The following is a 56,862-nucleotide window of genomic DNA, read 5'->3' on the forward strand; positions in this document are numbered from 1 at the left end:
AGGTACACGACGTCGAAGCCCATCTCCGCGATCGCCTCGAGCCGCCGCTCGGCACTGCGGAACGTGCCGTGCGGCCGCTCCGCGGTGCCCTCCGAACGCGGGAAGAACTCGTACCACGAGCCGTACAGCGCCCGCTCCCGCTCCACCAGCAGCGGCATCGCCTCCGACGCGGTCACCAACTCCCGCAACGGGAACCGCGACAGCACCCCCTCCACCTCCGGCGACAGCGCAGCCGCCAGCCGCCAGGCGGCCGGCCGGCCCTCGTCCCGGAGCGCCGCGGCGGCCGCCAGGACGGGCTCGCGCCGTTCCTCCGGCACCCCGGCGGCCGCCCGTTCGTACAGCTGTGCGCCCTCGGTGAGGACCAGGTCGGTGTCGATGCCCGCCGGGACCTTGATCCGCGCGTGGTGCCGCCAGGTGCCCACCGGGTCGGACCAGGCCTCCACCGTGTAGGTCCAGAGGCCCGGTTCGCCCGGCGTCACGGTGGCGCCCCAGCGGTCGGTGCCCGGGGCGAGTTCGCGCATCGGGGTCCAGGGGCCCGGCCGGCCCTCCGGGTCGCGCAGTACGACGTTCGCGGCGACGGCGTCGTGTCCCTCCCGGAACACGGTGGCCGACACCTCGAAGGCCTCACCGGTGACGGCCTTGGCGGGCCGGCGACCGTGCTGGACCACGGGGCGCACGTCGAGGACGGGGATGCGCCCGACGGCCGTGGAACCCGCCTCGGCGGGGCGCCCCTCGGGCGGCACGGGATCGCGGAGGTTCTCCGCCGGCTTCCCGGCCTTCCTGCCCGAGGCCTTCTTGCCGGCTGTCCTGCTGGTCGGTGGTGCTGACGAGTGGTGCGTGGCGGGCATGACCGCTCCTGTCCGCGTCAACGTGGGTGTGGGCGGATGGAAATGGGGAGGTGGGTCCTGCGTTCGTGCTGGGTGCTGCTGTGGGGCGTACCGGGGGAGCCTTCCCATCCGCAACGGGTGGGCAATCCGGCACTTTGTTAACTACTCGCGCGTACGTCTACGTTCAAGACCGGCCCTCTTCTCCGGGTGCCCGCCCACCGCGGCTCCACGCCCCCGGCACCACCCGTCCTGTGACCCCGGCGCGCCCCGACACCCGTTCCGGTACGTCCCCACCGACCCTCCGGTAACCACTACCGTCGACAGGGACGACGAGACGTACAGCGCCGTGCGTCTCACACCACGCAACGCGTCCGAGGTGAGATGTGAAGGCGATCCGCCGGTTCACCGTCCGTCCCGTTCTCCCCGAACCCCTCCGGCCGCTGAGCGACCTGGCGCGCAATCTGCGCTGGTCCTGGCATGCGGAAACGCGCGACCTGTTCCAGTCCGTCGACCCCGAGCGATGGGCGGCGGCCAAGGGCGACCCGGTCCGTCTCCTGGGCGGAGTACGCCCGGCCCGGCTGGCCGAGCTGGCCGGCGACCGGCGGTTCCTGCGCCGGCTGACCGCGGTCGTCGACGACCTCGGCGACTACCTGACCGGCGACCGCTGGTACCAGCAGCAGGGCGACGGACTGCCCGCCGCGGTCGCCTACTTCTCCCCGGAGTTCGGCATCACCGCCGCGCTGCCCCAGTACTCCGGCGGCCTCGGCATCCTGGCCGGCGACCATCTCAAGGCGGCCAGCGACCTCGGGGTGCCGCTGATCGGGGTGGGGCTGCTGTACCGGCACGGCTACTTCCGCCAGAGCCTGTCCCGGGACGGCTGGCAGCAGGAGCACTACCCGGTGCTCGACCCGCACGAACTGCCCGTCACCCAGCTCAAGGAGGCCGACGGTGCCCCGGCCCAGGTCTCGCTCGCGCTCCCCGGCGGCAGGGCGCTGCACGCCCGGATCTGGCTGGCGCAGGTCGGCAGGGTGCCGCTGCTGATGCTCGACTCCGACGTGGAGGAGAACGACCTCGGCGAACGCGGGGTGACCGACCGGTTGTACGGCGGCGGCAGCGAGCACCGGCTGCTGCAGGAGATGCTGCTGGGCATAGGGGGTGTCCGGGCCGTGCGCACCTACTGCCGGCTCACCGGCCACCCCGAGCCCGAGGTCTTCCACACCAACGAGGGGCACGCGGGCTTCCTCGGCCTGGAGCGGATCGCCGAACTGTGCGCGCGGGGGCTCGACTTCGACGCGGCGCTGGAGGCCGTGCGGGGCGGCACCGTGTTCACCACGCACACCCCGGTCCCGGCCGGGATCGACCGGTTCGACCGGGAGCTGGTCGCCCGGCACTTCGGCCCGGACTCCGAACTCCCGGGCATCGACGTGCAGCGGATCCTGGCCCTCGGCATGGAGACCTACCCCGGCGGCGAGCCCAACCTGTTCAACATGGCCGTCATGGGGCTCCGGCTGGCCCAGCGGGCCAACGGGGTGTCCCTGCTGCACGGGCAGGTCAGCCGGGAGATGTTCGCGGGCCTGTGGCCGGGGTTCGACGCCGAGGAGGTGCCCATCACCTCGGTGACCAACGGGGTGCACGCCCCGACCTGGGTGGCCCCGGAGGTGCTCAGGCTCGGCGCCCGGCAGATCGGCTCCCAGCGCACCGAGGACGCGCTGACCGTCGGCGGCTCCGAGCGCTGGGACTCGGTGGCGGACATCGCGGACCAGGACATCTGGGAGCTGCGCCGCACCCTGCGCGAACAGCTCGTGACCGAGGTGCGCGAGCGGCTGCGCGCCTCCTGGCGGCAGCGCGGCGCCGGGGACGCGGAGCTGGGCTGGATCGACGGCGTCCTCGACCCCGACGTGCTCACCATCGGGTTCGCCCGGCGGGTGCCGTCGTACAAGCGGCTGACCCTCATGCTGCGCGACCGCGACCGGCTGATGGAGCTGCTGCTGCACCCGCAGCGGCCGATCCAGATCGTGGTCGCGGGCAAGGCGCACCCGGCGGACGACGGCGGCAAGCGTCTGGTGCAGGAGCTGGTGCGGTTCGCCGACGACCCGCGTGTGCGCCACCGCCTCGTCTTCCTGCCCGACTACGGCATGGCGATGGCGCAGAAGCTCTACCCGGGCTGCGACGTCTGGCTGAACAACCCCCTGCGGCCGCTGGAGGCCTGCGGCACCTCCGGGATGAAGGCGGCGCTCAACGGCTGCCTCAACCTGTCGGTGCTGGACGGCTGGTGGGACGAGTGGTTCCAGCCGGACTTCGGCTGGGCCGTGCCGACCGCCGACGGCGCCGGCACCGATCCCGACCGCCGTGACGACATCGAGGCCGCCGCCCTCTACGACCTGCTGGAACAGCGGGTGACCCCGCGCTTCTACGAGCGCGGACGGGCCGGGCTGCCGGACCGCTGGATCGAGATGGTCCGCCGCACCCTCGGCCGGCTCGGCCCGAAGGTGCTGGCCGGCCGCATGGTCCGGGAGTACGTCGACCGGCTGTACGCCCCCGCCGCCCAGTCGCACCGGGCGCTGACCCCGGACACGGCACGGGAACTGGCCGCCTGGAAGGCCAGGGTGCGGGCCGCCTGGCCCGGGGTGAGCGTCGACCACGTGGAGACGACGGCCACGACCGCCACCGCGGAACTGGGCACGACCGTGGGGCTGCGGGTGCGGGTGGGGCTGGGCGAACTGGAGCCGGACGACGTGGAGGTGCAGGCGGTCTCGGGCCGGGTGGACGCGGAGGACCGCATCACCGACGCCACCGCGGTCCCGCTGAAGCCGACCGGCGCCCCCGACCTGGAGGGCCGCCGCCTCTACGAGGGCCCGCTCTCCCTGGACCGCACCGGCCCGTACGGCTACACGGTGCGCATCCTCCCGGCCCACCGGCTGCTCACCTCGGCGGCCGAACTGGGCCTGGTGACGGTGCCCTCGCAGGACGCCGCGGAGGTAGCGGGGGTGCTGCTGCGCTGAGGGCACCCGGGTCCGGCGGGCGGCGCGTCGCCACTCAGGCCTCGTCGTACTCGGCGCACAGACGCTTCAGGACGGTGCCGCAGCGGCGGGCGTAGGCGTGCTGGAAGCCCCGGGTGGCGGGGCCGCCGGCGCGGGCGTACCACTTCCGCGGCCGGCTGAAGGCGGCGACGGTCAGCCAGACCGTGCCGTCACCCGTACGGTCGACCACGAAGGCCTCCTCGCCGCACTCGGGGTGGCCTTCGAGGGTGCCGTAGGCCCAGCCGGCCCGCCGGGGTTCCTCGGCGCTCCAGACGACACGGCAGGGGGCCTTGATGACGCCGGCCAGGGTGACCGTGACGTCCACGCCGGGGGCGGCGCGGTCGGCGCCGGCGTCGATGCCCACGCCCATGGCGCGGTGCATCTCCCAGGTCAGGACCGCCTCGGCGGCCCGGTCGAAGACCGCCGTTCCCTCGCCGAGGCGGGTGCGGACGAGCATCGGGCGGAAGCCGGGCGGGCAGACGGTCAGGTCGTCGCGCGTCGCGCCGACCGGTTCGTAGGTGAAGGGGGCCTGGGACATGGGTCAAAAGGGTAGGGCGGTACCCGGGACGACGTCCGACCGGGTACCGCCCGGCTCACCGGGCCGCCGTCACTTGACGTTGACGGCCGCCCAGGCGGCCGCGACCGTCTTGTACTCGGTGGGGGAGGGCGGTACCGGGCCATCCGCCCCGGTACCGCCCTCGTCCGGCTTCGCCGCGACTAGTTGACGTTCACCGCCGCCCAGGCGGCGGCCACCGTCTTGTACTCGGTGCTGGTGGAGCCGTACAGGGCCGACGCCGCGTTCAGGGTCGCCGTGCGGGCGCCCGAGTACTTCGTCGTCGACGTCATGTACGTGGTGAGCGCCTTGTACCAGATCTGCAGCGCCTTGGCGCGGCCGATGCCGGTGACCGTGGAGCCGTTGTAGGTGGGCGAGTTGTACGTCACGCCGTTGATCGTCTTCGAGCCGCTGCCCTCGGACAGCAGGTAGAAGAAGTGGTTCGCGACACCGGACGAGTAGTGCACGTCCTTGTTGCCCACGGTGGAGGACCAGTAGTCGGCGGAGCCGCCGTCCTTGCTGGGCTTGTCCATGTAGCGCAGCGGGGTGCCGTCGCCGTTGATGTTGATCTTCTCGCCGATGAGGTAGTCGCCCTTGTCGGAGGCGTTGTTGGCGTAGAACTCCACGCCGGTGCCGAAGATGTCGCTGGTGGCCTCGTTCAGGCCGCCGGACTCGCCGCTGTAGTTGAGGCCGGCGGTGTTGGAGGTGACGCCGTGGCTCATCTCGTGGCCGGCCACGTCGAGCGAGGTCAGCGGGTGGGTGTTGCCGCTGCCGTCGCCGTAGGTCATGCAGAAGCAGCTGTCGTCCCAGAACGCGTTGACGTAGCCGCTGCTGTAGTGGACGCGGGAGTAGGCGCCGACGCCGTTGTTCTTGATGCCGTTGCGGCCGAAGGTGGACTTGTAGAAGTCCCAGGTCTCCTGCGCGCCGTAGGCGGCGTCAGCGGCGGCGGTCTGGTCCGAGGAGGAGCTGGAGGCCGCGCCCGTGCCCCAGATGTTGTCGGCGTCGGTGAACAGGGTGCCGGTGCCGGAGGTGCCGCGGGCCAGGTTGTACGTCTTGTGGCCGCCGCGCGTCGTGTCGTACAGCTGGTACGTCGAGCCCGACAGGTTGGTGGTGAGGCTGACCGACCCGGAGTACAGGGTCTTGCCGGTGCCGGTCGCGTTCTCGACGCCCTGGTACTCGTAGAGCTTCTTGCCGGTGGCCGCGTCGGTGATGACGTGGAGCTGGTTCGGGGTGCCGTCGTCCTGGAGGCCGCCGACCACCGTCTCGTAGGCGAGGACGGGCTTGCCGGAGCCGGCCCAGATCACCTTGCGCGCGCCGTCCGCCGTGGTCTTGGCGGAGCCCAGCGTTCTGGCGGCGCCCACGGCCTGCTTCTCCGCCTTGGCGGCGGTGATCTGCGGCTTGAGCGAGGCCACCTTCACGGCCGACTTGTTGGCCTTGGTGACGCCCTCGGCCTTGCCGGACTTGGCGGTGTGGACGATGAGGTCGCCGCCGAGCACGGGCAGTCCGCCGTAGGTGCGCTCGTAGCGGGTGTGCAGGGTGCCGTCGGCGTCCTTGACGACGTCCTTGACGACGAGCTTCTCCTTGGCGCCGAGGCCGATCTCCTGCGCGGTGTCGGCCGCGCCGGCCTGGGCCTTCTGGATGAGCGTGGTGCGCGCCGCGGCGGAGAGCTGCGTCGGGGCGGCCGCGAGCGGCTTCGCGGCGGCGGCCTCGGCCGCGTTCTGGGCGCTGGCACTGGTGGTCAGACCAGTGGAGAGCAGGGCTCCGGCGGCGACGGCGGTGGCGACGGCCAGAGTGGTGCGCTTGCGACGCGCGTAGAGGGGGCTCACAGAAGCTCCTTCTCGTGGGGGAGTCCGGTCAGAGTGGGGTCACTGTCCGGAGGTGGTGATGGGAAGTTGCTGTGCTGCTGCGGCGGTGAGGGAAGAGTGGCATCAGGGGTGCGTACATGTCATGACCCTGATGTGATGTTGGCTCAAACCCGACTGTCCGATAATCGTTTCGGCAATGTGAACGGGCGCCGCCCGAGGGTGCGAACCCCCGGACGACGCCTTTGTTCTCCGGCTCGTGGTGAGCGGTTTACGGGAAGGTCAGCTTCCAGCTGTTGATCTTGCCCGTGTCATACGTGGCTTGATCCTGAACCTTCAACTTCCAGGTTCCGTTGGCCGACTCGGAGGAGGCGTTGACCGTGTAGGTCGCCTGGACGTTGTCCGCCGAGTCGGAGGAGGAGAAGTTCTTCAGGCGGTAGGAGGCACCAGACGGGCCGACCAGGTCGATCACCAGGTCGCCGCGCCAGGTGTGCGTGATGTCCACGCTCACCTGGAGGTTGCTCGGCGCGTTTCCGCTCCTGCCGGAGACCGTGATGCTGGAGGTGACGGCGGGACCGTTGTCCGGGATCGACACCGGGGTGGTGTTCTCGTACGAGGTGCCGCCGCCCCCGCCGCCGCCGGAGCGCGAACCGACCGCCACGCCCGCCCAGGCGTCCTGCACGGCCTTGTACTCGGCGCTGGTGGTGCCGTACAGCTCGCCGGCCGCCGCGAGCGTGCCGGTGCGCGCGCCCGCGTAGTTGGTGGTGGAGGTCCACTTGGTGGTCAGCGCCCGGTACCAGATCTGCAGCGCCTTGTCCCGGCCGATGCCGGTGACCGGGAGGCCGTCCGCCGTCGGCGAGTTGTAGCTGACGCCGTTGATGACCTTGGCGCCGCTGCCCTCGCTCAGCAGGTAGAAGAAGTGGTTGGCCGGGCCGGACGAGTAGTGGACGTCGACGCCGCCGATCCCCGAGTACCAGCTGTCCTTGGACGCGCCGTCCTTGCTGGGCTTGTCCATGTAGCGCAGCGGGGTGCCGTCGCCGTTGATGTCGATCTTCTCGCCGATGAGGTAGTCGCCGACGTCGGAGGAGTTGTTGGCGAAGAACTCCACGCCGGTGCCGAAGATGTCGCTGGTGGCCTCGTTCAGACCGCCGGACTCGCCGCTGTAGTTGAGGTTCGCGGTGTTGGAGGTGACGCCGTGGCTCATCTCGTGCCCGGCGACGTCCAGGGCGGTCAGCGGGTCGGCGTTGCCGGAGCCGTCGCCGTAGGTCATGCAGAAGCAGCTGTCGTCCCAGAAGGCGTTCACGTACGAGTTGCCGTAGTGGACGCGGGAGTAGGCGCCGACGCCGTTGTTCTTGATGCCGCTGCGGTTGAAGGTGCTCTTGTAGAAGTCCCAGGTGACCGCGGCGCCGTAGTGGGCGTCCGCGCCCGCGGTGGCGGCGTTGGACGTGGTGCCGTTGCCCCAGGTGTCGTTGGACTGGGAGAACAGCGTGCCGGTGCCCGAGCTGCCGTGGTTCAGGTTGTACGTCTTGTGGCCGCCGCGCGCCCCGTCGGTCAGCGTGTAGGTCGAGCCCGACTGGGTCGTGGTCAGCGTGACCTGGCCGCTGTACTGGGTGTTGCCGATGCCGTTCTTGATCCCCTGGAACTCGAACAGCTTCTTGCCGGTGGCCGCGTCGGTGATGACGTGGAGCTGGTTCGGGGTGCCGTCGTCCTGGAGGCCGCCGACCACCGTCTCGTAGGCGAGGACGGGCTTGCCGGAGCCGGCCCAGACGACCTTCCGCACGCTGTCCGCGGCCGACCGGGTGCCGCCGAGGGCCCTGGCCCGCTGGACGGCCTGCTTCTCGGCCGCGGCCTTGCGCACGGCCGGGGTGAGGCTGGCGACCTTCAGCGCGGCCCGGTTGGCCTTGACGACCGACTTCGTGGCGCCGGACCGGGCGGTCTCGACGACGAGGTCGCCGCCGAGCACCGGCAGCCCGGCGTAGGTGCGCTCGTAGCGGGTGTGCAGGGTGCCGTCGGCGTCCTTGACGACGTCCTTGACGACGAGCTGCTCCTTGGCGCCGAGGCCGATCGCCCGGGCCGTCGCGGCCTTCCCGGCGTCCGCGTGCCGGATCAGCTCGGTGCGCTGCGACGGGGTGAGCTCGAGGGCGACATGGGCCGGATCGGCCTTGCCGGCCCGCTGCTGGGCGGGGGCGGCGGTCGCGGCGCCGGACTGGACGGCCGCGGCGATGAGGGCGGCGACGCCGGCGAGGGCGACGGTGGCGGTACGGCGGTGCCCGGTGTGGGGGGTGCGTCTGCGAGAGGTGCTGCTCAACACTGACTCCTTCTGCATGACCGCGGGTCGCGCGGCCAGGGGAGACCGGACGGTGGGTTGGGACGTCCGGGCAGATCAGGGCGTTACGCGGAACCACGTGCAGGTGCGCGGCAAGCTCACCCGGTGCGTGCGAAGCTGTGCGTTCGCTGTGAGCCGGCCGTTGTGAAGAGTGACAGGGAATCACCTGACCTGTCAGGACCACGTCACGAACTTGGCCGGAAATCGTACGTAGTCCGGATATTCATGTTCGGTATACGAACCGTTGGCCGTGTGACGGGACTCCGGCCGGCCGCGCCGGACGCACCGGCCGGGCCGCCCGCGCCCCGCCGGATCAGCCGGCCGCGCCGTCGCCGTGCCAGGTCCGCCACAGGGACGCGTACGCCCCGTCCGCCCGCACCAGCTCCTCGTGCGTGCCCACTTCGCTGAGCCGGCCGTCCTCCATCACGGCCACCCGGTCCGCGTCGTGCGCGGTGTGGAGGCGGTGGGCGATGGCGATGACCGTGCGGGACTGGAGGACCGCGGCCAGCGCGCGTTCGGCGTGGCGGGCGGTGGCGGGATCGAGCAGGGCCGTCGCCTCGTCGAGGATCAGGGTGTGGGGGTCGGCCAGCACCACCCGCGCCAGCGCCAGTTGCTGGGCCTGGGAGCCGTCGGTCGCGTGGCCGTTCGGCCCGAGGACGGTGTCGAGCGCGGCGGGCAGGGCGCGCACCCAGTCGTCGGCGCCCACCGCCTTCAGGGCCGACCACAGCGCGTCGTCCGTGGCGGCCGGCTCGGCGATCAGCAGGTTGTCCCGGACCGTGCCGAGGAAGACGTGGTGCTCCTGGGTCACCAGCACCACCTGGCGGCGCAGCAGTTCCGGAGCCAGGGAGGCGACCGGCACCCCGCCGACCGTCACCGAGCCCGCGCTCGGGGAGTCGATGCCCGCGAGGAGCCTGCTGAGGGTCGTCTTCCCGGCGCCGGACGGACCCACCACGGCCAGCCGCTCACCCGGCCGCACCGTGAGGTCCACCCCGCGCAGCACCTCGCCGCCGCGCTCGTAGGCGTACCGCACCCCGCGCACGTCGATCCGGTCGTCCCCGGGGGCCGGGCAGACGCCTTCCGTCTCCGTCCGGGGCGCCTGCGCCAGCCCCTCGACGCGTGCGAACGACGCCCCGCTGCTCTGCAGTTGCTCCACCCGCATCAGGATCTGGTCCAGCGGCTCCGTGAACTGCCGCAGGTACAGGGCCGCCGCCACCACCGCGCCGACGCCCACCGCCCCGCGCTGGTGCAGCCAGCCGCCGAGCAGCAGCACGCCCACCACGGGGACCGTGTACGTCACCTCGACCGCCGGGAAGAAGACGGTCCGCAGGTACAGGGTGTGGAAGCGGGTCCGGCGGGACCGCTCCAGCGCGTCCCGGCTCGCGGTGATCCGCCGCCCGCGCAGCCGGAAGGCCTCGACCGTGCGCGCGCCGGAAGCCGTCGACGCCACGATCTCGGCCACCTCGGAGTTGGCCGCGCCCTCCGCGAGGTAGCCGTCCCGGGCCCGGCGCAGGTACCAGCGCAGCGCCGGCCAGATCGGCGTCAGGCACATCACGCCGAACAGGCCCAGCAGCGGGTCGAGCGCGAACACCGCGCCCAGCACGAACAGGCCCTGCACGCTGTTGACGAGCAGGTCCGGGCCGACGTCCCGCAGGGTGGTGCCGACCGTCGCCACGTCGGCGGTGCCGCGCCCGGTCAGGTCCCCGGTGCCGGCCCGCTCCACCGTCGACGCGGGCAGCGCCAGCACCCGGTCGACGTACTCCTCGCGCACCCGGGCCAGCGTCCGCTCCCCGAACCGGTGCCCGACGTACCGCGCCCAGCGCGCCAGCACCAGCTGGGCGAGCGCGCACACCAGGATCAGCAGCGCCGGCCCGTCCACCGCGTCGACCCCGTGCCCGGCCCGGACCTCGTCGATGATCCGCCCGACCAGCCACGGCCCGGCCAGCCCCGCCGCGGCCGCCGCGGCGTTGAGCACCAGCGCGGCGGCGAACGCCCGCCCGTCCGCCCGCACCAGCCGCAGGGTCGCCCGCCGCACCGCCGTCCGGTCCGCGACCGGCAGCAGCTCCTCGCCCGCCGTCACCGTACGGCCTCCTCGGTGTCCTGAGTGTCCGCGGTGTCCGGGGCGTCCTCGACGTCGCGCGCCACCAGCGCCCGGTAGCCCGGCTCCTCGGCCAGCAGCCGCCGGTGCGGGCCGCTCGCCGCCACCTTGCCGCCGGCCAGGAACAGCACCGTGTCGGCGCGGTCCAGCACCAGCGGCGACGTGCTCGTCACCACCGTCGTACGGCCCTCGCGCGCCTCCCGCAGCCGCGCGGCGACCGTGGCCTCCGTGTGCGCGTCCAGCGCCGAGGTCGGCTCCACGGCGAGCAGCACCTCGGGGTCGGCCAGCAGGGCCCGCACCAGCCGGATCCGCTGCCGCTGACCGCCGGACAGGCTGCGGCCCTGCCCGGCGACGGCCGAGTCCAGGCCGTCCGGCAGCCCCCGTACGACGTCCTCCGCGGCGGCGGCGAACACCGCCCGGCGCAGCGCGTCCTCACCGGCCGGCTCCGCCGCGGCCACCATCTCCCTGAGCGGGCCCGCGAACAGGTCCGCCTCGTTGTCGGCGACCAGGATGCGCGACCGCACCTCGGCCAGCGGCACCGCGTCCAGCCGCACCCCGCCCCAGGTGGCGTCGGTCGTCCCGTACCGGCCGAGCCGGTCCACCACCGCCGCCGCGTCGGCGGGACGCGCGGCGGCCAGCGCGACCAGCCGGCCGGCCGGCACCCGCACCCCGGACGCCGGGTCGTGCAGCTCGGCCGGTCCGTCCGGCGCGGGCAGCGCGCCCTCGTCCGGCTCCGGCTCCTGCCGCAGCAGCGCCACCACCCGGCGGGCCGCCACCACACCCCGGTTGAGCTGGTAGGTCAGCTCGATGAAGAACGCCACCGGCAGGATCAGCACCGCGACGTAGCCGTACACCGACACCAGCTCGCCGATGCTGATGCCGCCCTCGGCCGCCTGCCGCGCCGCCAGCCAGGTCACCAACGCCAGGAACAGGGTGGGCACGCCCATGCCCAGCGCCTGCACCCAGCTCGCCACCGCCCCCACCCGGTACCCCTGGGCGCGCAGCCGCCGCGAGTCGCCGCGGAAGGCGTCCGCGAACAGCCCCTTGCCGCCGAAGCCGTTGAGGACCCGCAGTCCGCCCGCGAGGTCACCGATACGCGCCGTCAGCACGCCCTGCCGCTCCCGGTACTCGGCCTCCGCGCCCTGCAGCCGCCGGGTCAGCGGCCCGGTGAGCAGCGCGATCACCGGCACCCCGAGCAGCACCACGGCGGCGAGCTGCGCCGAGATGGACAGCAGCACCCCGGCCACCACCACGTAGACCACCAGCGAACCCACCCCGGGCCCGACCACCGTCAGCGCCTGCGAGATGGTCTGCACGTCACCGACCCCGATGGTGACGACCTCCCCGGCCCCGGCCCGGCGCGGCAGCGCCGCCCCCAGCCGGGCCGCGTGCTCCACGACCAGCTTCACCGTGCGGAAGTTGGCGTCCATCCGCACCCGGGTCATGGTGCGGTGCCGCATGATGCTCAGCCAGGAGTTCAGCCCGCCGAGCAGGAGCATCACGCCGGCCCACCCGGCCAGCACCCAGGGCTTGCCCGGCACCAGACCGTCGTCCACCGCCCGCGACATCAGATACGGCTGCGCCGCCATCAGCACCATCCAGATGCTGCCCAGCAGCGCGCCCACCAGCGACCGCACGTGCTGGCGCAGCACCAGCCAGCCCAGGTAGTGCCAGCCGCCGCGGATGTCGGGTGTGCCCGGATCCTCGTACGCGTCGATCAACGCGCCGCCCCCGTCCTGTCGGTACCGCTACGCCAGACTGTCCCGCCACGCCCTGTGCAGATCCGCGAACCTGCCCGTGCCCGCGATGAGTTCGTCCGGGCTGCCGTCCTCGACGATCCGGCCGTGCTCCATCACCAGCACCCGGTCGGCGATCTCCACGGTCGACAGCCGGTGCGCGATCACCACGGCGGTACGGCCGCGCAGCACCGTGGCCATCGCCCGCTGCACCGCCCGCTCACCCGGCACGTCCAGGGAGCTGGTCGCCTCGTCGAGGATCAGCACCGACGGATCGGCCAGCAGCGCGCGGGCGAACGCCACGAGCTGGCGCTGCCCGGCCGAGATGCGGCCACCGCGCTTGCGGACGTCCGTGTCGTAGCCGTCGGGCAGGGCGCTGATGAACTCGTGCGCGCCGATCGCCTTCGCGGCCCGCTCGACGTCCTCCCGCGTGGCGTCGGGCCGGCCGATCGCGATGTTGTCGGCCACCGTACCGGAGAACAGGAACGCCTCCTGGGTCACCATGACCACGCCGCGCCGCAGCTCGGGCATCCCCAGTTCGCGCAGGTCGACCCCGTCGAGCAGGACCCGCCCGGCGGACGGGTCGTAGAACCGGGCGAGCAGCTTGGCCAGCGTCGACTTGCCCGCGCCCGTGGAGCCGACGACGGCGACGGTCTGCCCGGCCGGCAGCGTCAGGTCGAAGCGGGGCAGCACCTCGCCGCCGGTGCGGTACGCGAAGCTGACCCCGTCGAAGACCACCTCGCGGCCCGGGAGGTCGCTCTCCAGCGAGGGCAGCTCACGGGGCGCCGACGGCTCCGGCACGGACGGCGTCTGCGCCAGCAGCCCGGCGATCTTCTCCAGGGACGCCGCCGCCGACTGGTAGGAGTTCAGGAACATCCCGAGCCGGTCGATCGGGTCGTACAGCCGTCGCAGGTACAGCACGGACGCCGCCAGCACGCCCAGCTCCAGCGAGCCGGACGCCACCCGGTAGGCGCCCCACAGCACGATCCCGGCGACCGCCGTGTTGGCCACCAGACGGGAGCCGACCACGTACCGGGCCATCTCCAGCAGGGCGTCGCCGTTGGTGCGCTCGTGCCGCTGGTTCAGCACGGCGAACTCGGCGTCGTTCGCCGCCTCCCGGCGGAAGGCGCGCACCGGGCGGATGCCGTTCATCGTCTCCACGAACTTCACGATCACCGCCGCGATCGCCGTGGACCGCGCCCGGTACACCCGCCCCGCCCGCCGCTGGTACATCCGCACCAGCAGGTACAGCGGCACGAAGGAGGCCACCGCGACCGCGCCGAGGCCGAGATCCAGCCACAGCAGCATCGCCGAGATGTAGACGAAGGACAGCACGACGGTCACGAGCTCCTGCAGCCCCTCGTCGAGGAGCTCGCGCAGCGATTCGACGTCCGTCGTGGAGCGGGAGATGAGGCGGCCGCTCGTGTACCGCTCGTGGAAGTCGACGCTGAGGGCCTGCGCGTGCCGGAAGATCCGGCCCCGCAGATCCAGCAGCACGTTCTGGTTGACCCGCGCCGAGGCCTCGATGAACGCGTACTGCAGCCCGCCGGAGAGCAGCGCGCACAGCAGATATCCGACGCCCACCGCGATCAGCGGCCCGTGGTCGTGGTCCCGGAACGCCGGAACGGCCCTGTCGATGGCGTACGCGACCAGCAGCGGGCCCGCCTGCACGGCCGCCTGCTGGAGCAGCAGCAGGAGCGTGGTCACCGCGACCCGGGACCTCATGGGCGCGAGCAGCGAGCGCAGCAGCGCGGCCGTGGCGCCGGGCGGGGTGGGCAGGACGTCGTGGTCGAAGGGGTCGCCGTCGCCGGCCTCCCGCGTCCGCGGCCGGTCATCGTCCTGCGTGGCCGGAGCGGCGGTCGTCGTGCTGGTCATCGGTGGTCCTCCCGGTCCCCGGCCGCCGCGCCCGACATCAGGTGCGCGTACTCGGCGTTCGTGCGCAGCAGTTCCTGGTGGGTGCCGACGGCGGCGATCCGGCCGTCCGACAGCAGGGCGACCCGGTCGGCGAGCAGCACCGTGGACGGCCGGTGCGCCACGATCAGCGCGGTGGTGTCGGCCAGCACCTGGCGCAGCGCGGCCTCCACGGCTGCCTCGGTGTGCACGTCCAGCGCGGACAGCGGGTCGTCCAGCACCAGGAACTCCGGCCGGCCGACCACCGCGCGGGCCAGGGCCAGCCGCTGGCGCTGCCCGCCGGACAGGCTCAGCCCCTGCTCGCCGACCTGGGTGCCGGTGCCCTGCGGCAGCGCGTGCGCGAAGTCGGCCTGGGCGACCGCCAGCGCCCGGTCCAGGTCCGCCTTCCCGGCGCCGTCCGCCGCGCCCATCAGCACGTTCTCGCCCACGGACGCCGAGAAGAGCGTGGGTTCCTCGAAGGCCACGGCGACCCTGGCGCGCAGCTCCTCGCGGGGCATGGCGGCGATGTCCACGCCGTTCAGGCTGATGCGCCCCGAGGTGACCTCGTGCAGCCGGGGGACGAGCGCGGTCAGGGTGGTCTTGCCGCTGCCGGTGGCCCCGACCAGGGCCATGGACTCACCGGGGCGGATGTGCAGGTCGATGCGGTCGAGCAGGGGCGGGGAGTCCGGGGGCGCGTCGGGGTAGCGGAATCGGACGCCGTGGAAGCGCAGTCCCGGTTCCGCCGCCCCGGCGCCGGCGTCGCCCGCCTCCCCGGTGTCCTCCGGCTCCTCGTCCATCACCTCGAAGTACCGCTCGGTGGCGGTCGCCGCCTCCTGGCTCATGGCCAGCAGGAAGCCGATGGAGTCCACCGGCCAGCGCAGGGCGAGCGCCGTGCTCAGGAAGGCGACCAGCGTGCCCGCGGACAGCTCGCCGTCGGCCACCCGCAGCGCGCCGACCACCAGCGCCGCGCCGATCGCCATCTCCGGGAGCGTCACGATCACGCCCCAGATGGTGGCCAGCAGCCGCGCCTTGCGCAGTTCGGTGCCGCGCAGCCGGCCCGACAGCTCGTGGAACGCCCGCGCCTGGCTGCGGTGCCGGCCGAAGCCCTTGATGATGCGGATGCCGAGCACGCTCTCCTCGACGACCGTGGTCAGGTCGCCGACCTGGTCCTGGGCGCGCCGCGCCACCTCGGCGTAGCGCCGCTCGAAGACCACGCAGGTCCACAGGACCGGTACGGCGGGCCCGAGGATGACGAGGCCCAGCACCCAGTCCTGCATCAGCATGATCACCACGCCGACCAGGATCGTCACCCCGTTGACCAGCAGGAAGGTCAGCGGGAACGCCAGGAACATGCGCAGCAGCATCAGATCGGTGGTGGCCCGGGAGAGGAGCTGGCCGGACGCCCACCGGTCGTGGAAGGACACGGGCAGCCGTTGCAGCCGGCGGTACAGGGCCGCCCGCAGCTCCGCCTCCACGTGCGACAGCGGCCGGGCCACCAGCCAGCGTCTTATGCCGAACAGGACCGCCTCGGCGATGCCGAGCAGCAGCAGGCACAGCGCGCCGAGCCAGACACCCGCCGGGGCGCGGTCGGCGACCGGCCCGTCGACCATCCACTTCAGGACCAGCGGGATCACCAGGCCCACGCAAGAGGCGGCTATCGCGACGAACGCCGCCGTGAACAGCCGCGCCCGCACGGGCCGCACGTACGGCCACAGGCGCAGCAGGGTGCGGACGGCCGAACGCTCGGGGCGGACTTCTTCTGCGGTGGTTGCACGTGTCGTGGGCATCAGGGGTGAGCCTACGGATCGCCACTGACATCGCCCACCGAGTTTTGGCCGTACCCGGCTCCGCCGCTGGACCTACGACCTGCGGCTTCGCCGGTCCGGAACCACCGGGGGGAGCCGCCGTACGGCCCCCGCGCCGTCCGGCGCAGCGGCGCCCGCCGGGCGGCCCGCCGAGTACGCGGCCGCACCCGCATCGGCCGATCGGACGATGCGGCCGTCGCGGGACGGACGAGGTGCGGGGCGGGGCGGGCAACGCGTTCGCCCGGCCGTCCGGACAGGCCGCGGTGCCGGGCGAACAGGCCGGCGGTGGGGCCGGGCCGGCCCGGGCAGGCGCCGGGGCCGATCTCCGCCGCCGGTGCTCACCCCGCCCGCAGGAACAGCACCGACCGGGCGGGCACCGTGATCGCCGTGCCCGCCGGGTGGACCGTGCCCGGCGCCTCGGACTGCTCCTCGCGCGAGGTGTCGACCAGCACCTCGTAGCGCTCCGCCCACGGCGGGCCCGGCAGCACGAAGGCCGTCGGGCGGTCGCCGGCGTGCAGCACCGCGAGGAAGCTGTCGTCCAGGACCGGAGCGCCCCGCTCGTCCCGGCCCGGGATGTCCTGACCGGACAGATACATGCCAAGCGTGGCGGCGGGGGCGTACCAGTCGCCCTCGGTCATCTCCTCGCCCAGCGGGGTGAACCAGGCCAGGTCGCGCAGCCCGGCCGCGGAGTGGGCGCGCCCGGAGAAGAAGGCCCGGCGGCGCAGCACCGGATGGCGGTGGCGCAGGGCGATCAGCCGGGAGGTCAGCTCGTACAGCGAGCGCCAGGCCGGGTCGTCCAGCAGGGACCAGTCCAGCCAGCTGATCTCGTTGTCCTGGCAGTAGGCGTTGTTGTTGCCGCGCTGGGTGCGGCCCAGTTCGTCCCCGGCGACCAGCATCGGCACACCGGTGGAGAGCAGCAGCGTCGCCATCAGGTTCCGCAGCTGCCCGCGCCGCAGCGCCCGTACCCGCTCGTCGTCCGTCTCCCCTTCCGCGCCGCAGTTCCAGGAGCGGTTGTCGTCGGTGCCGTCCCGGTTGCCCTCGCCGTTGGCCGCGTTGTGCTTGCCGCCGTAGGAGACCAGGTCGCGCAGGGTGAAACCGTCGTGCGCGGTGACGAAGTTGACGGAGGCGTACGGACGCCGGCCGCCCCAGGCGTACAGGTCGCTGGAGCCCGACAGGCGGTAGCCCATCTCCCGCACGTCGGGCAGCGCGTGGCGCCAGAAGTCCCGCACGGTGTCCCGGTAACGGTCGTTCCACTCCGTCCACAGCGGCGGGAAGGCGCCGACCTGGTAGCCGCCCGAGCCGATGTCCCACGGTTCGGCGATCAGCTTCACCCGGCGCAGCACCGGGTCCTGGGCGATCACCGCCAGAAAGGGGGACAGCATGTCGACGTCGTGCATCGAGCGGGCGAGCGCCGCCGCGAGGTCGAAGCGGAAGCCGTCCACGCCCATCTCGGTCACCCAGTAGCGCAGCGAGTCCGTGATCAGGCGCAGCACCTGGGGCTGGACCACGTGCAGGGTGTTGCCGCAGCCGGTGTAGTCCGCGTACCGGCGGGCGTCGTGCTGCAGCCGGTAGTAGCCCCGGTTGTCGATGCCCTTCAGGGAGAGCGTGGGCCCCAGTTCGCCCGCCTCGGCCGTGTGGTTGTAGACCACGTCGAGGATGACCTCGATGCCGGCCGCGTGCAGCGCGCGGACCATCCGCTTGAACTCGCCGACCTGGCCGCCCGTCGTGCCCGACGCCGCGTAGGCCGCGTGCGGGGCGAAGTAGCCGATGGAGTTGTAGCCCCAGTAGTTCCTCAGCCCCCGGCGCAGCAGATGGTCCTCGTGCGCGAACTGGTGGACGGGGAGCAGCTCCACGGCCGTGACGCCCAGCCCGGTGAGGTGCTCGAGCGCCGCCGGGTGGGCGAGCCCGGCGTAGGTGCCGCGCAGTTCCTCCGGGACGCCGGGGTGCAGCCGGGTGAAGCCGCGCACGTGCAGTTCGTAGATGACCGAGTCCGCCCACGGCGTCTTGGGGCGGCGGTCGTCGGACCAGTCGTCGTCGTCGTGGACGACGACGCCCTTGGGGACGTGCGGCGCGGAGTCCCGGTCGTCCCGGACGGTGTCGGCGACATGCTGCTCCGGCCAGTCCCGGACGTGCCCGTAGACCTCCGGCGGCAGCCGGAACTCCCCGTCCACCGCGCGCGCGTACGGGTCGAGGAGCAGCTTGGCCGGGTTCCAGCGGGCACCGGTCCACGGGTCCCAGCGGCCGTGCACCCGGTAGCCGTAGCGCTGCCCGGGCATCACGCCGGGTACGAAGCCGTGCCAGATCTCGTGCGTCAGTTCGGTCAGCGGAACCTGGGTCTCCCGGCCCCGCTCGTCGAACAGGCACAGCCGGACCGCCTCCGCCCCGGCGGCCCACAGCGCGAAGTTGGTGCCCGCGACCCCGTCCGGGCCGACCCGGAAGCGGGCTCCCAGCGGGGTCGGCGCACCCGGCCACACGGGCGGCGCGGGCGGCTTGCCGCGACGGGCGCCGCTCACCGCGGCCGTCGCCGGCCCGCTCCCGGCGGCCGGCTCCTCGGCCCGTGCCCGCTGCTCGGCTGCGCTCGTCACCAGTCGGCCCCTCTTTCAGTGGCTCGCCCGCGGGGCGCAGCGCGCCGCGCCGAACGGCCGGGCGCGCGCCGGGCGCACGCCCGGCCCGCCCGGTGCGGCTGCGCCCCGGCGGCTCCGACGCGGGCTGGGGGAGCCCTCCCCGGCGGGGGGGAAGGCTCCCCTTCGTGTCGTCCTCCCCACTGTTCTGCCCAGCGCGGGCGTCGCACTCACGTTTCCCCGGAGCGTGCCCGCTCGTTGAGTCCCATGTGAGGCACGCACAAGGACGCGCACGGCGCGCGGGGGCCGCGCTGGCCGCCGTACTGACATGGGTGGGACTGCTGGCCGGCTGCACCGCGGGCGGCTCCGGTGGTCTGGACATCGACCGGATGCTCGGCGGACCGCCGGCTCCGAAGGAGGCCATCCGGGTCACCCCGGAGGACGGCAGCACGGCCGTACGGCCGGGGGAGCGGCTACGGGTGAGGGTGCCCGCCGGGCGCCTGGAGAAGGTGAGCGTCGTGATGTCCCAGGACGCACAGGACGCCCCGGTACCCGGGCACATCACCGCGGACGGGCTGGGCTGGGAACCGGACGACGGACGGCTGGCGCTGGCCGCCAAGTACACCGTGGACGCGGTCGCCCTCGACTCCGAGGGCCGCCGCTCGGCCCGGCACACCACGTTCACGACGTATGTGCCCGAGGAGCGGTTCATCGGCTACGTCACCCCCGAGAACCGGGCCACCGTCGGCGTCGGGATGATCGTCTCCCTCTCCTTCAACCGGGAGATCACCGACCGCGCCGCCGTCGAGCGTGCCGTGCGGGTGCGGGCGAACCCGCCGGTGGAGATCCGCCCGCACTGGTTCGGCAAGGACCGGCTCGACTTCCGTCCCGAGCGCTACTGGAAGCCCGGCACCGAGGTCACCGTCGACCTCGGCCTCAGGGACGTGGAGGGCGCGCCCGGCGTCTACGGCCTTCAGGACAAGACGTTCTCCTTCACCGTCGGCCGAGGCCAGGTCTCCCGGGTGGACGCGGCGAAGCACATGATGGAGGTGCGGCGCGACGGGCAGTTGCTGGCGACCGTGCCGATCACCGCGGGCGCCCCGAAGACCACCACCTACAACGGCAAGATGGTGGTGATGGAGATGCTCGAGGTGACCCGCATGAACAGCCGGACCGTCGGCTTCGGCGGCGAGTACGACATCCCCGACGTCCCGCACGCCATGCGGCTCACCGACTCCGGCACCTTCCTGCACGGCAACTACTGGTCCCCGGAGGCCCCCGGCAACGTGAACGTCAGTCACGGCTGCGTCGGGCTCAGGGACGTCAAGGGCGGCGGCTCGGACACACCGGCGGGCTGGTTCTTCGACCGCAGCCTCATCGGCGACGTCGTCGAGGTCGTCAACAGCAAGGACAAAACAGTCGCTCCCGACAACGGGCTCGGCGGGTGGAACATGGCATGGAAGGAGTGGAAAGCGGGCAGCGCCGTCAAGTGAGCCGAACGGGTGAGGGGTTCGGGCCACGGCGGTCGGTTGAAGTTGCGACGGAACGGTGACCTTCGGCCGACTCCCCGGTCGAAACCCTGCGGTTACCATGCGCACACCAAATGTGGTGGGGAGCGGGCCTGACCTGGTCCGGCGAGGGGAGTGCAAGGTGGACGTGCGGCCGATATCGGGGGCGTCGGTGGGGGGCCGGAGGGTCGGCCGCAAGGGGTTGGTGCTGATATCCGGCGCTCTGCTCGTGGCCGTCACCGCGTGCGGCGGGGGCGACTCGCAGGCCGGGTCCGGAACGGGGAACGGGAAGGGCCAGGACGCCGGCGCGCGGCAGAGCGAGCAGTCCACGGCCGCCGTCAGCATCTCGCCCAAGTCGGGGGCCACCGGCGTCGACACCAGCGGCGCCCTGAAGGTGAGCGTCGCCAAGGGCAAGCTGACCGAGGTCGTCGTCAAGGACGCCAAGGGCGCGAAGGTCGACGGCGCCGTCACCGCCGACGGCGCCGCCTGGAAGCCGTCGACCCATCTGGCCGCGGGCACCAAGTACAGCGTGCACGCGGTCGCGAAGGACTCCGCGGGCCGGGAGGCCGCCGAGGACTCCAGCTTCACCACGCTGACCCCGCGGAACACCTTCGTCGGCTACTTCACCCCCGAGGACGGCTCGACCGTCGGGGTGGGCATGCCGTTCTCCGTCCGCTTCACCCGGGGCATCACCAGCCCGGCGGACGTCGAGAAGGCCATCCGCGTCAGGACCGAGCCGGCCGTCGACGTCGAGGGGCACTGGTTCGGCAACGACCGCCTGGACTTCCGCCCGGAGAAGTACTGGAAGGAAGGCACCAAGGTCACCGTCGACCTGAACCTCGACGGCGTCGAGGGCCGCGACGGCGTCTACGGCAAGCAGCGCAAGACCGTGAAGTTCACCATCGGCCGCAACCAGGTGTCCGTGGTGGACGCCAAGAAGCACACGATGAAGGTCACCCAGGACGGCAAGGTCGTCAAGACCATCCCGGTCACCACCGGCAAGCCCGGCTACGACACCTGGAACGGCCAGATGGTCATGAGCGAGAAGCTCGCCGTGACCCGCATGAACGGCGAGACCGTGGGCTACGGCGGCGAGTACGACATCAAGGACGTCCCGCACGCCATCCGCCTCACCAACTCCGGCACCTTCATCCACGGCAACTACTGGGGCGGCGGCGCCTTCGGCAACTACAACGCCAGTCACGGCTGCGTCGGCCTGCGCGACGTGCGCGGCGGCTACGACAAGGGCGTGCCGGCGGCCTGGTTCTTCAACCACTCGATGATCGGCGACGTGGTCGTCGTGAAGCGCTCGCACGACCGGACGGTGGCCCCGGACAACGGGCTCAACGGCTGGAACATGTCGTGGGAGGACTGGAAGAAGTGAGCCCGGCGCGGGTGCGCTGCGCTGATCGCGCAGTTCCCCGCGCCCCTTCGGGGCGCTTGTGACGGACGGCACCGCGTCAACCGCCGTTAGCCCCCGTTAACCTGCTGCGCATGACCGTGAATCTCGAAGTCGCCGAAGGTGTCGGAACCATCCGCCTGGACCGGCCGCCGATGAACGCGCTGGACGTGGCCACGCAGGACCGGCTGAAGGAGCTCGCCGAGGAGGCCACGCGCCGCGAGGACGTGCGCGCCGTGGTGATCTACGGCGGCGAGCGGGTGTTCGCGGCGGGCGCGGACATCAAGGAGATGCAGGAGATGGACCACACCGCGATGGTCCTGCGCGCCCGCGCCCTGCAGGACTCCTTCACCGCCGTCGCCCGCATCCCCAAGCCCGTCGTCGCGGCCATCACCGGCTACGCGCTCGGCGGCGGCTGCGAACTGGCCCTCTGCGCCGACTTCCGCATCGCCGCCGACAACGCCAAGCTGGGCCAGCCCGAGATCCTGCTCGGCCTGATCCCGGGCGCCGGCGGCACCCAGCGGCTGCCCCGGCTGGTCGGCCCGTCCAAGGCGAAGGACCTGATCTTCACCGGGCGCCAGGTGAAGGCCGACGAGGCGCTCGCCATCGGCCTGGTGGACCGCGTCGTCCCCGCCGCCGAGGTGTACGAGCAGGCGCACGCGTGGGCGGCGAGGCTCGCGCAGGGACCGGCGATCGCGCTGCGCGCGGCGAAGGAGTCCGTCGACACCGGTCTGGAGACCGACATCGACACCGGCCTCGCGGTCGAACGCAACTGGTTCGCGGGCCTGTTCGCCACCGAGGACCGCGAGCGGGGCATGCGCAGCTTCGTCGAGGAGGGGCCGGGCAAGGCGAAGTTCCTGTAACCCCCGGACGTGTGAACTCACGCACGCGCTCTTGCAATTGACGCGTTGTCTGATCCGGGTCCCTCGATGGGGCGGTTTATGGGAGCCTTAACCCAACCTTAAGCCTGCCTCGTCGAGGGAGCCTGACGATTGCCCGGAAGTGAGTCGTCTCCGCAGGTCGGACGGGCTGTCGTCGACCCTGTAATGCCCTCGGCATATGCCGGCGGGCTGGAGCGGGACGGGAGCGCGCGGGGGGCGTATTCCCCGGGAACGCCCACGGAGACGACTCCGGACGGCCATCATGGGGGCATGGCGGGGCTGGAGGGCATCGGACAGCCGCGGGGACACAGCCGTGCGGCCGCGGCGCGCTGGTCGCCCGCGGTCGAGGACGAACGGGCGCTCAAGGCGCTCGAACTCTTCGGCAACCCGACGGAGGCGGAGGTGCCGCTGCCGTCCCGCCCGGAGTCCGCGGCCACCGCGCGTCGGCTGGCCCAGGTCGTCGTCCTGCGGCACTGGGGGCTCCCCCCGAAAATGGCCGAGGACGCGGTCCTGCTCGTCTCCGAACTCGTGGGCAACGCCGTGCGGCACACCGGGGCCCGGGTCTTCGGTCTGCGGATGCGCCGGCGGCGCGGCTGGATCCGCGTGGAGGTCCGTGATCCCTCGCGGGGACTGCCCTGTCTGATGCCGGTTCAGGAGATGGACGTCAGCGGCCGCGGCCTGTTCCTGGTGGACAAACTGGCCGACCGCTGGGGCGTGGACCTGCTGCCGCGCGGCAAGACCACCTGGTTCGAGATGCGCGTCGCCGAGCGCGAGCCCGGCCGCTGAGACCGGCGCGGCCGCCGCCCCGCCCGCTTCGACGGGGCGACCCGACATCCTCCCCGATCGGGCCAATCGGGCGTTTTCTTACCCTTCCCCCCTTAAATGGTGCGGGTGACCACGACCAACCGTCGCGAAGTGCTGCGTGCGGGCGCCGGGCTCGTCGCCGGAGGCGCGCTCGCCGCCGGTTGCGCGGGCGCTCCGGCCGGACCGAGCGCCACCGCCTCCGCCGACCCGTCCGCCCGCGCGTCCGGCCACCCCGCGGCCACCACCTCCCGAACGGCCCCCGCCCCCCGCCCCTATCCCGGTCAGCCCGCCCAGATCACCCACGGCCCGCGCAACCGCCCCCGGGTCGCCCTCACCTTCCACGGGCAGGGCGACCCGCAGCTCGCCGCCTCCCTGCTGGGCGCGGCCGAACGGCGCGGCGCCCGGCTGACCGTGCTCGCCGTCGGCACCTGGCTGGACGAGCACCCGGACCTCGCCCGCCGCATCCTCGACGGCGGCCACGACCTCGGCAACCACACCCAGCGGCACGTCGCCGTCAACGCCATGTCACCGGCCGCCGCCCGCAAGGAGATCACCGACTGCGCGGACCGGCTTCAGCGGCTCACCGGTTCCATCGGCACCTGGTTCCGGCCGTCCCGTTCCCCGACCGCCTCCCCGGAGGTCGCCGCACTGGCCCGCGCCGCGGGCTACCCGCACGTGCTGTCGTACGACGTCGACTCGCTCGACTACACCCGGCCCGGCGCCGACGCCATCACCCGCAAGGTCGCGGCCGAGGTGCGCCCCGGCTCGGTGGTGAGCCTGCACTTCGGCTACCCCGGCACGGTCACCGCCCTGCCCGCCGTACTCCACGAACTCGACCGCCGCGGACTGCGCGCGGTCACCACCACGGAGCTGCTCAGCTGATGCGAACCACGAAAGCCGCCCGCCCCCTGGCCGCCGGGGCCGCCCTCGCCGCCCTGACCCTGCTGTCCGCCTGCGGCGGCTCCCAGCACCGCGAGAACGAGGCCATCGGCAGCAAGGCGCCGGTCCAGCCGCAGGTGAAGAAGGCCCAGGTCAACGTGCTGCCGGGGATGCCACCGGTGGAGGACCCCGCCGACATCTACGCCGCCGACCGCCCGGGCAAGCTCTCCCCGGTGGTCGCGGGCTTCCCGTCCCGGGTCTACGTCCCCAACACCAACTCCGACACCGTCACGGTCATCGACCCGAAGACGTACAAGATCATCGAGACGATTCCGGTGGGCCGCCAGCCGCAGCACGTCGTGCCCTCCTGGGACCTGCGAACGCTGTGGGTCAACAACGACCTCGGCAACTCCCTCACCCCCATCGACCCGAGGACCGGCAAGGCGGGCAAGCCCGTCGACGTGCACGACCCGTACAACCTGTACTTCACCCCCGACGGCAAGTACGCCGTCGTCATGGCGTCCAAGGACCGCCAACTGGTCTTCCGGGACGCGCACACCATGAAGCAGGTCAAGGCCGTCCCGGTCGCCTGCTCCGGGGTCAACCACGCGGACTTCTCCATCGACGGCCGCTACTTCATCGTCTCCTGCGAGTTCAGCGGGGAACTGCTCAAGGTCGACACCGCGAGGATGAAGGTCGTCGGCGAGCAGAAGCTGGCCGTGCACGGCGCCATGCCGCAGGACGTGAAGATCTCGCCCGACGGCAAGCGTTTCTACATCGCCGACATGGTGGCCAACGGCATGTGGGTGCTGGACGGCGACACCTTCGGCAAGCCCGAGTTCCTCGCCACCGGCAAGGGCGCGCACGGCCTGTACGTCAGCCGCGACTCCCGCGAGATGTACGTCTCCAACCGCGGCGAGGGCACGATCTCCGTCTTCGACTTCACCAGGAACCGGCTCACCAAGAAGTGGCGCCTGCCCGGCGGCGGCAGCCCCGACATGGGCGGGGTCTCGGCCGACGGCAAGGTGCTCTGGCTCTCCGGCCGCTACAACGCCGAGGTGTACGCCATCGACACCCGCACCGGCGCCGAACTCGCCCGCATCAAGGTCGGCAGCGGCCCGCACGGACTCGCCGTCTACCCCCAGCCGGGCCGCTACTCCCTCGGCCACACCGGCGTCTTCCGCTGAGCCGACGGCCGCTCAGGGGGCCAGCAGCAGCGCCTCCGCGCCCACCACGCGGTAGCCGGCCGCCTGGAACGCCCGCATGCTGCGGGCGTTCCCCGGGGCCGTCTGCGCCCACAGCGGCTCCGCCGCCAGGTGCCGGGCCGCCGTCACCAGGGTCCGGCCCAGCCCCCGGTGCCGCGCCCCCTCGTCCACCTCGACGCTCACCTCCAGCCTTCCGCCGACCCCGCGTCCCATGACCAGCACCCCGCCGTCCGCCGTCCACGCCCGCACCCCGTCGCGCCGGCGGCGGGCGTAGGTGATGCGCGGGTGGCCGGCGTCCTCGATCTCGGTCAGCGCGAGCGGCGGCCGGCCGGGCAGGGGGGATCCGACCAGCAGCGCGTCCACGGTCTCGGCCCGGCGCCCGGTCCTGGCCAGGAGGGCGGCCAGGAAGACGGGGTTCAGCGCCGCGGACAGCGGATCGCAGTCCACCGCCTCCAGCGTCTCGCGCACCCACCGCGGGTCCTCGTCCGTGAAGACGACCGAGTGCGCGGTGAAGGCCAGCACGCCCGCGTCCCGCGCCCCGTGCTGCGGCACGACCGTCGTACGGCCGTCGGCCGGCGGGTACGCCCCGTGCGCCGCCGCGTCCAGTATGTCCCGCAGGGTCTCCACGCCACCGCTCCTCGAGTCGCCACCGGCCGGAAGGCCCAGACTCGCAGACGTGCCCGGGTGGTCGCCGTACGGGGGTCGCACACGGACCGTTAATCTGACCAGCGTCAGTACGCCAGCACGGCATGAGCAACGCGAACATAAGGGGCGGATCGGTGGCGGACATCGAGGAAGCACGCAAGCAGTTCCAGCGGATCGACGCGGACGGTGACGGTTTCATCACCGCGGCGGAGTTCAAGTCCGCCCTCGCCCAGGGGGGTGACTGGAACGTCACCGACACCGTGGCGGAGGCCGTCATCCGCACCCGTGACCTCAACGGCGACAAGGTCCTGTCGTTCGACGAGTTCTGGGCCTACCTGAGCAAGTGACCTGCCCGGAGGGGGTGCCGTCCCGCAGCGGGGCGGCACCCCCTCCGTCATGAGCCGCGCCGGCCCGCCGCCCGCGTACCCCGTACGCCGTAACGGCCGGAATAGCCCGGCGGCCCCCGGGGTTGTCGCCCAGGTCAGAAGCATGCACATGCATGGACTGGGAAGGTCTGTCATGAAGATCGGCATCATCGGCGCGGGCAACATCGGCGGCAATCTGACCCGGCGGCTCACCGCGCTCGGGCACGACGTGTCCGTGGCCAACTCGCGGGGCCCCGAGACCCTGAAGGCACTGGCCGAGGAGACCGGCGCGACGGCGGTACGGGCGACCGAGGCCGCGGACGGCGCCGAGGTCGTCGTGGTCACCGTCCCCCTGAAGGCGGTCCCCGGCCTGCCCTCCGGCCTGCTGTCCGGCGCCGCCGAGAACGTGGCGGTGATCGACACCGGCAACTACTACCCGCAGCAGCGGGACGGCCGGATCGCCGGGATCGAGGACGAGGGCCTGACCGAGAGCCGCTGGACCGAGCGGCACCTCGGGCACCCGGTGATCAAGGCGTTCAACGGCACCTACGCCCAGGACATCCTGGACCGCCCGCGCCCGGCCGGCGACCCCGAGCGGATGGCGCTGCCGGTCGCCGGCGACGACGAGACCGCCAAGCGGATCGTCCGCGACCTCATCGACGAGCTGGGCTTCGACACGGTCGACGCGGGCGGCATCGACGACTCCTGGCGCCAGCAGCCGGACACCCCGGTCTACGGCCTGCGGGCGGGCGTCGAAGCGGTCCGCAAGGCACTCGCGGAGGCCTCCCCGGAGCGGTCGGCGGCCTTCCGCGGCTGACCCGCCGACGGCGTCGTCAGGGCGTGGCCCACTTCCGCAGGGCGGCCTTGTCCGCGAAGGCGGCCACGTCCTTGTCGTGGGGTTCGCTGCTGTACTGGTGGAAGCGCCACTTGGCCTTGATGCGGGGGTGGCCCGCGCTCACGTAGTCGGCGATCCACAGGCCGTCGCCGGCGTACGAGGTGCGGTCCTTGTTCAGCCAGTAGTCCCGGTTGGTGTACAGCAGCACCCGGTTGTGCGGCCGCAGTTGCTTCACGGTCCGGATGAACAGGTCCTTCTCCGCGTTGCTCGCGTGGTTGCCCTCGCTGGTGGTCTCCCAGTCGACGGCGAGCAGTTCGCCCGCCTTCTCCGGGGCGTGCCGGACGAAGTACTCGGCCTGAGCGGTGATGTGCCCCGGCCACAGGAAGTGGTAGTAGCCGACGACCAGTCCGGCGTCGCGCCCGTGCTTGGTCTGCGCGGAGAGCCGGGGGTTGACGTACGAACGCCCCTCCGTCGCCTTGATGAAGACGAAGGAGATGCCGTCCGTGCCGTAGGACGAGGACTGGTACGCGCTGACGTCGATGCCGTGCAGCATGGGGGGACCCCCTGGGTGCCGTGGGGTTGCAGGAGTTGACTCATATATGCCCCGTCCGGCCCGAGAGATCCGCCCCCGCCTCCCGGCCGCCGTCGCGACGGCCCGCACGGTGCGGGAGTTCAGCCCACCAGGCCCAGGCGGGCGGCGGTGACCCCGGCCTCGAAGCGGCTGGAGGTGCCGAGTTTCTCCATGATCTGGTTCATCAGGCGGCGCAGGGTGCGGTCCGAACAGGCCAGCCGGCGGGCGATGGTCTCGTCCTTGGCGCCGGTGGCCAGCAGGGCCAGCACCTCGCGTTCCTGCGCGGACAGTTCGCATCCGGCGCGTCCGCGCCCGGTCCGGCGTACGGTGTGCGGCCGGGCGAGGTCCCAGGCGTGGGTGAAGACCTTGCGGAAGCACTGCGCGACGGGCGTGCTGTGCAGGATGACGTCGCCGCCCTCGCCCTGCGGCCCGGGCCCCGCCCCGATGATGACGATCGCCCGGTCCAGGACGTTCATGTGGAGCGGCACCGTCGCGGCGACCCGCACCTCGGCCCCGGCCTCGGTCAGCGCGTTCAGATAGCGGGCCGGCGCCTGTGAGCGGACGGCCTGCTGGGACGTCAGCATGCGCACCCGGACGCCGTTCGCCAGCATGTCCAGGTCCCCGGCGAGGCTGGACTCCAGGACCTGCGCGTCGGGGAAGGAGTTGCGCATCGCCAGGAACTCCTCCCGGCTGAGCGCGTCCAGTTCCTCCAGCCGCCTCCGGGTGCGCTCGCGGTCCGTGAAGTACTCGGTCTCCACCGCTTCCCGGGCGTCGAACCGCGGGGCCGTCAGCACGGACAGCACGTCGTCCAGCGCCTCGGCGTCCCGGCCGGCCCGCTCGGCGGTCTCCCGCAGCAGACGCCGGTGCTCCGCGACGATGCGCCGCAGGGCCCGGTCCGGAGTGCTCAGCCGGTCGCCGTCCGGGTCGAGGAGCCGCCGGTCGGCGAGCCACCGGGCCAACTCCTGCGGGAGCCGCCGTAGTTCCTCCCGTTCGGCGGTGGCGTCCCGGGCTCCCGACGCCGAGATCCGCTCGACCATGGCCAGGTAGGCCGCTCGCGCCTCGGCGGCGGCCGGCCCGTGCGAGGGGTTCTGCGCCGGATGCATGCGCGCACGATACGGGCCCCTCCCGGATGAGGCCAGGGACGTCACCGGGCGGCCGCCCTGGCCGGAAGCGGACGTGCCGGAATCGGACAGGAGCGGACGGACCGTACGGCGGTTAACCTCGTCGCCGCCCGCCCAACTCCTCGTGGCACCCGGTACGCCTCCCCAGCCCCACCACTCGCCGGGAGCCGTCGAGGAGCGGGGCGCCGACCCCCGGATCCGGCCGGTTCCGCGCGGCGAGGCTTGACCCGCGCTTGGCATGCGCATGCTCATTACGGCAGTGCGGGACCGCCCACCCGGGTCCGCACCCCCACCCGCATCGGCCGGGGGGCGCGGCACCACCACGCCCCGCCTCCCGGTTCCTCCCACCCCACGAAGGAGACACGGTGCTTCGAAGAATCTCCCCGACCGGGCTGTCCCTGACAGGTGTCACCCTGGCCGCCGCACTGGGCCTGGCGGCGCTCCCCGCGAGCGCCGCGCCGGCCCGTGAGGGCACCGGCGCCCCGGCCGCACTCGCCGCGGCCGCACCCGACATCGACGTCACCAAGGTCCAGGCGCACCTGACCGAGCTGAACGCCATAGCCACCCGCAACGGCGGCAACCGCAGGTCGACCACCCAGGGCTACCGCGACTCGGTCGCCTACGTGAAGGGCAAGCTCCAGGCGGCCGGTTACACCGTCACCGAGCAGGCCTGCACCTCCGGCTGCACCAGCGGCGCGGGACCCAACCTGATCGCCGAGTGGCCGCACGGCGACGCGTCGAAGGTGTACATGTTCGGCTCGCACCTCGACAGCGTCTCCGCCGGACCCGGCATCAACGACAACGGCTCCGGCAGCGCCACCCTCCTGGAGGTCGCGCTGAAACTCGCCGAGACCAACCCGTCGATGGCGGGCCGCGTCCGCTTCGGGTGGTGGACGGACGAGGAACAGGGCCTCAACGGCTCGGACTTCTACGTCCGTTCGCTGACCTCCGCCCAGCGCTCGGCGATCAAGGCGTACTACAACTTCGACATGGTCGCCTCGCGCAACGGCGGCTACTTCATCAACCACATCACCTCCGCGGCCGCCGCACCCATGAAGGCCTACTGGGACTCGCTGAACCTCCAGCCGGAGGAGAACACCGAGGGCGCCGGCCGCTCCGACGACTACTCCTTCGAGAACTACGGCATCCCCACCTCCGGCTACGCCATGGGCGCCAGCGCCCGCAAGACCTCGGCGCAGGCGGCCAAGTGGGGCGGCACGGCGAACGCCGCGTACGACAGCTGCTACCACTCCTCGTGCGACACCACGAGCAACATCAACGCCACCGGGCTGAACCGCAGCGCCGACGGCGTCGCCTACACCCTGTGGTCGCAGGCGGTCTCGGCCACCGTCCCGGCCGACGACTTCTCGCTCTCGGCGAGCCCCGCCACCGGCAGCACCGCCCCGGGCGCCTCGGTGACCACCACCGTGTCCACCGCCACGACCAACGGCTCGGCCCAGACGGTCGGTCTGTCCGCCTCGGGCGCCCCCGCCGGGGTCACGGTCTCCTTCAGCCCGGCCTCGGTCACCTCCGGCGGCTCGTCCACGGCGACCGTCACCGTCGGCTCCTCTGTGGCCCCGGGGACGTACAACCTCACGATCACCGGCACCGGTTCCACCACGCACACCGCGCAGTACACGCTGACCGTCACCGGCGCGGGCGGCTGCACCGCCTCGCAGACCGTAGCCAACGGCGGCTTCGAGAGCGGCACGTCGCCGTGGACGGGCGACACCGGCGCGATCGGCGCGTTCAGCGGCCAGTCAGCCCACTCCGGCACCCGGTACGCGTGGCTGGCGGGCTACGGCTCCACCGCCACCGACACGGTCGGCCAGACCGTGACCATCCCGGCCGGCTGCACCCGGGCGACCCTGAAGTACTGGCTGCACATCGACACCGGCGAGTCGGGCTCCACGGCGTACGACACCTTCCAGGTCAAGGTCGACGGGACCGTGAAGCAGACGTACTCCAACGTCAACGCGGCCGCGGGCTACGTGGAGCGCACGCTCGACCTGAGCCAGTACATCGGCCGGCAGATCACGCTGACCTTCACCGGCTCCGAGGACTCCAGCCTGCAGACCAGCTTCGTCGTCGACGACGTCACCCTGACGACCGGCTGATCGTCCGACAGCCCGGCGGCAGGTGACGAGACGCGTCGTGGCGGGCCCCCGTTCCCCGGGCGCCCGCCACGGCGCAGTCGCTAGCACTCGATGATGTTCACCGCGAGCCCGCCCCGGGCCGTCTCCTTGTACTTCACCGACATGTCCGCGCCGGTGTCCTTCATGGTCTTGATGACCTTGTCCAGGGACACCTTGTGCGAGCCGTCGCCGCGCATGGCCATCTTCGCCGCGGTGACCGCCTTCACCGCGGCCATGCCGTTGCGCTCGATGCACGGGATCTGGACCAGTCCGCCCACGGGGTCGCAGGTCAGGCCCAGGTTGTGCTCCATGCCGATCTCGGCCGCGTTCTCCACCTGCTCGGGGCTGCCGCCGAGCACCTCGGCGAGGGCGCCCGCGGCCATGGAGCAGGCGGAGCCGACCTCGCCCTGGCAGCCGACCTCGGCGCCGGAGATGGAGGCGTTCTCCTTGAACAGCATGCCGATGGCGCCGGCGGCGAGCAGGAAGCGGACCACGCCGTCCTCGTCGGCGCCCGGCACGAAGTTGATGTAGTAGTGCAGGACCGCCGGGATGATGCCCGCCGCGCCGTTGGTCGGGGCGGTGACCACCCGGCCGCCGGCCGCGTTCTCCTCGTTCACCGCCATCGCGTAGAGCGTGATCCACTCCATCGCGTGCGCGAGCGGGTCGCCCTCGGCGCGGAGCTGGCGGGCCGAGACGGCCGCGCGCCGGCGCACCTTCAGACCGCCGGGCAGGATGCCCTCCCGGGTCATGCCCCGCTGGACGCACTCGCGCATGACCCGCCATATCTCCAGCAGGCCCGCGCGGATCTCCTCCTCGGTGCGCCAGGCCCGCTCGTTCTCCAGCATCAGCGAGGAGATCGACAGACCCGTCTCCCGGGTCAGGCGCAGCAGCTCGTCACCGGTGCGGAAGGGGTACTTCAGGACCGTGTCGTCCAGCACGATGCGGTCGGCGCCGACCGCGTCCTCGTCCACGACGAAGCCGCCGCCGACCGAGTAGTACGTCTTGGAGAGCAGCTCGGCGCCGACCGCGTCGTACGCCCACACCGTCATGCCGTTGGCGTGGTACGGCAGCGCCTTGCGGCGGTGCAGGACCAGGTCGTCGTCGAAGGAGAACGCGATCTCGTGCTCGCCGAGCAGCGAGATCCGGCCCGACCGCCTGATCGTCTCCACCCGCTCGTCGGCCGACTCGACGTCCACCGTGCGCGGCGAGGCGCCCTCCAGACCGAGCAGCACCGCCTTCGGGGTGCCGTGGCCGTGGCCGGTCGCGCCGAGCGAGCCGTACAGCTCGCAGCGCACCGCGGCGACGGAGCCCAGCAGGTCCTCGTTGCGCAGCCTGCGGGCGAACATGCGCGCCGCGCGCATCGGACCGACCGTGTGGGAGCTGGACGGGCCGATGCCGATCGAGAACAGGTCGAAGACCGAGATGGCCACGGAAACTCCTCAATACGGGGTGGTGCGGGTGCGGCACCGCGCACACGTTCCAGTGTGCGCGGTGCCCGGCGAAACAGGGACTTACTTGTTCAGACCCGGGTACAGCGGGTGCTTGTCGGCCAGGGCCTTCACCCGGGCCCTGAGCCCCTCCACGGCGGCGCCCTCGAACGGGGCGGACGCCTTGAGGGTCTCGGCGATCACGTCCGCGACCTCGGTGAAGTCCTCGGCCGTGAAGCCCCGGGTCGCCAGGGCCGGCGTACCGATGCGCAGGCCCGAGGTCACCATCGGGGGACGCGGGTCGTTCGGGACGGCGTTGCGGTTGACCGTGATGCCGACCTCGTGGAGGCGGTCCTCGGCCTGCTGCCCGTCCAGCTCGGACTCACGCAGGTCCACCAGGATCAGGTGCACGTCCGTGCCGCCGGACAGCACGTTGACGCCGGCCTCGCGGGCGTCGGCGGCGGTCAGCCGCGCGGCGAGGATGCGGGCGCCCTCCACCGTACGGCGCTGGCGCTCCTTGAACTCCTCCGAGGCGGCGACCTTGAAGGACACCGCCTTGGCCGCGATCACGTGCTCCAGGGGGCCGCCCTGGAAGCCCGGGAAGACGGACGAGTTCAGCTTCTTCGCGAAGGCCTTCTTCGCCAGGATGACGCCGCCGCGCGGGCCGCCGAGGGTCTTGTGGGTCGTGGAGGTGACCACGTCCGCGTACTCGACCGGGTTCGGGTGCAGACCCGCCGCGACCAGGCCCGCGAAGTGCGCCATGTCGACCCACAGGTACGCCTCGACCTCGTCGGCGATCCGGCGGAACTCGGCGAAGTCGAGCTGCCGCGGGTAGGCCGACCAGCCGGCGATGATCACCTTGGGGCGGTGCTCCTTGGCGAGCCGCTCGACCTCGGCCATGTCGACCAGGCCGGCCTCGTCCACGTGGTAGGCGACCACGTCGAACTGCTTGCCGGAGAAGTTCAGCCGCATTCCGTGGGTGAGGTGGCCGCCGTGCGCCAGGTCCAGGCCGAGGATGGTGTCACCGGGCTGGGCGAGGGCGAACAGCGCCGCCTGGTTCGCGGAGGCGCCGGAGTGGGGCTGGACGTTGGCGTACTCGGCGCCGAACAGCTCCTTGATCCGGTCGATGGCGATCTGCTCGGCGACGTCGACGTGCTCGCAGCCGCCGTAGTAGCGGCGGCCGGGGTAGCCCTCGGCGTACTTGTTGGTCAGCACCGAGCCCTGGGCCTCCATCACCGCGAGCGGCGCGAAGTTCTCCGAGGCGATCATCTCCAGCGTCGACTGCTGGCGGTTCAGCTCGGCGTCGACCGCGGCGGCGATCTCCGGGTCCAGTTCGTGCAGGGACGTGTTCAGGACAGTCATACGGCTACGACTCCTCAGCCGGCGTTCTGGGCGGTGTACTCGTCGGCGGAGAGCAGGTCGGCCGGCTCCTCGGTGACGCGTACCTTGAACAGCCAGCCGCCCTCGAAGGGGGCCGAGTTCACCAGCGACGGGTCGTTGACGACGTCCTCGTTGACCTCGGTGATCTCACCGGTGACCGGCGAGTACAGGTCCGAGACCGACTTGGTCGACTCCAGCTCGCCGCAGGTCTCACCCGCGGACACCGTGGAACCGACCTCGGGGAGCTGGGCGTAGACCACGTCGCCGAGCGCGTTGGCCGCGAACTCCGTGATGCCGACCGTCGAGACGCCGTCCTCGGCGGCCGACAGCCACTCGTGCTCCTTGCTGTAGCGCAGCTGCTGGGGGTTGCTCATGGCCTGAATTCTCCTGTACGCGCGGGAGTGCTGATGAATGGGGGACTGCCGGATCCGCTGCCGGGCAGCGGGATGTGCGCAGGGTCACGTCCGGGGACGGACCGCGCCCAGTGTCTACTTCTGGCGCTTGTAGAAGGGCAGCGCCACGACCTCGTACGGCTCGTGGCTGCCCCGGATGTCCACGCCGACGCCCTCGGCGCCCGGCGCCGCGTGCGCCGCGTCGACGTACGCCATCGCGATCGGCTTGCCCAGGGTGGGGGAGGGGGCGCCGGAGGTGACCTCGCCGATCACCTCGCCGCCCGCGACGACGGAGAACCCGGCCCGCGGCACCCGGCGGCCCTCGGCGACCAGGCCGACGAGCTTGCGCGGCGGGTTCTGCTCGGCCCTGGCGGCGGCCTCGGTGAGCGCCTCGCGGCCCACGAAGTCGCCCTCCTTCTCGAACTTCACCACCCGGCCCAGCCCGGCGTCGAAGGGCGTCAGGGAGGTGGTCAGCTCGTGCCCGTACAGCGGCATGCCCGCCTCCAGGCGCAGGGTGTCCCGGCAGGACAGGCCGCACGGCACCAGGCCGGCGCCCTCGCCCGCCTTGGTCAGCGCCTGCCACAGCTCCACCGCGTGCTCCGGCTTCACGAACAGCTCGAAGCCGTCCTCGCCGGTGTAGCCGGTGCGCGCGATCAGCGCGGGGACGCCGGCGACGGTGCCGGGCAGGCCCGCGTAGTACTTCAGGCCGTCCAGGTCGGCGTCGGTCAGCGACTTCAGGATGCCGGGGGACTCGGGGCCCTGGACCGCGAGCAGCGCGTAGGCGTCGCGGTCGTCGCGCACCTCGGCCTCGAAGCCCGCGGCGCGCCCGGTCAGCGCGTCCAGCACCACCTGGGCGTTGGAGGCGTTGGCGACGACCATGTACTCGTGCTCGGCCAGCCGGTAGACGATCAGGTCGTCCAGGATGCCGCCGTCGGCCTGGCAGATCATGGTGTAGCGGGCGCGGCCGACGCCGACGGAGGCGATGTTGCCCACCAGGGCGTAGTTCAGCAGGGCTGCCGCCTGCGGCCCGGTCACGGTGATCTCGCCCATGTGGGAGAGGTCGAAGAGGCCGGCCCGGGTCCGCACCGCGACGTGCTCGTCGCGCTCGGAGCCGTAGCGCAGCGGCATGTCCCAGCCGGCGAAGTCGGTCATCGTCGCGCCGAGCGAACGGTGCAGGGCGTCGAGCGCGGTGCGGCGCGCTGGAGTGGGTTCGGTACTGCTCATCGGTCGGTCGTCTCCCAGGGCAGGTATGACAGGCGAGGAACGTTCCTCCCCATCTGTCATCGGAACCTGAGAGGTTCGCCATGATCCTCACGAGGAGTGGTCACGGCTTGCACCTTGGGTGGAGCCACTGTCGCAGCGGCCCGCTTTTCAGATGTGCCTCGCCCGCGCGGTAACGGGGCCTGAGAGATTCAAGGGAGGGACTTGCTCCTTCGGCGTCCCAGCGGAGCTGGCTGGGAACTCTCCCGCGCGGATTCAAGCGGCCGGTATGCAGTTGGCGCGCACATCATTGCACGCCGCGCCCCGCCCCGTCAGGGCCCGCATCTGTAACCGAGCTGTGGCAGTACGCGTACCCAACCGCTGGACCGGCGCATTACCTTCTCTTTACATTCGATGGGCAAAGGGTTACCGAGCCCACAGGGGAGGACGATGACGGTGAACAGGACCACGGCCTACGCCGCCACCACCGGTCTCGCGATGCCGGAGCAGCCCTCCGCCCCGGCCCGCGAGCGCTGCGCCGGGCGGCCCGCCCCGGTCGTCCGCGACCTGCGCGAGCGCGCCGGGCGCAGCCCGCACGACCTGCTCTTCGGCCCCCGCGACCTGGTGGTGGTCACCGGGCTGCCCGGCAGTGGCAAGTCCACCCTGATGCACCGCGCGGTCCCCGGCCACCGCGTCGACTCCCAGGACGCCCGCGACCGCTGGGCCGCCCGCGTGCCCCGCTTCCTGCCCTACGCGCTGTACCGCCCCCTGGTCCGGCTCGCCCACTACGCCGCACTGCGCCGCGCCCTCGGCACCGGCGAGGGCGTCGTCGTCCACGACTGCGGCACGCAGGCCTGGGTGCGCGGCTGGCTGGTCCGCGCGGCCCGCCGCCGCGGCGGCACCCTGCACCTGCTGCTGCTCGACGTCACCGCGGAGACCGCCCGCGCGGGCCAGCGCGAGCGCGGCCGCGGCGTCTCCCGCTACGCCTTCCGCCGCCACCGCCGTACGGCGGCCCGCCTGCTGCGCGCGGTGGAGCGGGGGGAGCTGCCCGCCGGCTGCGGCTCGGCGGTGCTGCTGGACCGGGACGCCGCCGCGGTGCTGCGCCGCATCGGCTTCGCCGGCCGATCCGGCTGAGCGCCGTCACGGCCACCCGCTAGCCTTTCGGACCACAGCAGTGGTTCCCAGCAGGCGGCAGGCAGATGGACTTCTCGGCGGCGGACCTTCCCGCGGACTTCCCGGCACAGACGCACCCCCACCCGCACGGCGGTTGGCCCGGCAACGAACTGGAGGAGGTGCTCTCGGCCTCCCTCGGCATACCCGGCGCGGGCGGGCGGATCGCCGAGGTGCTGGGCCGCAGCCTGCTGTGGGTCCCGCTGCCCAACGGCGGCGGACCGCACAGCGGACCGCTGGACCTGCCCACGATGGAGATCGAGGGCCAGGTGTACGTCCCGGTCTTCAGCTCCGAGGAGCAGCTCCGCCTGGCGGCCGGCTCCCACATGTCCTTCACCGTCGCCCCGGCGGTGGAGTTCGCGCGCGGGCTGCCCCCGCAGGCCGGCATCCTCGTGAACCCCGACGGGGTGGTCGGCCTGCCGCTGCCGCCCGAGGCGGTGGCCGAACTGTGCCGCACCGGCCACACCCCGCTGGACGGCCCGGCCACCGGCGGCCGGGTCCGCCTCTTCGAGCCGGACTGGCAGGACGACCCGGTCGACTTCCTCGCCGCCGCCTCCGCCGAGTTCGCCGGCACCGGCGTGGTGGTCACGGCCCGCCGCTGCCTGGCCTCGGTGGAGACGGCCGACCCCGTGATGTTCGTGGGCGTCGAACTCTCCCAGTGGGAGGGCGACCTGCGGGCCCTTCCGCTGGAGGCCCTCGGCCGGGCCCTGGGCAAGGCGCCGGTCGGATGGCAGGTCAACCTCGTCCTTCTGGACGTCACGGACGACCCGGTGGCCACCTGGCTCAAGTCCCACGTCCGCCCCTTCTACCAGTACGGCCACTAGAAGGCGGCGCCGAGGAGGCACGGACCCGGGGGCGCGGGGCGGTGTCGGTCAGCGGCTCCGTCAGCGGCGAGACCGGCCGACCGGCCTCCGCCCACCCGCGCCCGCGCAGGAACCCGGGGCTCCGAGCCGATCGGCGCTTAAGCTGTCTCCGAACGCGGGGCACTGATTCGAGAAGGGCCGGTAAGACAGGTGAGCGCGAGCCACAGCGGCAGCGTCGAGCACATGCTGCGCCAGGTCACCCCCGGCCGCTACGACGCCTACGAGGCACTGCTGCGCGCCCTCGCCACTCCCTCCTCCGGCCAGATCTGGATGCTGCTGTGGCACGGCCAGGCCGGGTCCCCGGACGCCCAGTACGGGAACATGGAGGTCGACGGCCTCGGCTACGCCCCCTGCGTGACCTCCGCGCAGGAACTCTCGGCCAGCGGCTGGAACCGCTCGTACGAGGTGGTCGACGGGCTCGACGTGGCCCGCACCCTCTACCCCGACCACTACGGCCTCTGGCTCAACCCGCACGCCCCGGGCGGCGGCGTCGGCATCCCCTGGACGGACCTGCGCCGCATCGCCACCGGCCTCGACCGCCAGCCCGCCGGCCCGCTGCGGCTGTCGGAACCCGGCGTCGACGTCGCGCAGTTCTACGCCCTGCTCGCGCAGAACGCCCACCGCACCCCGGCCCTGCGCTCGCTGCGCCGCGCCTGGGTGCAGCCCACGCTCGGCGCGCCGTACCTCGCCATCGGCCTCGACGTGTACGACACCTCGCCCGCCTCCGTCGACTCGGTGCGCGCCATGATGCAGCAGTCCGTCGGCGCGGTCCCCGAGGGGCTGCCGGTGTCCACGGTCGCGATGACCGACGACTACGACCCGGTGGTGCTGTGGATGCGGGCCAACGCCCGCCCGTTCTACGATCGCGACGCGCACGCGGCCGTCCCCCAGCCGCAGCCGCAGACCCCGCCGCAGCCCCAGGCGCCGGCTCCCGGGTACGGCTACCCGCCGGTCCACGGGGGCTACTGAGCAACCGGGCCGGGTAGTCCGCCACTTGGACAGTGATGGAGAATTCGTGTCCGAGACGGACTTCTCCGCGCGTAGAAGAGCGATGTTTCGTCCGTTTCGAAACAAAACAGCTGTCTGCCCCAAGTGCCCCGCGTCCGGTGGCCGTTACCCACTGATCGGATAACGGAATCCCCTGGACTGCATCACGGTTGCGCATACTTTCCCCGTCAGCTCTGGCGGGTGATCGCAAAGAAGCTGAAGACTCGCGATTCAGACGTGAGGTCGAACCTCACGATCGAGGCAAGTCGACAAAGCCGCAAACCGCGGCAGGCGCAGGCCGGTCACCACCGGCGAGAGGGGTCGGGTCACTGTGACCGCACCGATCGAGACCACCGGGGCGGCAGCCGAGGCACAGCCGGAAGCTGTGCTCGAGGGTGCCGGTAAGGGGCGGATCGAGGGTCGTTCCCTTGGGCAGATCGCCTGGTCGAGATTCAAGAGGGACAAGGTCGCGGTGGCGGGCGCCGTCATCGTCGTCCTGCTGATCGCCCTGGCCGTCCTCTCCCGGCCCCTGCAGGCCCTGCTCGGCCTCGACCCCAACGCCTTCAACCAGGACCTGATCACCCCCGACACCTCGCTGCCCAAGGGCAGTTGGGGCGGCATGAGCGCCGACCACCCGCTCGGCGTGGACCCGAAGTTCGGCCGTGACATCGCCACCCGAGTCCTGGAGGGCTCCTGGGTGTCGCTGGTGGTCGCCTTCGGCGCCACGATCCTCTCCAACGTGATCGGCGCCATCATGGGCGTCATCGCGGGTTACTACGGCGGCCGAGTGGACAACATCATCAGCCGCCTGATGGACACCTTCCTCGCCTTCCCCCTCCTGCTGTTCGCCATCGCGATCTCCGCCACGCTCCAGGGCGGCGCGTTCGGCCTCAACGGGCTCCCGCTCCACCTGAGCGTGCTGATCTTCGTCATCGGCTTCTTCAACTGGCCCTACCTGGGCCGGATCGTGCGCGGCCAGACCCTCGCCCTGCGTGAGCGCGAGTTCGTGGACGCCTCCCGCGGCATGGGCGCCAAGGGCCCGTACATCCTGTTCCGGGAGCTGATGCCCAACCTGGTCGGCCCGATCATCGTCTACTCGACGCTGCTCATCCCGACCAACATCCTCTTCGAGGCGTCCCTGAGCTTCCTCGGTGTCGGCATCCAGCCCCCGCAGGCCTCCTGGGGCGGCATGCTCCGCGAAGCGGTCACCTACTACCAGGTCGATCCCCAGTTCATGATCGTGCCCGGTCTCGCCATCTTCGTGACCGTCCTGGCGTTCAATCTGCTGGGCGACGGTCTCCGCGACGCTCTCGACCCGCGCAGCCGCTGACGCCTGCGACCACCCGAGAGCCCGAAAAGTTTCCGACTATGGAGGGGAAAGCACCCATCATGCGAAGGTCAGCGCTGGCCGCTATCGCGGCCATCGGCTCCGCCAGCCTGCTCGTTGCAGGTTGCAGCAAGGCCGATGACAACAAGGACAACAACGGCTCGTCCGCCGGGGCCAACGCCGCGACCAAGGGTGTGGTCAACGCTTCCGACAAGAAGGGCGGCACGGTCACCTACGAACTGTCCGACGTGCCGGACTCCTTCGACCCCGGCAACACGTACTACGCGTACATGTACAACCTCAGCCGGCTCTACGCCCGCCCGCTGATGACGTTCCAGCCCGGCGCCGGCGAGAAGGGCAACACCCTCGTCCCGGACCTCGCCGCGAGCAAGGGCGTCCCGAGCGACGGCGGCAAGACCTGGACGTACAAGCTGCGTTCGGGCCTGAAGTACGAGGACGGCTCGCCGATCACCTCGAAGGACGTCAAGTACGCCGTCGAGCGCTCGAACTTCGCGCGTGACGTGCTCTCCCTCGGCCCGAACTACTTCCAGCAGTTCATGGCCAAGGGCGACAAGTACAAGGGCCCCTACAAGGACAAGAGCGGCAAGGGCCTGTCCTCCATCGAGACGCCGGACGACACCACCATCGTCTTCCACCTGAACCAGGCGTTCCAGGAGTTCGACTACCTCGTCGCCGCCCCGCAGACCGCGCCGGTGCCCCAGTCCAAGGACAAGGGCGTCGACTACGTCAAGCACATCGTGTCGTCGGGCTCGTACAAGTTCCAGAGCTACGAGGACGGCAAGCAGGCCGTGCTCGTGCGCAACGAGAACTGGGACGCGAAGACGGACCCGCTGCGCAAGCAGCTGCCGGAGAAGATCGTCGTCAAGCTGAAGGTCAACCCGGAGACCATCGACCAGGACGTCCTGGCCGGTGACGCGATCGACCTCGCCGGTGCCGGCGTCCAGGCCTCCACCCAGGCCAAGGTGCTCACCGACACGGCGAAGAAGGCCAACACGGACAACACCTACGGTGGCCGGCTCGTCTACATGGCGATCAACACCAAGGTGAAGCCGTTCGACAAGCCCGAGTGCCGCAAGGCCGTGCAGTACGCGATCGACAAGGTCTCGGTGCAGACCGCCGAGGGCGGCCCGATCCGCGGCGACATCGCCTCCACCGTGCTTCCCCCGGACATCCCGGGCTACGAGAAGTCGGACGTCTACGCGACCTCCGGCAACAAGGGCGACGCGGCCAAGGCCAAGGAGCAGCTGAAGGCCTGCGGCAAGTCGTCGATCAGCACCAACATCTCGGCCCGCTCGGACCGTCCGCAGGAGATCGACGCCGCCACGGCGATCATCAACTCGCTGAAGAAGGTCGGCATCAACGCCAGCCTGAAGCAGTACCCGTCCGGCAAGTACTTCACCGACTACGCCGGTGTGCCGAAGTTCACCGAGAAGCAGAACATCGGCCTGATCATGATGCAGTGGGGTGCCGACTGGCCCTCCGGCTACGGCTTCCTGCAGCAGATCCTGAACGGCAAGGCGATCAGCCAGTCCGGTAACACCAACCTGTCGCAGTACGACAGCAAGGACGTCAACTCCCTGCTGGGCAAGGCGATCGGCACCCAGGACGACGCCGAGCGCAACAGCCTGTACACGCAGATCGACAAGAAGACCATGGACGACGCCGTCCTGGTCCCGCTGACCTACTTCAAGGTCCTGCTGGCCCGCCCGCAGAACTACACCAACCTGGTTTCCACGGCGGCCTTCAGCGGTCAGTACGACTACCTCAACATCGGCGTCGCGTCGAAGTAGCAGCCCCGGAAGGCAGGTGAAGGCATTGGTGCCCGCGGGCTTCGCGGCCCGCGGGCACCAGCGCCGGTCCCCGTGATCTCGTACATCCTCCGCCGGACGTTCGCGGCAGTGATCCTGCTGCTGGTCGTCTCCGCGGTCACCTTCGCCATCTTCTTCCTGCTGCCACGGCTTGCCGGCCAGACAGCGGACCAGTTGGCGCAGCAGTACATCGGCAAGAGCCCGTCGAAGGCGGACATCGCCGCTGTCAAGCACAACCTCGGTCTGGACCAGCCCGTCTACGTCCAGTACTGGCACTTCATCAAGGGGATCGTGGCCGGCGCCACCTACGACCTCGGCCCCACCACGGTGCACTGCGACGCACCCTGCTTCGGTTACTCCTTCAAGAACCACCAGGCGGTGTGGCCGGAGCTCACCTCGCGCCTTCCGATCACCCTGTCGCTGGCCGTGGGCGCCGCCGTGCTGTGGCTGGTCTCGGGCGTCGTGGCCGGTGTCATCTCGGCCCTGAAGCCGCGTTCGTTCCTCGACCGCACCTTCATGGGCATCGCGCTCACCGGCGTCTCGCTGCCCATGTTCTTCACGGGCAACCTGGCGATCCTGCTCTTCACCTACCAGTGGCCGATCTTCGGCAAGACGTACGTCCCGCTCACCGAGAACCCGGCACAGTGGGCCAACACGCTCTTCCCGGCGTGGTGTTCCCTGGCCCTGCTGTACTCCGCCATCTACGCGCGGCTGACCCGCTCGGGCATGCTGGAGACGATGAACGAGGACTTCATCCGCACGGCCCGCGCCAAGGGCCTGCGGGAGCGCACCGTCGTCACCCGGCACGGACTGCGCGCCGCCCTGACCCCGATCATCACGGTCTTCGGCATGGACATCGGTCTGCTGCTCGGCGGCGCCGTGATCACCGAGTCGGTGTTCTCGCTGCCCGGCATCGGCCAGTACGCGGTGCAGGGCATCACCGACAACGACCTGCCGAAGATCCTCGGCGTGACGCTGCTCGCCGCCGCCTTCGTCGTCTTCGCAAATCTCCTGGTGGACGTGCTCTACGCCGCCGCCGACCCGCGGGTGAGGCTCTCGTGACCGAACTCTCCAAGACCGGCGCCGCCGTGGGCGAGCCCACCTCCGCGTCCCAGCCCCCCAAGGCGTTCCTCGAGGTCCGCGACCTCAAGGTGCACTTCCCGACCGACGACGGCCTGGTCAAGTCCGTCGACGGACTCAGCTTCTCGCTGGAGAAGGGCCGCACCCTCGCCGTCGTCGGCGAGTCCGGCTCCGGCAAGTCGGTGACCTCGCAGGCCATCATGGGCCTGCACCGGCTCGGCACCCGCGGCAAGAACGTGCGGATGACCGGCGAGATCTGGCTGGACGGCAAGGAACTGGTCTCCGCCGCCCCGGACGAGGTGCGCAAGCTCCGCGGCCGCGAGATGGCGATGATCTTCCAGGACCCGCTGTCCGCGATGCACCCGTACTACAAGGTCGGCGACCAGATCGTCGAGGCCTACCGGGTCCACCACGACGTCAGCAAGAAGGTCGCCCGCAAGCGGGCCATCGAGATGCTGGACCGGGTCGGCATTCCCGAGCCGGCCAAGCGCGTCGACGGCTACCCGCACGAGTTCTCCGGCGGTATGCGCCAGCGCGCCATGATCGCCATGGCCCTGGTCAACAACCCCGAGCTGCTCATCGCGGACGAGCCGACCACCGCCCTGGACGTCACCGTCCAGGCGCAGATCCTCGACCTGATCCGGGACCTGCAGAAGGAGTTCGGCTCCGCGGTCATCATGATCACCCACGACCTCGGCGTGGTCGCCGAGATCGCGGACGACGTCCTGGTGATGTACGGCGGCCGGTGCGTCGAGCGCGGGCGGGCCGACGAGGTCTTCGAGAAGCCGCAGCACCCCTACACCTGGGGTCTGCTCGGCTCGATGCCCCGCATCGACCGCGACACCTCCGAACGGCTCATCCCGGTCAAGGGCCAGCCGCCGAGCCTCATCAACGTCCCCTCGGGCTGCGCCTTCCACCCGCGCTGCCCGTACGCGGACATCCCCAAGGGGAACGTCACCCGCACGGTGCGCCCCGAGCTGGAGCAGGTGAGCACCGGGCACTGGTCCGCCTGTCACCTCCCGGCCGAGGACCGTGAGCGGATCTGGACCGAAGAGATTGCGCCGAAGCTGTGAGTGAGACCAAGAAGACGGACGAGGCCGTGATCCCGCAGCAGGCGCAGGCCCCCGCGGGCGACTCGGCGGACCGCGAGGTGCTGCTCAGGGTCGAGGGCCTCAAGAAGCACTTCCCGATCAAGAAGGGCATTCTCCAGCGCCAGGTCGGCGCGGTGAAGGCCGTCGACGGGATCGACTTCGAGGTGCGCAAGGGCGAGACCCTGGGCGTGGTGGGCGAGTCGGGCTGCGGCAAGTCGACCATGGGCCGGGTCATCACCCGGCTCCAGGACCCGACCGGCGGCAGCATCACCTTCGACGGCCGGGACATCACGAAGCTGCGGACCGGGCAGATGCGTCCGCTGCGCCGTGACATCCAGATGATCTTCCAGGACCCGTACGGCTCCCTGAACCCGCGCCACACCATCGGCTCGATCGTCTCCGCGCCGTTCCGGCTGCAGGGCGTGGAGCCCGAGGGCGGGGTGAAGAAGGAGGTCCAGCGGCTGCTCGAGCTGGTCGGTCTGAGCCCCGAGCACTACAACCGCTACCCGCACGAGTTCTCCGGCGGCCAGCGCCAGCGCATCGGCATCGCCCGCGCGCTCGCCCTGAAGCCGAAGCTGGTCGTGGCCGACGAGCCGGTCTCCGCGCTGGACGTGTCGATCCAGGCGCAGGTCGTGAACCTCATGGACGACCTCCAGCAGGAGCTCGGCCTCACCTACGTGATCATCGCGCACGACCTCTCGGTCGTCCGGCACGTCTCGGACCGGATCGCCGTGATGTACCTCGGCAAGATCGTCGAGCTGGCCGACCGCACCTCCCTGTACGAGGCGCCGATGCACCCGTACACCAAGGCGCTGATGTCGGCGGTGCCGGTGCCGGACACCAAGCGCCGGGGCCAGAAGAGCGAGCGCATCCTGCTCCGCGGTGACGTGCCCTCGCCCATCGCCCCGCCGTCCGGCTGCCGTTTCCACACCCGCTGCTGGAAGGCGACGGAGATCTGCCGGACGACCGAGCCGCAGCTGCTGGAGCTGAAGCCCGGCCAGCGGGTCGCCTGCCACCACCCGGAGAACTTCGCCGACCAGGCCCCGCAGGACACGGTCCTGCTGTCGGCGGCGAAGGAAGCGTCGGAGCTGGTCCCGGACGCCGTGCTGGAGGAGTCGGCGGCTGCCGCCGGGGCTCCCGAGGCGAAGCCGGCGGCGGTCGCCGTCGAGGCGGAGGAGAAGCCCGCCGCCGCCGAGGCCGAGGTCGCGGACAAGCCCGCGACCGCCGAGGAGCAGGCGCCCGCGACCGCCGAGGCGGACACGACCGCGGAGTCCGACGCCGACGCGGAGCCCGACGCGGTGAAGGAGTCGGCGGAGGCCGCCGAGGCCGCCGCCGAGGGCGGTTCCGTGCACACCGGGCCCGGCGCCAGGACCTCGGCCGGCAAGCCCGAGGCCGCCGCCGCTGCCGCCGAGGAGCCCGCCTCGGGCAAGGACTCCGAGGAGCCGACCGGCAAGTAGCGCGCGGCGCGACGGGGCCTGCGCAAGTCAGGTACACACCGGAACGGGAGAGTGCGGGACGACCCCCGCACTCTCCCGTTCGGCTGTACACGACAGGCGGCATGCCCTCTGAGCCTGCACATGTAAGGTGCACGCCCCCTGACGGGTGAGAATGTCAGGGTGCAGATGCAGCAGCTCTTCAGCCCCTCCGTTCAGCACACGCTGGATGTCATCGGCATCTTCGTGTTCGCGATCTCCGGCGCGCTGCTGGCGGTCCGGAAGAACTTCGACGTCTTCGGCATGGCCGTGCTCGCCGAGGTCACCGCGCTGGGCGGGGGACTGTTCCGCGACGTGGTCATCGGGGCCGTGCCGCCGGCCGCCTTCACCGACCTCGGGTACTTCCTCACCCCGCTCCTCGCCACGCTCGTGGTCTTCTTCCTGCACCCGCACGTGGAGCGCATCCAGACGGGGGTGCTCGTCTTCGACGCGGCCGGCCTCGGCCTGTTCTGCGTCAGCGGCACGACCAAGGCGTACTCCTACGGCCTGAACCTGACCGCGTCGGCGACCCTCGGCCTCGCCACGGCGGTCGGCGGCGGTGTGCTGCGGGACGTGCTCGCCAACGAGGTCCCCTCCCTGCTGCGCTGGGACCGCGACCTGTACGCGGTCCCGGCGATCGTCGGCGCCACCATGGTGGCGCTGTGCATCCGCTACGACGCCCTGACCCCGCTCGCCAGCGGGCTCGCGGTCGTCACCGCCTTCGTCCTGCGGCTGCTCGCGATGAGGTTCCACTGGCGAGCGCCGCGTGCGTGGAACCGGCGCTCGACGGTGACGGAGGAGTAGCCCCGGCGGCCCCGTTCCCGATCCCGGCGCCGGTGCCGCTCAGGGGAGCCGTGCCGACTCCGGCGAGCGAGCCGTCCCGGCCCCTGGCCCGGTTCTGGCCCATCTGCAGGGTCAGCCAGCGGAACACCTCGGGCACCTGCGGCCGCCACAGCGCCATCGTGTGACCGCCGGCGCTGCGCGGCAGGAACACCACGTGCACGGTCGTCGGCGCCTTGGCGACCGCCTGCAGCGCCGCGCCCGCCTGGTAGCCGTCGCCGGACTCGCCGGAGACGTAGAGGGCGATCCTGGGCGGCTCGGCCGCCTTGCGCAGCAGCAGGTAGGGGTTGTTCCGGGCGCGCAGGACGGGGCTCTGGGCGGCCAGCGAGTTGCGCTCGCCGATCGGGTCGTTGTAGCCGGACAGGCTCACGGCCGCCCGGTACCGGTCGGGGTGGGCCACGGCCAGCTTGACCGCGCAGTGCGCGCCGGCCGAGTAGCCGGCCACCGCCCAGCCCGACGGCGCGGGCTGGGCCCGGAAGTTGTCCAGCACCATTTTCGGCACGTCGACGCTGAGCCAGCTGTCGGCGTTGACCTGCCCGGGCACGTTGGCGCAGCCCGTGTCGACGCCGGCCAGCAGGTTGGTGCGCGGCGCGACCAGGATGAAGGGCGCCACCCGGCCCTCGCGCATCAGCGGCAGCAGCTGCTCGTGCGCCCCGAGCGCGCCGAACCAGGCCTTCGCCGAGCCGGGGTAGCCCGGCAGCAGCTCCACCACCGGGAACTTGCGGTGGCGGTAGGCGGGCTCGCCGTACTGGGGCGGCAGCCAGACGTAGACCTCGGCGTTCACGCCGGAGACCCGCCCCCGGAGCTGGGTGACGCGCACCCCGCCCGCGGCGCGCATCCCGGCGCCGTCGGCCGGCTGGAAGGCCTGCGCCACCCTGGGCAGCCGCTTCAGGGCGATCCCACCGGTGCCGTCCCGGCCGAGGTCGGCGGCCTGCTGGACGTGGTCGCCGGTGCCGATGAGGTCGGCCCAGTTGTCGTACAGGCCGTTCTGGTTGTTGACCAGCACGAAGACCAGCGTGACGGCCGTGCCCTGGGCGAACAGCAGCATCAGCACGCGGGCCGCGGCGCGCAGCGGCTTGGGCCCTGGCGTCCTCGACCACAGCAGGAGCGGCAGTATGAGGGCGACCACGGACAGCACGACGATCGTGCAGAGGAACGGAGTCCCGGTGAGGCTCATGTCCCCATAGAGGGTGATCGTCGGCCGGGGGTTGTGGACGTGTCCGGACACTTACCTGGAAATTGCCGGAATCTCACCCGGGGAGCCCTTCTGGCTGGGCCACGTGGCCGGATGGCGTTCACCCGTTCCCACACTCAAAAGCTACCGCTTAGTAATTTCCTGTTGTACCGTTCACCCATGCCAGAAGCAGCTTCCGCCCCCACCGCCTCGCGGGCCGTGACCGGCGACAGCGAGTTCGACCGCGACACGGCGGTCACCCGCCGCGAGAGCGGTGTCTACGACATCGACCTCTCGGCTGGCTGGACCATCATCAACGCCGTCAACGGCGGCTATCTGCTGGCCGTCCTCGGCAGGGCCCTCGCGGACACCCTCCCGCACCCGGACCCCTTCACGGTCTCCGCGCACTACCTGACCGCGTCCCAGCCGGGCCCGGCGGTGGTCCGCACGCAGACCGTCCGCACCGGCCGCACCCTCTCCACGGGCCAGGCCTCGCTGTTCCAGTACGACGACGACGGCAACGAGGTCGAGCGGATCCGCGTCCTCGCCTCCTACGGCGACCTCGCCGCCCTGCCCGACGACGTCCGCACGACGGCCGCCCCGCCGGCGATCCCGCCGCTGGACCAGTGCTTCGGCCCGGAGGACGGCCCCGCCCCGGTCGAGGGCAGCTCCGCCATCGCCGACCGGCTGATGCTCAAGCTGGACCCCGCCACCCTCGGCTGGGCACTCGGCGCGCCCTCCGGCAAGGGGGAGATGCGGGCCTGGTTCGGGCTGGCCGACGGCCGCGACGCCGACCCGCTGTCGCTGCTGCTCGCGGTGGACGCGCTGCCGCCCACCGCCTTCGAGATCGGCCTCAAGGGCTGGGTGCCCACGGTGGAGCTCACCGTCCACGTACGGCACCGCCCGGCCCCCGGCCCGCTGCGGGTGTCGATCACCACCCGCAACCTGGCCGGCGGTTTCCTGGAGGAGGACGCCGAGGTCTGGGACAGCGCGGACCGGCTGGTCGCCCAGTCCCGGCAGCTCGCCCGGGTCAGGCTCGGCTGAGCGGCGTACGGCCCAGCCAGGCCGCCAGCTCCTCGTAGACACCGGCGCCCTCGGGGGCGCCGGTACGGGCGGCGAAGGGGGTGGCGGCGTCCCGGGGACGGGAGTCGGGCAGCACCCTGCGGGCGTTCGCGAGCGAGAACTCGGCCAGCTCCGGGTCGAGTTCGCCCGGATGGCCGAGGGCCTCGGCGAGGTCCCAGGTGTGGGTCACGATCTCCATCACATAGCCCGACAGCGCCGCGTGGCCCGGGACCTCGCCCCACGGCACCCGCACCGTCGACACCATCCGCTCGTCGCTCTCCCAGGCCCTGAGCGCCCGGGCCCTGACCTCGTCGTAGGCCGCCGCCCAGCCGTCGTCGGCGACGCCGTCGGTGGACGGGTCGACGGCGAGCCCGTCACCGCCCTCGCCGACCACCGCGATCCGCCGGGTGCCGCCGACGACATGGCCGAGCAGGCCGCGGACGTCGAACTCCGAACACGGGGTGGGCCGGCCGAGGTCCTCGGGGCGCACGGTCTTGATGAGCGCCGCCGCCTGCTCGGTGGCGCGGACGTAGAGGGGGCGCGGGTCGTTGAACTCGTTCGTCATGACATGCCTCTCGGTGAGTCGGTGCGCCGAGCATCCCCCGATAACCTGACATCCGCCGTCAGCATTTGCGCGGACTCGGGACGCGAGGGGATTCTGGGCGCGTGAAGTCCGACCGGCTGCTGTCGATCCTGCTCCTCCTGCAGACCCGAGGGCGCGTCCCGGCGCGCGAACTGGCCGGCCGGCTCGAGGTGTCGGTCCGCACCATCTACCGGGACGTCGAGGCCCTGTCGGCGTCGGGTGTGCCGGTGTACGCCGAGCGCGGCCGGCACGGCGGCATCGAGCTCCTCGCCGGTTTCCGCACCGACGTCACCGGCCTGACCGCGGACGAGTCCCGGGCGCTGTTCATCCTGGCCGCGCAGGGCGCCCACGCGGCGCTCGGCCTGGACACGGCCCTCGGCTCCGCCCTGCGCAAGGTGATGGCCGCCCTGCCGGCGCCGCACCGGCCCGCAGCCGAGGTCACCAGCCGCCGCATCCTGGTCGACGCCACCCGCTGGCTCGGCGGTCCCCAGCCGGCCGTGGACCTGGAGGTGCTGCAGGACGCCGTCTTCGCCGACCGGCGGCTCCGGCTGCGCTACCGGCACAGCGGGGACCGTGAGCCGTCCACGTACACCGTGGACCCCTACGGCCTGGTCGCGAAGGCCGGTGTCTGGTACCTCGTCGCCGACCGCCGGGGCGCCCCCCGGCTGTTCCGCGCCGACCGGGTGCGCTCGGCCCGGCTGCTCGACGACCCCGTGCGGCGGCGGCCCGGCGTCGAACTCGCCGACGTCTGGGAGGAGCTGCGCCGGCAGGTGGAGGAGCGGCCGGGGGACGGCGTCGACGTCACCGTACGGGTGCGGCGCGAACGCCTCGACATGTTCCGGCGCATGGCCGCCGCGCAGCTGACCGAGGTCCCGGACGACGACGGGGTGAGCGAGTGGGTCACCGCCCGGCTCTCGTACCCGGTGCTGCGCGCGGTGCGCCAGCTGCTCGGCTTCTCCGACCAGGTGGAGATCATCGGGCCGCCCGAGGCGCGCGCCGAACTGCTGCGGGCGATCCGCTCCGTGACGGCCCTGTACGGGGAGGCCGACTCGGACGGCGGCTGAAGTGCCACGTGCGGGAGGGGACTTGAGGCGCGCTTTGCTCGATCGACAGCACCGGCGAGCCCTCGGCGACGAAGGGTCCGCGGTACTCGGCGACCGATGTGCGGTCAGTCCAGCCAGTGGTGGCGGCCGATGCTGATGAGCCGCAGCTGCCGCCGGGCGAGCGCGGTGACGCGCTCCCGCTCGTCCTCCGGCGCTTCCAGCGACTCCAGGAACAGGGAGGCGGTCAGCAGCATCTGGTCGACGTAGAGATGCGCGAGCATCCGCAGGTCGTCGTCGTCCCAGCCCCGCGCCTCGGGGTCGCCCGCCAGCTCGGCCTTCACCTCCTCGGCGAAACGGGCCAGTTGGTCCCGTATGGCCTCACGTACCGGCTGGACTCCGCCATGTCGCTCACGGGCGATAAAACGGACGTGGGCGGGGTACGCGTCGACGTGGCGGGCGATCAGCTCGACGGCGCGCGAGATGCGTTCGGCGCTGTCGCCGGCCGCGGACACCGTCGTCCGCACCATCGGATGGAGGCTGCCCAGCGCCTCGTCGACCAAGGCCACCCCGAGGTCGGCGGTGGAGCGGAAGTGCCGGTAGAAGGCGGTCGGAGCGACCCCGACGGCGCGGGTGACCTCGCGCAGGCCGAGGCTGCTCAGACTCTGCTCCTCCAGCAGTGCGAGCGCCGCGTCCAGGAACGCCTGGCGCGTCTTCTGCTTCTGGGCCTGCCGGATGCCGAGGGTGTGACTCATGTCATCCAGTTAACAACTGTTCTCTGGAATTGGAAAGCCGTGAGACGCGCTAGACTCTAAGTCAGTGAACAACTGTTACTACAACTGTTCACCGAAAGTTCACAAGCGAACAACGCGAGGCAACTCGGAGGGGGGATCTCATCCCATGCTGTTCCTCGTCGCCGCACTCATGCTGCTCGGTGTCGTGCTGGGCACCGTCGCCCACGCGCCGCTGACCGTCACCGCCGCCGCGGCCGCCGTCATCGCCGTCTGGCTCGGCATCTTCGCGATCCGCGAGCGCCACGGCCGCCGCCGCCACACCTCGGCCGACTGACCGTCCGCACCGACTTCCAGGAGCTGAGCACCATGCAACTCACCGCACCGGCCTCGGGCCGCACGGAGAACCGCCCGCGCACGCGGGACGCCGACGGGATGGCCGTGGCGTCCTTCATCCTCGGCCTCCTCGGCCTGCTCGTCCTCAACGTCTTCCTCGGTCCGGTCGCCATCGCGCTGGCCTCGGTCGCCCTCTGGCGCGGCACGGCCCGCCGCGGCCGCGCCTGGCTGGGCATGGCCCTGGGCGTCGCCGACCTGGCCGTCCTGGGTCTCGCGATGGACCTGTCCAACACGGTCTCCTGGAGCCTGTGAGGCGACCGGCGTGCCGCCGTCGCCGCCGGCGCGTCGCCGCCGGGCCCGGCCCCGGCAGGGGTGGGGCGCGCCCGGGGGCAGCCGAGGGCGCCGGGAGAGCGCCGTAGAATCGGCGTCACCATGGCTTACCTCGACCACGCCGCGACGACCCCGATGCTTCCGGAGGCGGCGGAGGCGCTGACCGCCCAGCTGAGCATCACGGGCAACGCCTCCTCCCTCCACGCGTCCGGCCGCCGGGCCCGCCGTACCGTCGAGGAGTCCCGCGAGACCCTGGCGGAGGCGCTGGGCGCCCGCCCCAGCGAGGTGGTGTTCACCTCGGGCGGCACCGAGGCCGACAACCTCGCGGTCAAGGGCCTGTACTGGGCCCGCCGCGCCGCCGACCCGGCCCGCACCCGGGTCCTGGCCAGCCCCGTCGAGCACCACGCCGTCCTCGACGCCGTGCACTGGCTCGGCGAGCACGAGGGCGCCACCGTCGAGTACCTCCCCGTCGACTCCCACGGCCGTGTCCACGCCGACGCGCTGCGCGAGGCCATCGCCCGCGATCCCGGCAGCGTCGCCCTGGCCACCGTGATGTGGGCCAACAACGAGATCGGCACCGTCATGCCGATCCGCGAACTGGCCGAGGCGGCCGCCGAGTTCGGCGTCCCGCTGCACGCCGACGCGGTCCAGGCCTTCGGTCAGGTCCCGGTCGGCTTCGCCGACTCCGGCCTCGCCGCGCTCACCGTGTCGGGCCACAAGATCGGCGGCCCCTACGGCATCGGCGCACTGCTCCTCGGCCGCGAGTACACCCCGGTGCCCGTCCTGCACGGCGGCGGCCAGGAGCGGCATGTCCGCTCCGGCACCCTCGACGTGCCCGCCGTGGCCTCCTTCGCGGTGGCCGGGCGGCTCGCCGCCGAGCAGCGCGAGTGGTTCGCCCGCGAGATCGGCGCCCTGCGGGACCAGTTGGTGGACGCCGTGCGCAAGGCGGTACCGGACGCGATCCTCGGCGGCGACCCGGCGCCCGGCGGCCGCCTCCCGGCCAACGCCCACTTCACCTTCCCCGGCTGCGAGGGCGACTCCCTGCTGCTCCTGCTGGACGCCCAGGGCATCGAGTGCTCCACCGGCTCCGCCTGCACCGCGGGCGTCGCCCAGCCCAGCCACGTCCTGCTCGCCACCGGCACCGACCCCGACCTGGCCCGCGGCACCCTGCGCTTCTCCCTCGGGCACACCTCGACGGAGGCGGACGTGGAGGCGGTCGCGGGAGCCATCGGCCCCGCGGTGGAACGCGCGCGGGCGGCCGGCCTCAGCTGAGAGGCGGCCGCCCGGCCCGGCGCATGCGAAAGACCTACGAAACGGGTTCCCTTCGCCGGTATTGCCCGGATCAGGTGGCTGGGGGTCGCCTTCCGGTCCAGTCCATGCGACCTTCCGGCCTCTCAGTCCTAGCGTCGACGTCGGCCCCGGCGGAAGCCTCGTGCCTCTCGCGGAAGTCGGCTACGCCGCTGTAACTCCCTCACTCGTCCCGTAGGCCTGCTCTCAGCATAGAACTTCTCTTTTCGGGCAAAAAGGGGCGAAGGGAAGATTTTTTCGACCCGTTCACCCCGGCTGCCGCACCAGCCGCATGTAGCGCTTCCAGTCCCAGTGCGGCCCCGGATCCGTGTGGTCGGCCCCCGGCACCTGCACGTGCCCGATGACGTGCTCCCGGTCGGCGGGTATGCCGTACCGGGCGCAGACCGCGGCCGTCAGCCGCGCCGACGCGGCGTACATCGCGTCCGTGAAGGACGAGGCGTCCTCCACGAAGCCCTCGTGCTCGATGCCGACACTGCGCTCGTTGTACTCCCGGTTGCCCGCGTGGAACGCCACGTCGAGCTCCCGTATGAGCTGGGTGACCCGGCCGTCCCTGCGCACGATGTAGTGGGCCGCGGCGCCGTGCGCCGGGTCCTGGAAGGCCCGCACGGCGCTCTGGTAGCCGCCCTGCGTGACGTGGACGACGACGCGGTCGACGGTGTAGTCGTCCGGGCGGTCCGCCCGGCGGTAGTTCGCCGGGTCCGCCGCCACCCAGCGCGCGCCCCGGAAGTCCACCGCCCCGGCCACCCGTGACTTCTCCACCCCGGGCAGCCGCCACCACGCGTGGGACAGCTCCTGCCGGGCCAGCGCCGCGGTGCCCACGGCGGCCGCCAGCCCGCCGATCAGCAGTGCCCGCCGCCCCGGCCGCCGGTCCGTGTCGGTCATGGCCACCCCCGCCTCATGCCTGTCCCGTCCGCTGTGATCGTCAACGGATGCGCGACGGCCGGGGTTCCCGGGGCCCCGTACCCTGGAGGGGTTATGACTGAGACCTCGCAGCGCCCCCTCCGCGTCCTCGCCGCCATGTCCGGCGGCGTCGACTCCGCCGTCGCCGCCGCGCGCGCCGCGGAAGCCGGGCACGACGTCACCGGCGTCCACCTCGCGCTCTCCGCGAACCCGCAGTCCTTCCGCACCGGCGCGCGGGGCTGTTGCACCATCGAGGACTCGCGCGACGCCCGCCGCGCCGCCGACGTCATCGGCATCCCGTTCTACGTCTGGGACCTCGCCGACCGTTTCCGCGAGGACGTCGTCGAGGACTTCGTCGCCGAGTACGAGGCCGGCCGCACCCCCAACCCCTGCCTGCGCTGCAACGAGAAGATCAAGTTCGCCGCGCTGCTGGACAAGGCGCTCGCCCTCGGCTTCGACGCCGTCTGCACCGGTCACTACGCCCAGGTGATCACGCGCGCGGACGGCTCGCGCGAGCTGCACCGGGCCTCCGACATGGCCAAGGACCAGAGCTACGTCCTCGGCGTGCTCGACGAGCGGCAGCTCGCCCACGCCCTGTTCCCGCTCGGCGACACGGTCACCACCAAGGACGAGATCCGCGCCGAGGCCGAGCGCCGTGGCCTCGCCGTCGCCAAGAAGCCCGACTCGCACGACATCTGCTTCATCGCCGACGGCGACACCCAGGGCTTCCTCGCCGGCCGGCTCGGCAAGGCCGAGGGCGACATCGTCGACGAGTCCGGCGCGGTCGTCGGCTCCCACGAAGGCGCCTACGGCTTCACCATCGGCCAGCGCAAGGGCCTGCGGCTCGGCACCCCGGCCCCCGACGGCAAGCCGCGCTACGTCCTCGACATCTCCCCGGTGAACAACACCGTGACCGTCGGCCCGGCCGCCGCCCTGGACGTCACCGCCCTGACCGCGGTCAAGCCGCGCTGGTGCGGCACCGCCCCGGCCGGCCCCGGCACCTACACCGCCCAGCTCCGCGCCCACGGCGGGGAGACCGAGGTGACGGCGGAACTCGTCGACGGCACCCTCGAGGTGTCGTTCACCGAGCCGGTCAGGGGCGTCGCCCCCGGCCAGGCGATCGTGCTGTACGACGGCACGCGCGTGGTGGGTTCGGCGACGATCGCGTCCACGGTGCGGGCGAAGGCCCCGGTGGCCTGACCGCCCGTCCCCGGCTCCCGGGCCGCTACTCCCAGTCCCAGGTCACGCCCACGTGCCCGGGGTGGAACTCGGGCTCCACGATGTGCACCGTGCCGTGCGCGTTCAGCGTGAGGTCGCCGAGGAACTCGGGCGGCGCCTGCACCGAGGGCCGTCCGGCCCGCCGGCACCGCACCGGCAGCGCCGCCCGGTCGAAGGCGACCTGCAGCACGTAGGCGCCGCCCGCGTGGTTGAAGCCCCGGTAGTACTCGTGGCTCGGCCCGCCGGTGCCGTCCTCGAAGCGGTACCGGATCATCGCCGTCTCGCCCGCCGCGAGCCGCGCGTCGAAGAGCAGCTCCACGGCGACGATCCCGGCGTCGGGCGCCCGGCGCACCCGCCCGACCCGGCGGTTCTCCAGGCCCCCCACCCGCATCCGCCCGGTGTCGCAGCCGGTCTCGTCGTGGTCGACGGCGCGGGCGGCCCGTCCGGCCGGTTCTCCGCCGGCGCCCCGGATCGCGCGAACCGGGGAGCGGCTCTCCGGCGGTCCGCGATCGAGGCCGTGCCGCACCTGACCGGCGCGTGCGCCACCGAAGACCCCGGAGCGCGGTGACCTGGCCGCCCGCGTTCCGACGGGTGCGCGCGGGCGACGGCCCCACACGTCGTCCGCCTCGCACCGGGGAGTGGGCCCGGGGAACGGCCCCCACGGGGTCCGGACGCACTCCGAAGCTGCCCGGACCCACCTCGGGGGGTGGGGCCGGGCAGCGACCCCGAGGACGGGGACGGGCCCGGCACACCGCCCCGGCTGGTCCCCGGCCGGTCAGCCGGTGAAGAACTCCGCCAGGACCGGGGCCAGCACCTCCGGCTCCACCGCGTGGGTCTGGCCCTCGAGGGCGCGGTACGTGCCCTGCGGCACGGTCCGGGCGACCGTCTCGGCCGCCTCGCGCAGCCACCCGGGGCTCGCCCCGCCCGCGACCGACAGGACCGGCACGGAGAGGGCGGCCAGCCGCTCCCGGGGCAGCAGTCCGTCACCCAGGACCGCGTCGTCGTAGGCCAGGCTCGGCGCGACGGACTCCATGCCCGCCCACATCGGTGACTCGCGCGCGCTGCGGATCGTCTCCTCGCCGAGGCCCGTCAGCCGCAGGAACAGCTCCACCGCGTCCCCCCGCCGGCCGGCGGAGAGCGCCTCCCGCAGGCGCTCGGTGTACGCCCGCTTCCCGGCGCCGCCGTCCAGGAAGTCGGCGTACGGGACCTCGTACACGGCCGCCTGACGTACCGGCAGGCCGCTCGCCGCCGCCTCGAGCACCAGCGCGCCGCCCGAGGAGACCCCGAACAGACCCGCCGCGCCGCCCACCGCGTCGACCAGCGCGGCCAGGTCCTCCACCTCGCGCTCCACCGCGTACGGCGTCGTGTCGCCGCTCTCGCCGCGGCCCCGGCGGTCGTAGACGACGGCCGTGCAGTGGTCGGCGAGCCGGTGCGCCAGGGGCGCCACGGTGCCGCCGGTGGACATCGCGCCGCTCACCAGGATCACCGTCGGCCCCCGGCCGGTCACTTGGTACGCGAGGGAGGTGCCGTCGCGGGAAGTCGTCTTCTTGTCCATGTCCGTGCAGACTGCCGCACGGCGCCGGACTCACCGGTCACGACACGTCGGTGTCGTGGAGAGTCACGTTTCTTCGACCTCTTCCACTTCGTAGAAGCACAGGTGGTCCTTGATCGCGGCCACGTCCGGCTTCGGGTCCGGATACGCCCAGACCAGGTCGGGCGCATCCGGCAGCGACCAGTAGGAGGCGGTGCCCTTGAAGGGGCAGACGGTGTGGGTGCCGGACGGCGTCAGAAGATCGAGCCGGACGTCCTCGGCGGGGATGTAGTACCGCGCCGGACAGCCCGTCTCGCGCAGGATCAGCGGGCGGTCGGTCTCGGCCAGCACCCGGCCGCCGTGCACCGCGCGCACGCGCCGCCCGCCCTGTTCGATGGTGATCGTGTGTCCTCGGGTCATACCCGGACAGCGCCTGCGGGCCCGGACTTCTTCCCGCGTACGGTGGACGGCATGAACATCTGCGTCTTCCTCTCCGCCGCCGACCTCGACGAGCGCTACACCCGGCCCGCGCGCGAGTTCGCGGAACTGCTCGGCAAGGCCGGCCACACCCTGGTCTGGGGCGGCTCCGACGTCGGTCTGATGAAGGTCGTCGCCGACGGGGTGCACG

Annotated in this window: 49 protein-coding genes and 2 riboswitches (1 of these 51 only partly in view); of the genes, 26 read left to right on the forward strand and 23 right to left on the reverse strand. The window is 72.3% G+C overall.

Annotated features, from left to right (window positions below; all coding sequences use genetic code 11):
- The coding region (locus tag ACZ7JA_RS29175; protein ID WP_470811372.1) for a maltotransferase domain-containing protein at positions 1 to 848 on the reverse strand (848 nt) is incomplete at its 3' end.
- Positions 849 to 1,210: 362 nt separating this feature from the next.
- Between ACZ7JA_RS29175 and ACZ7JA_RS29180 the strand changes: the two genes are divergently transcribed.
- On the forward strand, positions 1,211 to 3,829 hold the full coding sequence (locus ACZ7JA_RS29180) for a glycosyltransferase family 1 protein (RefSeq protein WP_470811374.1): 2,619 nt from the start codon (positions 1,211 to 1,213) through the stop codon (positions 3,827 to 3,829).
- A 34-nt stretch (positions 3,830 to 3,863) separates the two neighbouring features.
- On the opposite strand, the gene ACZ7JA_RS29185 is transcribed toward ACZ7JA_RS29180, so the two are convergent.
- The 8 genes from ACZ7JA_RS29185 to glgX all read right to left on the reverse strand — a co-directional run bounded on the left by ACZ7JA_RS29185 (position 3,864) and on the right by glgX (position 18,639).
- Positions 3,864 to 4,385 (reverse strand): DUF1990 domain-containing protein, encoded by a 522-nt coding sequence (locus ACZ7JA_RS29185; protein WP_351664595.1) that lies wholly within the window; start codon positions 4,383 to 4,385, stop codon positions 3,864 to 3,866.
- Between the two features lie 179 nt (positions 4,386 to 4,564).
- Positions 4,565 to 6,226 (reverse strand): M4 family metallopeptidase, encoded by a 1,662-nt coding sequence (locus tag ACZ7JA_RS29190; protein WP_389305090.1) that lies wholly within the window; start codon positions 6,224 to 6,226, stop codon positions 4,565 to 4,567.
- A gap of 247 nt (positions 6,227 to 6,473) precedes the next feature.
- Positions 6,474 to 8,513: a M4 family metallopeptidase gene (locus ACZ7JA_RS29195; RefSeq protein WP_351664591.1), complete on the reverse strand. Its 2,040-nt coding sequence runs from the start codon at positions 8,511 to 8,513 to the stop codon at positions 6,474 to 6,476.
- Between the two features lie 328 nt (positions 8,514 to 8,841).
- Entirely contained in the window at positions 8,842 to 10,605 is a 1,764-nt protein-coding gene (locus tag ACZ7JA_RS29200) for an ABC transporter ATP-binding protein (RefSeq protein WP_470811377.1), read from the reverse strand.
- Positions 10,602 to 12,344 (reverse strand): ABC transporter ATP-binding protein, encoded by a 1,743-nt coding sequence (locus ACZ7JA_RS29205; protein ID WP_470811380.1) that lies wholly within the window; start codon positions 12,342 to 12,344, stop codon positions 10,602 to 10,604. Before ACZ7JA_RS29205 ends, ACZ7JA_RS29200 begins: the two co-directional genes overlap by 4 nt.
- Before the next feature lie 27 nt (positions 12,345 to 12,371).
- On the reverse strand, positions 12,372 to 14,234 hold the full coding sequence (locus ACZ7JA_RS29210; RefSeq protein ID WP_389305084.1) for an ABC transporter ATP-binding protein: 1,863 nt from the start codon (positions 14,232 to 14,234) through the stop codon (positions 12,372 to 12,374).
- Complete coding sequence (locus tag ACZ7JA_RS29215) at positions 14,231 to 16,036, reverse strand: ABC transporter ATP-binding protein (RefSeq protein WP_470811383.1); 1,806 nt, start codon at positions 16,034 to 16,036, stop codon at positions 14,231 to 14,233. Before ACZ7JA_RS29215 ends, ACZ7JA_RS29210 begins: the two co-directional genes overlap by 4 nt.
- A gap of 356 nt (positions 16,037 to 16,392) precedes the next feature.
- Positions 16,393 to 18,639, reverse strand: a complete 2,247-nt coding sequence (gene glgX, locus ACZ7JA_RS29220; RefSeq protein WP_351664581.1) for a glycogen debranching protein GlgX — start codon at positions 18,637 to 18,639, stop codon at positions 16,393 to 16,395.
- A gap of 245 nt (positions 18,640 to 18,884) precedes the next feature.
- On the opposite strand from glgX, the gene ACZ7JA_RS29225 reads away from it, so the two are divergent.
- The 6 genes from ACZ7JA_RS29225 to ACZ7JA_RS29250 all read left to right on the forward strand — a co-directional run bounded on the left by ACZ7JA_RS29225 (position 18,885) and on the right by ACZ7JA_RS29250 (position 25,273).
- Positions 18,885 to 20,108, forward strand: coding sequence for a L,D-transpeptidase (locus ACZ7JA_RS29225; RefSeq protein WP_351664579.1), 1,224 nt, complete (start codon positions 18,885 to 18,887; stop codon positions 20,106 to 20,108).
- Positions 20,109 to 20,265: 157 nt separating this feature from the next.
- Positions 20,266 to 21,507, forward strand: coding sequence for an Ig-like domain-containing protein (locus ACZ7JA_RS29230; protein WP_389305077.1), 1,242 nt, complete (start codon positions 20,266 to 20,268; stop codon positions 21,505 to 21,507).
- Positions 21,508 to 21,617: 110 nt separating this feature from the next.
- Entirely contained in the window at positions 21,618 to 22,385 is a 768-nt protein-coding gene (locus ACZ7JA_RS29235; protein ID WP_199212081.1) for an enoyl-CoA hydratase/isomerase family protein, read from the forward strand.
- Positions 22,386 to 22,673: 288 nt separating this feature from the next.
- Positions 22,674 to 23,189 carry an ATP-binding protein gene (locus ACZ7JA_RS29240; protein ID WP_470811386.1) on the forward strand — a complete coding sequence of 172 codons (516 nt, stop codon included), beginning with the start codon at positions 22,674 to 22,676 and terminating at the stop codon, positions 23,187 to 23,189.
- Between the two features lie 96 nt (positions 23,190 to 23,285).
- Positions 23,286 to 24,089, forward strand: coding sequence for a polysaccharide deacetylase family protein (locus ACZ7JA_RS29245; protein WP_389450736.1), 804 nt, complete (start codon positions 23,286 to 23,288; stop codon positions 24,087 to 24,089).
- On the forward strand, positions 24,089 to 25,273 hold the full coding sequence (locus ACZ7JA_RS29250; RefSeq protein ID WP_470811388.1) for a YVTN family beta-propeller repeat protein: 1,185 nt from the start codon (positions 24,089 to 24,091) through the stop codon (positions 25,271 to 25,273). Before ACZ7JA_RS29245 ends, ACZ7JA_RS29250 begins: the two co-directional genes overlap by 1 nt.
- A gap of 12 nt (positions 25,274 to 25,285) precedes the next feature.
- On the opposite strand, the gene ACZ7JA_RS29255 is transcribed toward ACZ7JA_RS29250, so the two are convergent.
- On the reverse strand, positions 25,286 to 25,918 hold the full coding sequence (locus ACZ7JA_RS29255) for a GNAT family N-acetyltransferase (protein WP_351664569.1): 633 nt from the start codon (positions 25,916 to 25,918) through the stop codon (positions 25,286 to 25,288).
- A gap of 152 nt (positions 25,919 to 26,070) precedes the next feature.
- On the opposite strand from ACZ7JA_RS29255, the gene ACZ7JA_RS29260 reads away from it, so the two are divergent.
- Both ACZ7JA_RS29260 and ACZ7JA_RS29265 read left to right on the forward strand, forming a co-directional pair.
- A complete protein-coding gene (locus ACZ7JA_RS29260) occupies positions 26,071 to 26,283 on the forward strand; it encodes an EF-hand domain-containing protein (RefSeq protein WP_199213668.1) in 213 nt (70 codons plus the stop codon).
- 148 nt (positions 26,284 to 26,431) lie between these two features.
- Positions 26,432 to 27,118: an NADPH-dependent F420 reductase gene (locus ACZ7JA_RS29265; RefSeq protein ID WP_450742840.1), complete on the forward strand. Its 687-nt coding sequence runs from the start codon at positions 26,432 to 26,434 to the stop codon at positions 27,116 to 27,118.
- 16 nt (positions 27,119 to 27,134) lie between these two features.
- Here the strand turns inward: ACZ7JA_RS29265 and ACZ7JA_RS29270 are convergent, their stop codons facing one another.
- Both ACZ7JA_RS29270 and ACZ7JA_RS29275 read right to left on the reverse strand, forming a co-directional pair.
- Positions 27,135 to 27,689 carry a GH25 family lysozyme gene (locus ACZ7JA_RS29270; RefSeq protein ID WP_389305068.1) on the reverse strand — a complete coding sequence of 185 codons (555 nt, stop codon included), beginning with the start codon at positions 27,687 to 27,689 and terminating at the stop codon, positions 27,135 to 27,137.
- A 119-nt stretch (positions 27,690 to 27,808) separates the two neighbouring features.
- Positions 27,809 to 28,810 (reverse strand): helix-turn-helix transcriptional regulator, encoded by a 1,002-nt coding sequence (locus tag ACZ7JA_RS29275; RefSeq protein ID WP_450751172.1) that lies wholly within the window; start codon positions 28,808 to 28,810, stop codon positions 27,809 to 27,811.
- A 383-nt stretch (positions 28,811 to 29,193) separates the two neighbouring features.
- On the opposite strand from ACZ7JA_RS29275, the gene ACZ7JA_RS29280 reads away from it, so the two are divergent.
- Positions 29,194 to 30,945, forward strand: coding sequence for a M28 family peptidase (locus ACZ7JA_RS29280; protein WP_450742842.1), 1,752 nt, complete (start codon positions 29,194 to 29,196; stop codon positions 30,943 to 30,945).
- A gap of 80 nt (positions 30,946 to 31,025) precedes the next feature.
- Here the strand turns inward: ACZ7JA_RS29280 and ACZ7JA_RS29285 are convergent, their stop codons facing one another.
- The 4 genes from ACZ7JA_RS29285 to gcvT form a co-directional block, all read right to left on the reverse strand.
- Positions 31,026 to 32,393 carry an L-serine ammonia-lyase gene (locus ACZ7JA_RS29285; protein WP_470811392.1) on the reverse strand — a complete coding sequence of 456 codons (1,368 nt, stop codon included), beginning with the start codon at positions 32,391 to 32,393 and terminating at the stop codon, positions 31,026 to 31,028.
- An 81-nt stretch (positions 32,394 to 32,474) separates the two neighbouring features.
- A complete protein-coding gene (gene glyA, locus ACZ7JA_RS29290; RefSeq protein WP_450742844.1) occupies positions 32,475 to 33,752 on the reverse strand; it encodes a serine hydroxymethyltransferase in 1,278 nt (425 codons plus the stop codon).
- A gap of 14 nt (positions 33,753 to 33,766) precedes the next feature.
- On the reverse strand, positions 33,767 to 34,144 hold the full coding sequence (gene gcvH / locus ACZ7JA_RS29295; RefSeq protein ID WP_351664555.1) for a glycine cleavage system protein GcvH: 378 nt from the start codon (positions 34,142 to 34,144) through the stop codon (positions 33,767 to 33,769).
- Positions 34,145 to 34,258: 114 nt separating this feature from the next.
- Positions 34,259 to 35,386 (reverse strand): glycine cleavage system aminomethyltransferase GcvT, encoded by a 1,128-nt coding sequence (gene gcvT, locus ACZ7JA_RS29300; RefSeq protein ID WP_470811395.1) that lies wholly within the window; start codon positions 35,384 to 35,386, stop codon positions 34,259 to 34,261.
- A 43-nt stretch (positions 35,387 to 35,429) separates the two neighbouring features.
- Positions 35,430 to 35,543: riboswitch (glycine riboswitch) on the reverse strand.
- A riboswitch (glycine riboswitch) is annotated at positions 35,544 to 35,641 on the reverse strand.
- Between the two features lie 177 nt (positions 35,642 to 35,818).
- On the opposite strand from gcvT, the gene ACZ7JA_RS29305 reads away from it, so the two are divergent.
- The 9 genes from ACZ7JA_RS29305 to ACZ7JA_RS29345 all read left to right on the forward strand — a co-directional run bounded on the left by ACZ7JA_RS29305 (position 35,819) and on the right by ACZ7JA_RS29345 (position 45,985).
- Complete coding sequence (locus ACZ7JA_RS29305; RefSeq protein WP_351664551.1) at positions 35,819 to 36,496, forward strand: AAA family ATPase; 678 nt, start codon at positions 35,819 to 35,821, stop codon at positions 36,494 to 36,496.
- Between the two features lie 65 nt (positions 36,497 to 36,561).
- Positions 36,562 to 37,356 carry an enhanced serine sensitivity protein SseB gene (locus ACZ7JA_RS29310; protein WP_351664549.1) on the forward strand — a complete coding sequence of 265 codons (795 nt, stop codon included), beginning with the start codon at positions 36,562 to 36,564 and terminating at the stop codon, positions 37,354 to 37,356.
- 222 nt (positions 37,357 to 37,578) lie between these two features.
- Complete coding sequence (locus ACZ7JA_RS29315; RefSeq protein ID WP_389305160.1) at positions 37,579 to 38,364, forward strand: enhanced serine sensitivity protein SseB C-terminal domain-containing protein; 786 nt, start codon at positions 37,579 to 37,581, stop codon at positions 38,362 to 38,364.
- Positions 38,365 to 38,713: 349 nt separating this feature from the next.
- The gene (locus ACZ7JA_RS29320; RefSeq protein WP_351664545.1) at positions 38,714 to 39,712 is read left to right on the forward strand and encodes an ABC transporter permease; all 999 of its coding nucleotides are present in this window, start codon (positions 38,714 to 38,716) and stop codon (positions 39,710 to 39,712) included.
- Positions 39,713 to 39,771: 59 nt separating this feature from the next.
- Positions 39,772 to 41,520 carry an ABC transporter substrate-binding protein gene (locus ACZ7JA_RS29325; RefSeq protein WP_450742846.1) on the forward strand — a complete coding sequence of 583 codons (1,749 nt, stop codon included), beginning with the start codon at positions 39,772 to 39,774 and terminating at the stop codon, positions 41,518 to 41,520.
- Positions 41,521 to 41,592: 72 nt separating this feature from the next.
- On the forward strand, positions 41,593 to 42,600 hold the full coding sequence (locus tag ACZ7JA_RS29330) for an ABC transporter permease (RefSeq protein WP_351664541.1): 1,008 nt from the start codon (positions 41,593 to 41,595) through the stop codon (positions 42,598 to 42,600).
- On the forward strand, positions 42,597 to 43,691 hold the full coding sequence (locus ACZ7JA_RS29335; protein WP_351664539.1) for an ABC transporter ATP-binding protein: 1,095 nt from the start codon (positions 42,597 to 42,599) through the stop codon (positions 43,689 to 43,691). Before ACZ7JA_RS29330 ends, ACZ7JA_RS29335 begins: the two co-directional genes overlap by 4 nt.
- Entirely contained in the window at positions 43,688 to 45,166 is a 1,479-nt protein-coding gene (locus ACZ7JA_RS29340; RefSeq protein ID WP_470811399.1) for an ABC transporter ATP-binding protein, read from the forward strand. Before ACZ7JA_RS29335 ends, ACZ7JA_RS29340 begins: the two co-directional genes overlap by 4 nt.
- A 165-nt stretch (positions 45,167 to 45,331) precedes the next feature.
- Complete coding sequence (locus tag ACZ7JA_RS29345) at positions 45,332 to 45,985, forward strand: trimeric intracellular cation channel family protein (protein ID WP_351664618.1); 654 nt, start codon at positions 45,332 to 45,334, stop codon at positions 45,983 to 45,985.
- On the opposite strand, the gene ACZ7JA_RS29350 is transcribed toward ACZ7JA_RS29345, so the two are convergent.
- Positions 45,894 to 47,198 carry an alpha/beta hydrolase gene (locus ACZ7JA_RS29350; protein ID WP_351664537.1) on the reverse strand — a complete coding sequence of 435 codons (1,305 nt, stop codon included), beginning with the start codon at positions 47,196 to 47,198 and terminating at the stop codon, positions 45,894 to 45,896. The two genes, ACZ7JA_RS29345 and ACZ7JA_RS29350, sit on opposite strands and share 92 nt — an antisense overlap.
- Positions 47,199 to 47,375: 177 nt before the next feature.
- On the opposite strand from ACZ7JA_RS29350, the gene ACZ7JA_RS29355 reads away from it, so the two are divergent.
- A complete protein-coding gene (locus tag ACZ7JA_RS29355; RefSeq protein WP_351664535.1) occupies positions 47,376 to 48,239 on the forward strand; it encodes a thioesterase family protein in 864 nt (287 codons plus the stop codon).
- On the opposite strand, the gene ACZ7JA_RS29360 is transcribed toward ACZ7JA_RS29355, so the two are convergent.
- On the reverse strand, positions 48,226 to 48,822 hold the full coding sequence (locus tag ACZ7JA_RS29360) for a TIGR03086 family metal-binding protein (RefSeq protein WP_401132385.1): 597 nt from the start codon (positions 48,820 to 48,822) through the stop codon (positions 48,226 to 48,228). The two genes, ACZ7JA_RS29355 and ACZ7JA_RS29360, sit on opposite strands and share 14 nt — an antisense overlap.
- Before the next feature lie 101 nt (positions 48,823 to 48,923).
- Between ACZ7JA_RS29360 and ACZ7JA_RS29365 the strand changes: the two genes are divergently transcribed.
- Positions 48,924 to 49,904: a helix-turn-helix transcriptional regulator gene (locus tag ACZ7JA_RS29365; protein ID WP_389450758.1), complete on the forward strand. Its 981-nt coding sequence runs from the start codon at positions 48,924 to 48,926 to the stop codon at positions 49,902 to 49,904.
- Positions 49,905 to 50,008: 104 nt separating this feature from the next.
- Here ACZ7JA_RS29365 and ACZ7JA_RS29370 read toward each other — a convergent pair whose 3' ends face one another.
- Positions 50,009 to 50,635, reverse strand: a complete 627-nt coding sequence (locus ACZ7JA_RS29370) for a TetR family transcriptional regulator (RefSeq protein ID WP_351664529.1) — start codon at positions 50,633 to 50,635, stop codon at positions 50,009 to 50,011.
- A gap of 145 nt (positions 50,636 to 50,780) precedes the next feature.
- Here ACZ7JA_RS29370 and ACZ7JA_RS29375 point away from each other — a divergent pair, with 145 nt between their 5' ends.
- The 3 genes from ACZ7JA_RS29375 to ACZ7JA_RS29385 all read left to right on the forward strand — a co-directional run bounded on the left by ACZ7JA_RS29375 (position 50,781) and on the right by ACZ7JA_RS29385 (position 52,549).
- Positions 50,781 to 50,948, forward strand: a complete 168-nt coding sequence (locus ACZ7JA_RS29375) for a hypothetical protein (protein WP_351664527.1) — start codon at positions 50,781 to 50,783, stop codon at positions 50,946 to 50,948.
- A 32-nt stretch (positions 50,949 to 50,980) separates the two neighbouring features.
- Entirely contained in the window at positions 50,981 to 51,259 is a 279-nt protein-coding gene (locus ACZ7JA_RS29380) for a DUF4190 domain-containing protein (protein ID WP_351664525.1), read from the forward strand.
- A gap of 120 nt (positions 51,260 to 51,379) precedes the next feature.
- Positions 51,380 to 52,549 (forward strand): cysteine desulfurase family protein, encoded by a 1,170-nt coding sequence (locus tag ACZ7JA_RS29385; protein WP_403675444.1) that lies wholly within the window; start codon positions 51,380 to 51,382, stop codon positions 52,547 to 52,549.
- Positions 52,550 to 52,831: 282 nt separating this feature from the next.
- Here ACZ7JA_RS29385 and ACZ7JA_RS29390 read toward each other — a convergent pair whose 3' ends face one another.
- Entirely contained in the window at positions 52,832 to 53,467 is a 636-nt protein-coding gene (locus ACZ7JA_RS29390; protein WP_389305042.1) for an N-acetylmuramoyl-L-alanine amidase, read from the reverse strand.
- A 93-nt stretch (positions 53,468 to 53,560) separates the two neighbouring features.
- On the opposite strand from ACZ7JA_RS29390, the gene mnmA reads away from it, so the two are divergent.
- Entirely contained in the window at positions 53,561 to 54,685 is a 1,125-nt protein-coding gene (gene mnmA, locus ACZ7JA_RS29395; RefSeq protein WP_393441578.1) for a tRNA 2-thiouridine(34) synthase MnmA, read from the forward strand.
- A 25-nt stretch (positions 54,686 to 54,710) separates the two neighbouring features.
- Here mnmA and ACZ7JA_RS29400 read toward each other — a convergent pair whose 3' ends face one another.
- From ACZ7JA_RS29400 to ACZ7JA_RS29410, 3 genes are all read right to left on the reverse strand, one after another.
- Complete coding sequence (locus ACZ7JA_RS29400; RefSeq protein ID WP_470811404.1) at positions 54,711 to 55,229, reverse strand: hypothetical protein; 519 nt, start codon at positions 55,227 to 55,229, stop codon at positions 54,711 to 54,713.
- Positions 55,230 to 55,478: 249 nt separating this feature from the next.
- Positions 55,479 to 56,258, reverse strand: coding sequence for an alpha/beta fold hydrolase (locus tag ACZ7JA_RS29405; protein WP_389305037.1), 780 nt, complete (start codon positions 56,256 to 56,258; stop codon positions 55,479 to 55,481).
- 63 nt (positions 56,259 to 56,321) lie between these two features.
- Entirely contained in the window at positions 56,322 to 56,654 is a 333-nt protein-coding gene (locus ACZ7JA_RS29410; protein WP_389305035.1) for a DUF427 domain-containing protein, read from the reverse strand.
- 51 nt (positions 56,655 to 56,705) lie between these two features.
- Here ACZ7JA_RS29410 and ACZ7JA_RS29415 point away from each other — a divergent pair, with 51 nt between their 5' ends.
- Positions 56,706 to 56,862: the 5' portion of an LOG family protein gene (locus ACZ7JA_RS29415; protein WP_351664511.1), read on the forward strand. 383 nt of this gene lie beyond the right edge of the window; the window shows 157 of its 540 coding nt (coding positions 1-157); its start codon is at positions 56,706 to 56,708; its stop codon lies beyond the right edge, outside the window.

The sequence above is a fragment of the Streptomyces sp. NPDC038135 genome (assembly GCF_055601245.1).

Bases quoted from the DNA above. Each gene is read 5' to 3' on its own strand.
- ACZ7JA_RS29185 (WP_351664595.1), bottom strand. From the start codon at position 4,385: ATGTCCCAGGCCCCCTTCACCTACGAACCGGTCGGCGCGACGCGCGAC.
- ACZ7JA_RS29210 (WP_389305084.1), bottom strand. From the start codon at position 14,234: ATGACCAGCACGACGACCGCCGCTCCGGCCACGCAGGACGATGACCGG.
- ACZ7JA_RS29215 (WP_470811383.1), bottom strand. From the start codon at position 16,036: ATGCCCACGACACGTGCAACCACCGCAGAAGAAGTCCGCCCCGAGCGT.
- ACZ7JA_RS29235 (WP_199212081.1), top strand. From the start codon at position 21,618: ATGACCGTGAATCTCGAAGTCGCCGAAGGTGTCGGAACCATCCGCCTG.
- ACZ7JA_RS29240 (WP_470811386.1), top strand. From the start codon at position 22,674: ATGGCGGGGCTGGAGGGCATCGGACAGCCGCGGGGACACAGCCGTGCG.
- ACZ7JA_RS29245 (WP_389450736.1), top strand. From the start codon at position 23,286: ATGGTGCGGGTGACCACGACCAACCGTCGCGAAGTGCTGCGTGCGGGC.
- ACZ7JA_RS29250 (WP_470811388.1), top strand. From the start codon at position 24,089: ATGCGAACCACGAAAGCCGCCCGCCCCCTGGCCGCCGGGGCCGCCCTC.
- ACZ7JA_RS29265 (WP_450742840.1), top strand. From the start codon at position 26,432: ATGCATGGACTGGGAAGGTCTGTCATGAAGATCGGCATCATCGGCGCG.
- ACZ7JA_RS29270 (WP_389305068.1), bottom strand. From the start codon at position 27,689: ATGCTGCACGGCATCGACGTCAGCGCGTACCAGTCCTCGTCCTACGGC.
- ACZ7JA_RS29275 (WP_450751172.1), bottom strand. From the start codon at position 28,810: ATGCATCCGGCGCAGAACCCCTCGCACGGGCCGGCCGCCGCCGAGGCG.
- glyA (WP_450742844.1), bottom strand. From the start codon at position 33,752: ATGACTGTCCTGAACACGTCCCTGCACGAACTGGACCCGGAGATCGCC.
- gcvH (WP_351664555.1), bottom strand. From the start codon at position 34,144: ATGAGCAACCCCCAGCAGCTGCGCTACAGCAAGGAGCACGAGTGGCTG.
- gcvT (WP_470811395.1), bottom strand. From the start codon at position 35,386: ATGAGCAGTACCGAACCCACTCCAGCGCGCCGCACCGCGCTCGACGCC.
- ACZ7JA_RS29310 (WP_351664549.1), top strand. From the start codon at position 36,562: ATGGACTTCTCGGCGGCGGACCTTCCCGCGGACTTCCCGGCACAGACG.
- ACZ7JA_RS29315 (WP_389305160.1), top strand. From the start codon at position 37,579: ATGCTGCGCCAGGTCACCCCCGGCCGCTACGACGCCTACGAGGCACTG.
- ACZ7JA_RS29325 (WP_450742846.1), top strand. From the start codon at position 39,772: ATGCGAAGGTCAGCGCTGGCCGCTATCGCGGCCATCGGCTCCGCCAGC.
- ACZ7JA_RS29345 (WP_351664618.1), top strand. From the start codon at position 45,332: ATGCAGCAGCTCTTCAGCCCCTCCGTTCAGCACACGCTGGATGTCATC.
- ACZ7JA_RS29350 (WP_351664537.1), bottom strand. From the start codon at position 47,198: ATGAGCCTCACCGGGACTCCGTTCCTCTGCACGATCGTCGTGCTGTCC.
- ACZ7JA_RS29355 (WP_351664535.1), top strand. From the start codon at position 47,376: ATGCCAGAAGCAGCTTCCGCCCCCACCGCCTCGCGGGCCGTGACCGGC.
- ACZ7JA_RS29360 (WP_401132385.1), bottom strand. From the start codon at position 48,822: ATGACGAACGAGTTCAACGACCCGCGCCCCCTCTACGTCCGCGCCACC.
- ACZ7JA_RS29370 (WP_351664529.1), bottom strand. From the start codon at position 50,635: ATGAGTCACACCCTCGGCATCCGGCAGGCCCAGAAGCAGAAGACGCGC.
- ACZ7JA_RS29375 (WP_351664527.1), top strand. From the start codon at position 50,781: ATGCTGTTCCTCGTCGCCGCACTCATGCTGCTCGGTGTCGTGCTGGGC.
- ACZ7JA_RS29380 (WP_351664525.1), top strand. From the start codon at position 50,981: ATGCAACTCACCGCACCGGCCTCGGGCCGCACGGAGAACCGCCCGCGC.
- ACZ7JA_RS29385 (WP_403675444.1), top strand. From the start codon at position 51,380: ATGGCTTACCTCGACCACGCCGCGACGACCCCGATGCTTCCGGAGGCG.
- ACZ7JA_RS29390 (WP_389305042.1), bottom strand. From the start codon at position 53,467: ATGACCGACACGGACCGGCGGCCGGGGCGGCGGGCACTGCTGATCGGC.
- mnmA (WP_393441578.1), top strand. From the start codon at position 53,561: ATGACTGAGACCTCGCAGCGCCCCCTCCGCGTCCTCGCCGCCATGTCC.
- ACZ7JA_RS29405 (WP_389305037.1), bottom strand. From the start codon at position 56,258: ATGGACAAGAAGACGACTTCCCGCGACGGCACCTCCCTCGCGTACCAA.
- ACZ7JA_RS29410 (WP_389305035.1), bottom strand. From the start codon at position 56,654: ATGACCCGAGGACACACGATCACCATCGAACAGGGCGGGCGGCGCGTG.